Genomic DNA, 57,671 nt, shown 5'->3' with positions numbered 1-57,671 from the left:
GCCGAAGTGGAAGATGCTCGCTGCGAGAACGGCGTCGGCCTTGCCTTCGAGGATGCCGGCCGCCAGGTGCTCGAGATTGCCGACGCCACCGGAGGCGATCACCGGAATTCCGACGGTTTCGCTGATGGCGCGAGTGACGCCGAGGTCGTAGCCGCTCTTCACGCCGTCCTGGTCCATGCTGGTGAGCAGAATCTCACCGGCACCCAGGTCTTCCATCTTCTTCGCCCAGGCCACGGCATCGAGGCCGGTGGGTTTGCGCCCACCGTGGGTGAAAATTTCCCAGCGCGGTGTTTCCCCGGGGCCGGACACCTTCTTGGCGTCGATGGCGACCACGATGCACTGGGAGCCGAAACGCGCCGCGGCTTCGCCGACGAACTCCGGCGTGAACACTGCGGCGGTGTTGATCGACACCTTGTCGGCACCAGCATTGAGCAGGTTGCGGATGTCCTGCACGGTGCGCACGCCACCGCCCACGGTCAGCGGGATGAACACCTGGCTGGCCATGCGTTCCACGGTGTGCAGGGTGGTGTCGCGACCGTCGACGCTGGCAGTGATGTCGAGGAAGGTGATCTCGTCGGCGCCCTGCTCATCGTAGCGACGCGCGATTTCCACCGGGTCACCGGCGTCGCGGATGTTCTCGAACTTGACGCCCTTGACCACGCGGCCGTTGTCCACGTCGAGGCAGGGGATGATGCGTTTTGCGAGAGCCATAACAGTGTCCCGTAGGGTGCGCCGCGCGCACCGTTTGCCGTCGATTAACCCTTGTAGCTGTCGCAGAAGGCCTGGGCCTCGGCGACGTCCAGGGTGCCTTCGTAGATGGCGCGGCCGGTGATGGCGCCGATGATGCCGGGGGCCTTGGCGGCCAGCAGCTTCTCGATGTCACCCAGGTTGTGGATACCGCCGGAAGCGATCACCGGAATGCGGCTGGCGGCGGCCAGGGCGGCGGTGGCTTCGACGTTGCAGCCCTGCATCATCCCGTCCTTGGCGATGTCGGTGTAGACGATGGCGGACACGCCGTCGGCCTCGAAGCGGCGGGCCAGGTCAACGGCCTGCACGCTGCTCACTTCGGCCCAGCCGTCGGTGGCGACGAATCCGTCCTTGGCATCCAGGCCAACGATGACCTTGCCCGGGAAGGCCTTGCAGGCCTCGGTGACGAATTCAGGCTCCTTCACCGCCTTGGTGCCGATGATCACGTAGCTGACGCCGGCCTTCACGTAGTGCTCGATGGTTTCCAGGGAGCGGATGCCGCCACCAATCTGGATCGGCAGGTTCGGGTAGCGCTTGGCGATGGCGGTGACCACCTCGCCGTTCACCGGTTTGCCTTCGAAGGCGCCGTTGAGGTCCACCAGGTGCAGACGGCGGCAACCACCTTCCACCCATTTGGCGGCCATGCTCACCGGGTCGTCGGAGAACACGGTGGAGTCTTCCATGCGGCCCTGGCGCAGACGCACGCAGGCGCCGTCCTTCAGATCGATAGCGGGGATAATCAGCATCGGTTCAACCTGTAAGAAGTCAGTGGATTCGGCTCGGCGCTCAGTCTTTCTCGAGCGCCCACAAGTCGCTCTCGATGCTTTCGAACCTGTCTTTCAGGTGCGCCTGCACATCGAAGATCGCCTTGTTGTAGAAATGCGGCGCGAATTCCCGGGCGAAGAAGTCGAGCACTTCCTCGGCCTCGAAGGAACCCAGCTCCAGCTCGAAACGATCAGCCATGAAACGCTTGATCGCCAGCACCGCGTCCTGGGTCTGGGCGGCGTCGAGCTGTAAACTCGGAGCCTTCTTCGCGCGGCTCATGGGCTTACCAGCGCCCGTCCCAGGCGGCGAAGTTCTGCAGCAGCTGCAGGCCGTGGGTGTGGCTCTTTTCCGGGTGGAACTGCACAGCGAAGCGCGAACCGTCGGCCAGCGCAGCGGCGAAGTCCTTGCCGTAATGGCCGCGACCGACTACCTGCTGCGGATTGCCAGCCTCGATGTAATAGCTGTGCACGAAGTAGAAGCGCGCCCGGTCGGGGATGTTGTGCCAAAGCGGATGGGCGACGCCCTGCTCCACCTCGTTCCAGCCCATGTGCGGCACCTTCAGGTGCTCGCCATCTTCCACGAGGTTCTTGCCGAAGAAGCGCACCTGGCCGGGGAACAGGCCGATGCAATCGACGCCGTCATTCTCCTCGCTGCGCTCCAGCAGGGCTTGCATGCCGACGCAGATACCGAGGAAGGGGCGGTCCTGGCTGACTTCGCGCACCAGACTGTCGAAGCCCAGGCGGCGGATCTCGGCCATGCAATCGCGGATCGCGCCGACGCCGGGGAACACCACCCGGTCGGCTTCGCGGATCACATTGGCGTCACTGCTGACCAGGACGCGGCCGGCGCCAACGTGTTCAAGGGCCTTGGCAACCGAGTGCAGGTTGCCCATGCCGTAATCGATGACTGCAACCGTCTGCATCAGAGCACGCCCTTGGTGGAGGGCATCTGGCCAGCCATGCGCGGATCACGCTCAACGGCCATGCGCAGGGCGCGGCCAAAGGCCTTGAACACGGTTTCAATCTGGTGGTGGGTGTTGTGGCCACGCAGGTTGTCGATGTGCAGGCTCACCAGGGCGTGGTTGACGAAGCCCTGGAAGAATTCCTGGAACAGGTCGACGTCGAAGCCACCGACCACGGCGCGAGTGAACGGCACGTGCATCTGCAGACCGGGGCGGCCGGAGAAATCGATGACCACGCGGGACAGGGCTTCATCCAGCGGCACGTAGGAATGGCCGTAACGGACGATGCCCTTCTTGTCGCCGATGGCCTGCGTGAAGGCCTGGCCGAGGGTGATACCGACGTCTTCCACGGTGTGGTGATCGTCGATATGCAGATCGCCCTTGCACTCGATGTCCAGGTCGATCAGGCCGTGGCGGGCGATCTGGTCGAGCATGTGCTCGAGGAAAGGCACGCCGATATCGAAGCGTGCCTTGCCAGTACCATCCAGGTTGATCGAGACCTTGATCTGGGTTTCCAGGGTATTGCGTTCGACGGATGCCGTGCGTTCGGCCATCACCAGCTCCACAAAAGGCTCACGAAAAAGAGCGCCATTATAGGCCGCAGGCCCTTGGCGCCGCTACCGACGGCGGTCGGCGGGGATTACACTGCCCGGCCCTACCCGCAATCTCCTCCAGGAGCCGCCATGCCCGTGATCGTCGAGACCCTGAACAGCCCCTCCGAGCAGGATCGCGGCGATTTGGCGAAGATCTACGCCGATGCCCCGGATTGGCTGCTGCTGCCCTACGCAGATGCGGCGGAACTGGTGGAGCGCGGCCTGGCCGACGGGCTGCTGGTGGCGGGACGCTTCAACGATCGCCTGCTGGGCGCGGCCCTGGTGGTACGCGGCGAGCAGCACTGGCAGCTGTCCCACCTCTGCGTTCGCAAGGTGACCCGTCATCGTGGCGTCGGCCGCCGCCTGGTGGAAGAAGTGGCCCGCCTGGCGCGGGATGCGGGCAAGCCGCTGCACCTGGCCGCGCCGAAGGACCACCTGGAAAGCCAGGCCTTTGCCGCGCGCCTGCACCTGCCGCTGGAAAGCCTCTGATCCATCGATGATTCCGTGCGCTGAACCGACAGCGGAAATCACCATCCAAAGTCCCTGACAAGGGGACGAACCCCGTGCCGCTGCCCTCCATCCGTAATGGCCCGGCGCTATACTCGGCACCTTCAATTCACGCGATCCACCACAAGGACTGGCCAATGAAAGCCTTCGGCAAAATCCTGGGCCTCATCTTCCTCGGGCTGTTGCTGATCATCGTGGCGGCGGGCTTTGCCCTGACCCACCTGTTCGACCCGAACGATTACAAGGACGAGATTCAGCAACTGGCCCGTGACAAGGCCAACCTCGAACTGACCCTCAACGGCGATATCGGCTGGAGCCTGTTCCCCTGGCTCGGCCTCGAACTGCACCAGGCAACCCTGGCCAGCGCCGCCACCCCGGCAAAACCCTTCGCCAACCTCGACATGATCGGGCTTTCGGTCCGCGTCCTGCCGCTGCTGCGCCGTGAAGTGCAGATGAGCGACATCCGTGTCGAAGGCCTCAACCTCGACCTGCAGCGCGACGACAAGGGCCACGGCAACTGGGAAGACATCGGTCGCCCGGCCAAGGTCCCGGAAACCGCCCAGACCGGCACGCCGACGACGCCAGCCCCGACCGAAGAGGCCAAGCAGGCGCCCGCCGCCGACGAACCGGCACGCCCGATCAAGCTGGATATCGACAGCCTTACCGTGCGCAATGCCCGTATCGATTACACCGATGCCAAGAGCGGCAAGCAGTTTTCCGCCGAGGGCATCGAGCTGACCACCGGCGCCATCCGCGAAGGCGCCAGCATTCCGCTCAAGCTCAGCGCCTTCTTCGGCACCAACCAGCCGGTACTGCGCGCCAAGACCGACCTCACCGCCAACCTGCGCTTCGAGCGCGCCCTCAAGCGCTACCAGCTGGAAGACCTCAAGCTGAACGGCGAAGCCTCGGGTGAGCCCCTGAAGGGCAAGACCCTGACCTTCAACGCCCAGGGCCAGTTGCTGGCCGACCTGGCCGCCAACGTCGCCGAATGGAACAGCCTGAAGCTCTCCGGCAACCAGCTGCGCGCGCTCGGTGAACTGAAAGTGCACAACCTCGACAAGGACGCACGCCTGGAAGGCGGCCTGTCCATCGCCCCGCTCAACCTGCGCGAATTCCTCACCAGCGTCGGCGTCGAGCTGCCGCCCATGAGCGACGCCACCGCCCTGCAGAAGTTCGAGCTGGTCACCAAGCTCAATGGCAGCGCCAACAGCCTCGCCTTCGAAGGCCTGAACCTCAAGCTCGACGACGGCACCTTCAGCGGCCGCCTGGCCGTGGCCGACTTCGCCAAGAAGGCCGTGCGGGTGCAACTCAAGGGCGACAAACTCGACCTCGATCGCTACCTGCCGCCCAAGTCCAAGGCCAAGCAGGAAGCCCAGACCGCCCGCCAGGCCGAAGTGAAGCCTGCCGTGGCCGCTGCGGCCCAGGGCACCACGCCGTTGCCCAACGCGCCGACCCAGGCGGCCTGGAGCGAAACCCCGGTGCTGCCGGTGGACCAGCTGCGCAAGGTCGACCTGGAAGCCACCCTGGACTTCGGCCAGTTCACCGTCGACAAGCTGCCCATGGATGACGTCAGCCTCAAAGCCAATGGCAAGGCTGGCCTGCTGACCCTGGAAGACCTGCGCGGCGGATTGTTCGGCGGCAGCTTCCAGGCCAATGCACAGATCGACGCTCGCCCGGCGGTACCGCTGCTCAAGGCGCACAAGCGCATCAACAACGTGCCGGTGGAAAAACTCCTCCAGGCCCAGGAGCAGAAGCCTCCGGTGCGCGGCCTGCTGGACATGACCGCCGACGTCACCAGCAGCGGCAACAGCCAGAAGGCCTGGGTCGACGGCCTCAACGGCACCGCCAGCTTCGCCCTCAACGATGGTGCGCTGCTCGACGCCAACCTCGAACAGCAGCTCTGCCAGGGCATCGCCACCCTCAACCGCAAGTCGCTCTCCAGCACCCGCGGCGGCAGCGAAACACCGTTCCAGGAGCTCAAGGGCTCGCTCACCTTCAATAACGGCGTAGCCACCAACCCCGACATGCGCGCCAGCATTCCCGGCCTCAGCGTCAAGGGCGATGGCGCCGTCGACCTTCGTGTGCTCGGCATGGACTACCGCATTGGCGTGGTCATCGAAGGCGACAAGAGCGCGATGCCGGACCCGGCCTGCCAGGTCAACGAGCGCTACGTCGGTCTCGAGTGGCCACTGCGTTGCCGCGGCCCGCTGGAACTGGGGGCCAAGGCCTGCCGCCTGGACAAGGACGGCATGGGCAAGGTCGCCGCCAAGCTGGCCGGCGACAAGCTCAACGAAAAGATCGAGGAGAAGCTCGGCGACAAGGTCAGCCCGGAACTCAAGGACGCACTCAAGGGGCTGTTCAAACGATGACCCCTGAGCAGTTCTCCGGCGCCGTACTCGGCTGGTACGACAGCCACGGCCGCAAGGATCTGCCCTGGCAACAGGGCATCACCCCCTATCGCGTCTGGGTGTCCGAAATCATGCTGCAGCAGACACAGGTCAGCACCGTCCTGGGCTACTTCGACCGCTTCATGGACGCCCTGCCCACCGTGCAGGCCCTGGCCGCGGCACCGGAAGACGAGGTGCTGCACCTCTGGACCGGCCTCGGTTACTACACCCGCGCCCGCAACCTGCAGAAGACCGCGAAGAAAGTCGTCGCCGAGTTCGGCGGCGAATTCCCCCGCGATGTGGATAAGTTGGCGGAGCTGCCGGGCATCGGACGCTCCACCGCCGGCGCGATCGCCAGCCTGTCCATGGGACTGCGCGCGCCCATCCTCGATGGCAACGTCAAGCGCGTACTGGCCCGCTACGTCGCCCAGGAGGGTTACCCGGGCGAGCCGAAGGTAGCGAAGCAGCTCTGGGAAGTAGCCGAGCGCTTCACCCCTCAGGTCCGGGTGAACAACTACACCCAGGCGATGATGGATCTCGGCGCCACTCTCTGCACCCGCAGCAAGCCCAGTTGCCTGCTGTGCCCGTTGCAGAGCGGCTGCCGCGCACACGCGCTGGGCCGGGAAACAGCCTATCCCGTCTCGAAGCCGCGCAAGGCGCTGCCGCAGAAGCGCACCCTGATGCCGCTGCTGGCCAGCCGCGACGGCGCCATCCTGCTCTACCGCCGCCCTTCGAGCGGCCTTTGGGGCGGTCTCTGGAGCCTGCCGGAACTGGACGACCTGGATGCCCTCGCCTCGCTGGCCAGCCAGCATTCGCTAAACCTGGGTGAGCGTCGAGAGCTACCCGGGCTGACCCACACCTTCAGCCACTTCCAACTGGCCATCGTGCCCTGGCTGGTGGCCGTCGAAGGCAGCGCCCCCGTCGTGGCCGAGGGCGACTGGCTCTGGTATAACCTCGCCACCCCGCCGCGCCTGGGCCTCGCCGCCCCGGTGAAAAAGCTGCTCAAGCGCGCGGCCGACGTATTGAATGCAGGAGAACCGCGATGACCCGCACCGTGATGTGCCGCAAGTACAAAGAGGAACTGCCGGGCCTGGAGCGTCCGCCGTATCCGGGCGCCAAGGGCGAGGACATCTTCAACAACGTCTCGAAGAAGGCCTGGGATGAGTGGCAGGCCCACCAGACCATGCTGATCAACGAACGTCGCCTGAACATGATGAATGGCGAGGACCGCAAGTTCCTCCAGGCCGAAATGGACAAGTTCCTTTCGGGCGAGGAGTACGCCCAGGCCGAGGGTTATGTCCCCCCTAGCGCGTAAGCGCCCGAAAAAACTAAATATTTTTTCGAAAGGGTGTTGACGAGGTGCCGGCAAATCCGTTTAATAGCGCCCCGTTGCCCAGGTAGCTCAGTTGGTAGAGCAGGGGATTGAAAATCCCCGTGTCGGCGGTTCGATTCCGTCCCTGGGCACCACTAATACCATCCAAAGAGCCCCAGCCATGCGCTGGGGCTTTTTGTTTTCCGCCCCATCATTTCCCCACCGGGCACGATACCGACTGCACTGCTAACCTCACTGCGAAGCGCCTCAAGGCGACCCCGAAGAGGGTCCAGCCGGAGGAAACCCCGGGGGGATGGCATGAAGGGAATCGTCTTCAATCTGCTCGAAGAAGTGGTTACCCGGCACCAGGGAGAAGATTCCTGGGACGCCCTGCTGGAAAGCTCCGGCCTCGACGGCGTTTACACCGCACTCGGCAGCTATCCCGATGAGTTCATCTTCCGCCTGGTGGCGGCGGCTTCCGAATTGCTCGGCATGCCACCCTTCGAGGTGCTGCGCTGGTTCGGCCGCGAGGCGATGCCTTCTCTGGCCATCCGCTACCCAGCCTACTTCGACACCCACGACTCGACACGCTCCTTCATCCTCAGCGTCAACCAGATCATCCATCCCGAAGTCCGCATGATCTATCCGGGGGCGGATGTCCCGACCTTCGGCTTCCGCGACGAACCCGACGGTGCACTGATGATGACCTACCGCTCGCCACGCCGCCTCTGCGCCCTCGCCCACGGGTTCATCGAGGGCGCCGCGGTGCACTTTGGCGAAACCCTGGGAGTCGATCACCTGTCCTGCATGCACAAGGGCGATGCGGAATGCCGTTGCCGCATCACTTTCCACGGCAAACGCCAGGGCTGATCGAAGATGGACGGCGGACCGCACAACCCGGAAGCCGACAAGCTGCGCCGCCGCCTGCAACGCGAACACCAGGCTCGCCTGGAGGCTGAGCAGATCGCCGAACGTGGCCTGCGCGAGCTCTATGAAAAGCAGCTGCAACTGCAATTGCTGGAATCCATCGCTGACGCTGCCAACGGTGCGGCAACGGTGGCCGACGGCCTGAGCTTCACAGTGTCCAGCGTCTGCCAATACACCGGCTGGCTGATCGGCCATGCCTACCTGACAGCTCATATCGATGGTGAGGTACAGCTGCGCTCGGCCAGCATCTGGCATTACGCCGACGAGCCGCGCTTCCGCGACTTTCGCCAGGTGACCGAGGCCATGGAGTTCCCGCCCGGTTTGGGCCTGCCTGGCCGCGTGCTTTCCAGCGGCGCCCCGGCCTGGATTCCCGACATCAGCCAGACTCCAAGCTTCTGCCGCATCGACGCTGCCGGGCAGGCAGGACTCAGGGCTGCTGCCGCCTTTCCGGTGCTGGTGGGCAGCGAAGTGGTAGGGGCGCTGGAGTTCTTTGCCGACAACGTGTTGGAGCCCGACGACAAACTGCTGAACCTGATGGCGCAGATCGGCGTGCAGATGGGCCGGGTGGTGGAACGCAAGCGCGCGGAAGAGCAATTGGTCGACGCCTTCCACGACCCGCTCACCGGCCTACCCAACCGCGCCCTCTTCGCCGACCGCCTGTCCCGCGCCGTCGCCCGCTGCAACCGGCATCGCGAGGCGGCCTTCGCGGTGCTGTTCATCGACCTCGACCGCTTCAAGCTGGTCAACGACAGCCTCGGCCACCTGGCCGGCGATCTCTTGATCGTCCAGGTCGCCACGCGCCTTGGCATGTGTCTGCGCCAGACCGACACCCTGGCGCGCATGGGTGGCGATGAGTTCACCATCCTGCTGGATTGCACCGGCAACTCCGAGGCGCCAGCGTGCGTCGCCGAGCGACTGCTGAATGCCCTGGAACCGCCCTTCCTGGTCAATGGCGAGCAGCTCTACATCAGCGCCAGCATCGGCATCGCCTCGAGCGATCTGGGATATGAGTCTGCCGAAGAAATCCTGCGCCACGCGGACCTCGCGATGTACCGCGCCAAGACCCTCGGCAAGCACCGCTTCGAGCTGTTCGACCACAGCATGCATGAGCTGGCCGTAGGTCGCCTGAACCTGGAAACCCGGCTGCGCAATGCGCTGAAGAATGGCGAGTTCGTACTCCACTACCAACCGATCGTGCATCTGGCCAGCGGGCGGCTCGCTGGCGTCGAGGCCCTGGTGCGCTGGCAGAAACCGAGCGGTGAGCTGGTCTACCCGGGCGACTTCATCCAGGTCGCCGAGGACACGGGCCTGATCCTGCCACTCGGCCTGTGGGTGCTGCGCGAAGCCTGCCGCAGCATGGCGTGTTGGCACGAGGAATACCCCTGCCCTACCCCGCTGACGGTGAGCATCAATCTTTCCGCCCGGCAGTTCGCCCAGCACGACCTGGTTTCACAAGTAGCCGCCATCATCGTCGAAACCGGTATACCTCCGGCTTGCGTACGCCTGGAGATCACCGAGAGCGTCTCCATGGCCGACTCCGAACGAACCATCGCAGTGCTCCAGCAGCTGCATGACCTGGGCGTACGCATCAGCATCGATGATTTCGGCACCGGCTACTCCTCCCTCAGCTACCTGCATCGCTTCCGCCTGGACGTGCTGAAAGTCGACCGCTCCTTCGTGACCCAACTCGACCAATGCCCGGAAGGCCTGCAGATCGTCCAGACCATCCTCAGCCTGGCGCGCAACCTGGGTATCGAGGCAGTCGCGGAGGGAGTCGAGACGGAGCAGCACCTGCAGATCCTCAAGTCCCTGGACTGCGATTTCGGCCAGGGCTACTACTTCGCCCGGCCGCTGCCCGCTTCTGCATTTATTGCGCTGCTGGAGCAAAGCCCGAGACAGGCCGACCAAGACACGCCGGACTCGCCCTCCACAGTCATAACCAAGTAAGAGATAGTAGCTCCGTCGAACCAAAACTCCGCGCACCTGCGCAACTGCACCACTAACCTTTGCACGACGACGACACACGCACTGCGACAGACCGAGGCAAAGCTCGCGACGCAGCACAAAGATAGGCCTCGCCTACCGCTGCCCACCTACCCACGGGTTCTTGTCGAATGCTCCTTTGCGCGGTTGTAGCTTTCTGCGCAGAAGGAATCTGAGGCCCTGTACAAGCGCGCGAGCATCGGTCATTGTCCAGTGGTTTACAACCGCCGCGGCCCTCAGTCCCAGCTCGTAGAGCCGACATGCAGGGCGCTAACGGTTTGAGCCTAGTTAGAGCAAGGCAAGTGGCGCGCTAGAATAGTACCAGGACTTTTCGAAGTTCAACTCAAACGACTAGACTCTAAAGTACCGCACCGAAATAAATACAGAAGATCAAACCAAACCACTCGACAACTTTGTGCACCGCCGAGTGTAAACCACAAAAACGCCATCACATGCCCGAAACCACGACAAACAATACGCAAGCAACCGATCACCCCAATGTCGCTCGCATTACCGAAACACTATCGATTATAGCTTCCACCCTGCTGACGCTCGCCACTCTCATCTGGATTTTAACATTCAGTAATCATGGGATAGATTTTTCCGACGAAGGATTCTATCTGGCGTGGATATCGGACCCATGGATATATCAGATATCCACGACCCAGTTCGGCTTTGTCTACCATCCGCTTTATTTACTAGCAAATGGCGACATAGTTTTGCTCAGACAGGGAAACTTTCTCATAACCTTCTTGCTGGCATGGTTGCTGTGCGTACTTTTCTTCAGGTCAACTCTACGAGATACCAACTCCGGCACAAGTTGGAGCAGCTTGCCGATGCTGGGCATAGCTGGGGGGCTCGCATTGACATCTCTTGCCATGCCCCATTCATGGCTGCCGACTCCCAACTACAATAGCTTGACGCTCCAATCCTTACTTCTATCGACGTGCGGCCTTTTGCTGGCAGAGAGAGCCTTTACGCGCGCGAGCATAATTGGCTGGGCCCTCACAGGGGCTGGCGGCTGGTTGGCGCTGATGGCAAAGCCAACTTCCGCAATCTTACTTGGCTTCACGTCCCTCTTGTACCTCCTTATAGCTGGAAAGCTAAACTTAAGGCTACTCTTAATTGCACTTCTTACAACCGTATCTCTCCTATCCATTTCCGCATGGATAATCGACGGATCTATTAGCGGTTTTTACTTGCGCATAATTTACGGCCTCGAAGCCACGAAGCTGCTAGGTGCAGGACATTCGCCTGAAACTCTTCTGATACGACTATGGAGTGACACATTTTACTTAACACCAATACAGAAATCCGCAACCTGGCTGCTAGCAGTTTCTGTATTCACGCTGTCATACCTGACTCTTACTAGGAAAAGCCTCCCAAACCTGATCACCCTTTGCTTATGCGCAACTCTTTCAGCTTTCTGCATAGCCACTATATTAACAAGTAACAGAATCAATTACACCCGCACAGGATTCGAATGGGCCATTTTCCTTTCAATCCTTCCTGGCACATTGCTCCTAGCACTTATCGAACTACGCAAAAGAGCGAAGTTACTGATCAACAGAAACTGCATCGCCCTGATAGTTTTCTCTCTCTTGATACCGCACGCCTTGGCTTTTGGAACCAACAACAACTACTGGCTTCAAGGCTCATTTGCCGCAATTTTCTGGCTTCTCTCCGGCCTCGCACCGCTCTGCATAGCGGCAGCAAACTCAGCACCCTGGCGTGTTTTCCTACCCATCACAGTGGCAGCACAGGCCATCACGGTCACGTTAGTAAGCGTCAGCATGGACACCCCCTATAGGCAAAGCGAAAAATTGCGCGAGCAGCACCAGCCCGTGGTAGTTGGCAAGGGCGAATCCAAACTTTACCTGTCAGCTAGCAGTGCAGATTACTTGCGCGCTTTGAATAAGGCTGCAGTTGACTCGAGATTCGAATCCGGTACTCCAGTAATCGATCTGACAGGTGCCTCTCCCGGAGCTCTCTTTGCGATCAATGCAAAAATCATTGGCCAGGCCTGGATGATTGGTGGCTTGCCGGGCAGTGAGGCATTGGCCGTTTCAGCTCTTGATCGTGTTTCCTGCAACGACCTAGCAAAATCGTGGATACTGGTTCAGCCAGGAGGGCCGCGGAGACTGTCGCCCCACATCCTGCAGAGATATGGCATCGATCCGAGTACGGAATTCGAGAGTTCTCGGCAGTTTCCAGCACCAATTGCAGGGGCATCATCGTCGTACTCGCAGCAACTGCTCAAACCCACCCGCTCGGTAGAAAGCGCAACTGCGGCATGCGAAAAGTCAAGAGCCAATAGAACATGAAAAAAGTCGCTATTCTCCAATCCAATTACATACCTTGGAAAGGCTACTTCGACATAATTGCCGCAGTCGACGAGTTCATACTTTACGACGACATGCAATACACTCGAAGAGACTGGCGCAACCGCAATCAGATCAAAACGCCACAGGGGTCGCAATGGATCACCGTACCAGTCAAGGTGAAGGGCAAATATCACCAGACTATTCGAGATACGGAGATTGACGGGAACGAATGGCAGAAAATCCACTGGAGAACCATTACCCAAAACTATTCTCGTGCCGCCAATTTTTCCCAGATTTCTGCCATATTGGAACCCATCTATCTACAGCAAGAACACACACATCTATCAAGGCTCAATCGGCAGCTGATCGAAGCAGTATGTTCTTATCTAGAGATCACTACAAAGATAAGCCACTCCTGGGACTACACTCAGATTGATGGCAAATCCGAACGACTTGCCGACCTTTGCGCTCAGGCCGGAGGAACGGAGTACATCTCCGGCCCGGCTGCCAAGGATTATATTGAGGAGGATGTGTTTTCTGAGCGGGGCATCAGCCTCGGCTGGTTCGATTATTCGGCGTATCCAGAGTACCAACAGCTTTGGGGTGAGTTTACTCACGGCGTCTCGATCATTGATTTACTTTTCAACTGCGGCAAAAGTGCTGCGCATTACATGAAATATGTAGGTAGAAAATGAAGCTTTCTATCGTAGCGACTCTTTACCAGTCCGCCCCGTACATAGCCGAATTCCATCGCCGCGCCACTGAGGCGGCGATGCAACTTGTTGGCACCGACTACGAGATAGTACTGGTCAATGACGGCTCACCCGATAAGAGTCTTGATTTGGCTATCCAACTGTGTGGAGCTGACCCGCACTTGGTCGTAGTGGACCTCTCACGCAACTTCGGCCATCACAAGGCCATGATGACAGGACTTGCCCATGCCAAAGGCGAAAAAATATTTCTCATCGATAGTGATCTCGAAGAAGAACCAGAATGGCTGATTAGTTTTTCCCAACAAATGAAAAATGAACGCTGTGACGTCATATATGGCGTTCAAAAGCAACGTAAGGGCGGAATCTTCGAGCGACTGAGTGGGCAGTGGTTCTACCGTCTTTTCCGCGCCCTGACGGGAATGGCTCTTCCTGAAAACATTGTAACGGCTCGACTCATGAGCCGTCGCTATGTGGAAGCCTTATTGATGCATGATGAGCGCGAAGTTTTCATGGCAGGCCTCTGGTACATCACGGGTTTCGAGCAACTCCCGAAAACTGTAAATAAGCACTGCACAAGCGCGACGACTTATACCTTTCGACGCAAGATGTCAATTTTGGTTAATTCCGTCACATCCTTTAGCAATGCCCCCCTGACCAGCATATTCTACAGCGGCGCAGCTATTTCCACAGCGGCAGGAGCTTATACCGTCTACCTCATCGTCCAATGGTTTTTTTTCGCAAAACCCATGGGCGGCTGGACGTCGGTAATGGCATCCATCTGGTTACTGGGGGGACTGATCATTTCCTTTATCGGAGTCATTGGCATCTATCTCTCGAAGATATTTTCGGAGACCAAGCGGCGTCCTTATACCATCGTGCGGCGGGTTTATGGCAAACAGGACAACTGAGCTCCGTACAGAGGCTGCCTCCGACTATCCTTCAAAGCTAGCCGAGCATGGCACGGCGCCACGCGGCATAGACTGGGATGGAAAGGAAAGTCAGGCGTTGATTTTCAATGTCCGCCTCGGCTGGAACGAGGTTGAGTGGCGTGAATACGCTGAAAGCATGTAGCTCGCCTACTTGAATCTGGCCTATACGAATTCACAATTTCGGACAGGAAAGCCCAATGAAAAAAAAACTGGTGATCTTCGGCTCCCGCGACGCTGCTCAACTGGCACATTTCTATTTCACCTCGGACTCGGACTACGAAGTCGTGGCATTCACAGTAGACGCCGAGCATATCGAAGATAAAAGCTTCTGCAATTTACCGATAGTGCCTTTTGAAAATGTTACGGAACACTACCCTCCGGACACCCATGAGATATTTGTTGCGCTGGGCTACTCAAAACTCAACCAGATACGCAAGGAAAAATATTTAGCCGCAAAAGCCCTCGGCTACCGGGTTGCCAGCTATATCAGTTCACACGCCACCGTGCTGAACGAGGATCGAATCGGCGAAAATTGCTTCGTGCTCGAAGACAATACCATTCAACCCTTCGTCACCATTGGCAACAATGTTACATTGTGGAGTGGCAATCATATTGGCCATCACTCCACTATTCATGATCACTGCTTCATCGCTTCGCATGTCGTGATATCCGGAGGTGTTGTAGTAAATGAATCCTGCTTTATTGGCGTCAATGCCACATTGCGCGACCACATCACAGTCGGAGAGCTTTCCGTAATTGGTGCGGGGGCCTTGCTCCTGGCTGACGTAGCGCCAGAGGGCGTTTACATAGGCTCCGCCACTGAGCGCGCCAAAGTCCCAAGCACAAGGCTGAGAAAGCTATAGCGAGGTAATCCCATGCACTGGAAAAAGCTGGGACAGATCTACTGTCCGAAAGCCATACACCCGAAACTGATGAGCCATGCCGCAAACCCTCTTCCGCTACTTGTGGAGGGCGACCTTTATCGTGTCTTCTTCAGCGGACGAGATGCGGACAATCGCTCATCGGTCGGGTATGTGGACATGAACCTGGCAACGTTAGAAATCACATACGTTCACGACAAGCCAGCTTTCGAATACGGACTGGACAGCAGCTTCTTCTCGCATGGTGTCAGTATCGGCAACTGCTATTCGGCTGGAGGCAAGCGCTACATCCTGTTCATGGGCTGGCAATGTCCCCCGGACGGTCATTGGCGCGGAGATGTTGGCCGCCTTGTCCTTGACAACGACTGGTCGCTTCACCTCGACAGTGCTTCGCCTTTCATGGCTTCCGATGAGTCCGATCCGATCAGTCTCTCCTATCCATGGGTAATACAGGAACGAGACGACCTTTACCGTATGTGGTACGGCTCGACCATCACTTGGGACACGGGCAACGGCGAGATGCTGCATGTAATCAATAGCGCCAGGTCAACCGACGGGGAACGCTGGCGACGCGAGGGACTCGCGGTTCCCTATGAGATTGGAGTAGCCCAGGCGTTCTCACGCCCCACCGTGGTTGGCAATTCGGTAGAGGGGTATCACATGTGGTTCTCCTACCGAAGTGGGGCAGGCGAAAAGTACCGAATTGGTTACGCGACGAGTGCGGACGGCGACTCTTGGTGCCTGCAACTGGATCGTGTTGGTATTAACGTATCAGAAGGTGGCTGGGATTCCGAGATGATTGAATACCCGTACGTGTTCGATCATAAAGGCCAGCGCTTTATGCTTTACAACGGTAATGGTCATGGACGAACCGGCTTTGGTCTGGCGGTGCTCGACCGAGAATGAATCGCTCATTTATTCGATATGCAGTGGTGGGCTTGCTCAGCAACCTCAGCGGTTATTCGGTATACCTACTGATAACCTGGCTTGGCACCAGCCCCAAGATAGCCATGTCGCTCCTTTACATCATCGGCGCATCGCTCGGTTTTCTGGGAAATCGAAGGTGGGCCTTCGGGCATACGGGCAGCGTTCCGGCGAGCCTGCTGCGCTATGGGCTTGCGCACGTGTTGGGCTACGGCCTCAACTTCATGATGCTGGATATCTTTTCCAGCCAGTTAGGTTACCCACACCAAGCGGTTCAGGCAGTTTCCGTGCTGATTGTTGCCGTATTTCTGTTCCTGATGTTTCGTCTTTTCGTGTTCCCGCAAGGTCATGCGACAGGTAACCCGTAATGATTCGTTGCCCAAACTGTGACGCCGATTATTTGAGCAGCGAGAACTCCTGTCCTCACTGCAGCTTTTCGCCGCAGCGAGTAGACGGTTTTCTTGCCTGGGCACCCGACCTTACCCGGGAAGGTGGCGGATTCAGGGAGGAATACTTTGAACCCCTGAGTCAGCATGAAGATCAAAACTTCTGGTTCCGCGCTAGGAACTCTTTGCTAATCTGGGCAATTCGGAAATATTTCCAAGACTTTGACTCGCTACTGGAAATTGGTTGCGGTACCGGCTATGTGCTGTCCGGCATCTCCGCTGCCTTCCCGTCCCGGCGACTTGTGGGTGGCGAGATTTTCACCAAGGGGCTGGGCTTCGCCGCTACCCGCACTCCCAGCGCAACATTTGTACAAATGGACGCTCGTTGCGCGCCATACACGAACGAATTTGATATCGCCGCAGCTTTCGATGTGATTGAACACATCGAGGATGACAAGTCCGTACTAGAGAATCTTTATAGGGCGATTAAGCCAGGGGGTGGCTTGCTGCTTACCGTTCCGCAGCACCAATGGCTCTGGAGTTCAGCAGATGAGTATGCATGTCACTTCCGTCGATATTCTGCGGGAGATTTGCATGACAAGCTACGCGCCGCAGGGTTCGAAATCGTCAGAAGTACGTCTTTCGTCTCTTTGTTGCTTCCCGCAATGCTGATATCACGGCGACGGTCTATGGGCAAAAAAGCTTTCGATCCGCTGGATGAATTCCGCATCGGCCCGCTACTCAATCTTGCATTTGAGAAAATTCTAACGATGGAGCGCTGGCTAATCCGCATAGGGCTCAATCTGCCTCTGGGCGGATCACGTTTTGTTATCGCTAGAAAGATCGGAAACAAACATGACTCCATTTAACAAGCCCTACATGACTGGCAACGAGATCTTCTACATTCAAGAAGCTCACGCCAACTTCAAACTTTCTGGTGATGGCCCCTTTACCGAACGCTGCCATCAGTGGCTAGAGCAGCACACGGGTTGTAACCGAGCTCTCTTGACGCATTCATGCACCGCGAGCTTGGAGATGGCTGCTCTATTGCTGGATATCCGGCCGGGCGATGAAGTCATCATGCCCTCTTACACTTTTGTATCAACGGCTAATGCGTTCGTACTTCGAGGTGCTACTCCAGTCTTCGTCGACATACGGGAAGATACTCTCAACCTCGATGAGAAATTGATTGAGGCGGCCATCACTCCGCGCACCAAGGCGATAGTTCCAGTGCATTACGCGGGTGTAGCCTGCGAGATGGACAGCATTGTGGCCATTGCGGAGCGCTATGGACTCAAGGTGATTGAGGACGCCGCCCAAGGCGTGATGTCCACCTACAAAGGGCGGGCGCTTGGCAGCATCGGAGACTTGGGCGCCTACAGTTTTCACGAGACCAAGAACGTGATATCCGGCGAAGGCGGGGCACTTCTGGTCAACGATGCGGAATTAGTACTAAACGCTGAGATCATCCGTGAGAAGGGAACCAACCGCAGCCAGTTCTTTCGCGGAGAGATAGATAAGTACACTTGGCAAAATATCGGCTCTTCTTTCCTACCCGGAGAGTTGATCGCTGCCTTTCTGTGGGCACAGCTTCAGGAGGCGGAGCAGATTACCCGTCAGCGCCTCATTATCTGGCACCGCTATCACGAGATGCTGCGATCGCTAGAGGATGAGCAGTATTTACGTCGTCCTATAGTGCCCGCCGACTGCCAGCATAATGCACATATGTACTACATACTGCTTTCACCCAATATTGACCGGCAAGTAGTTCTCGATCAGTTGAAGCAGCACGAAATTTCTGCTGTTTTTCACTATGTCCCCCTCCACTCTTCCCCGGCTGGCTTGCGCTACGGCAGGGTACATGGACATCTCGCGAACACCGAGCAGCTTTCCGAACGCTTGATTCGCCTGCCGCTATGGGTCGGGTTGACGGAGAATCAGCAAGACGGAGTGGTCAGCGCTCTGCGGCAGTCGCTCGGGGTGGCCAGCTGAAGCGTTCCCAGATCGCAGAGTCTGAAACGGGGGTCGCAGTCAAGGGATGATCGGCGTGAGCGTGACCCCAGGCAGATTTCGGTAGCCGTCTGCGGTACGGCTCTTCAGCCGGGGCGCAAGCCTCAACAAGTCGATAGCTGTATGCGCTCAATTGCGCACTCGCGACAAGCAACTGCAGCGATGCGACAACCGTGCCCGAAGAGCCATTTCAGGGCTCTCCGCCGGCTTTCGCCTGGCAGGGCGCTATGCTAGGTTGGCCCTCGCCAGGAAGGCCGCCCCACCGCCACAGTGCCCCCGAACAATAAGAGGACCCCCTATGGCCCAAGCCACGCCAGCGCTTGAAATCCGTAATCTGCACAAACGCTACGGCGATCTAGAAGTGCTCAAGGGCATCTCCCTCACCGCCAATGACGGTGACGTGATCTCCATCCTGGGGTCGTCCGGCTCCGGCAAGTCCACTTTCCTGCGCTGCATCAACCTGCTGGAGAACCCGCACGAGGGCCAGATCCTGGTCGCCGGCGAGGAGCTCAAGCTCAAGCAGAGCCGCACAGGTGAACTGGTTGCCGCCGACAACAAGCAGATCAATCGCATGCGCAGCGAGATCGGCTTCGTATTCCAGAACTTCAACCTCTGGCCGCACATGACGGTGCTCGACAACATCATCGAAGCGCCGCGCCGCGTGCTCGGCCAGAGCAAGGCCGAAGCCACCGAAATCGCCGAGGCCCTGCTGGCCAAGGTCGGCATCGCCGACAAGCGCCACGTCTATCCGACCCAGCTTTCCGGCGGCCAGCAACAGCGTGCAGCCATCGCCCGTACCCTGGCCATGCAGCCGAAGGTGATCCTGTTCGACGAGCCCACCTCGGCGCTGGACCCGGAGATGGTACAAGAAGTGCTTAACGTGATCCGCGCGCTGGCCGAGGAAGGCCGCACCATGCTGCTGGTCACCCATGAAATGAACTTCGCCCGGAACGTCTCCAGCGAAGTGGTTTTCCTTCACCAGGGCCTGGTAGAAGAACAGGGACCGCCAGCGCAGGTATTTGACAACCCGCAGTCGGCGCGCTGTAAACAATTCATGTCCAGCAATCGCTAAAACACGGAGCAAGAGCGCAATGAAGAACTACAAGAAGATTCTGCTGGCCGCGGCCGCCACACTCGCTTTCGGCACCAACGCCATTGCCGCCGACAAACTGAAGATCGGCACCGAAGGCGCCTACCCCCCCTTCAACCTGATCGATGCCAGCGGCCAGGCCGGCGGCTTCGACGTGGAAATCGGCCAGGCCCTCTGCGCCAAGATGAAGGTCGAGTGTGAAGTGGTGACCTCCGACTGGGACGGCATCATCCCCGCCCTGAACGCCAGGAAGTTCGACTTCCTCGCCGCCTCCATGTCCATCACTGAAGAGCGCAAGCAGGCCGTCGATTTCACCGACCCCTACTACACCAACAAGCTGCAGTACATCGCTCCGAAAAGCAGCGACTTCAAGATCGACAAGGACAGCCTGAAAGGCAAGGTCATCGGCGCCCAGCGCGCGACCATCGCCGGCACCTGGCTGGAAGACAACATGAAAGACGTTGTCGACATCAAGCTCTACGACACCCAGGAAAACGCCTACCTCGACCTGGCCTCCGGCCGCCTCGACGGCGTACTGGCCGACAAGTTCGTGAACTGGGAATGGCTGAAGAGCGACGCTGGCAAGGACTTCGAGTTCAAGGGCGACCCGGTATTCGACAACGACAAGATCGCCATTGCCGTGCGCAAAGGTGACCCGCTGCGCGAGAAGCTGAACGCCGCGCTGAAGGAAATCGTTGCCGACGGCACCTACAAGAAGATCAACGACAAGTACTTCCCCTTCAGCATCTACTGACCTGCCCGTCCGGTGCCGCCCCTGCGCGGCACCGGCGCTTGAATTCCCATGACCCTAGACCTTCACGGATTCGGCCCGGCCCTGGCCGCGGGCACCCTCATGACCATCAAGCTGGCGCTGTCCGCGCTGGTATTGGGTCTGGTGCTCGGTCTGCTCGGCGCCCTGGCCAGGACTTCTTCCATCAAGCCGCTGCAGTGGCTGGGTGGCACCTATTCCACCATCGTGCGTGGCGTTCCCGAGCTCCTCTGGGTTCTGCTGATCTACTTCGGCACGGTCAACCTGATGCGCAGCCTGGGCGAGTCGCTTGGCTACCCGGAGCTGGAACTGAACGCCTTCGCCGCCGGCACCATCGCCCTCGGCCTGTGCTTCGGCTCCTATGCCACCGAGGTATTCCGCGGCGCCATCCTGGCCATCCCCAAGGGGCACCGCGAAGCGGGCATGGCCCTTGGCCTGTCCAGCGGGCGCATCCTCTGGCGGGTGATCCTGCCGCAGATGTGGCGCATCGCCCTGCCGGGCCTCGGCAACCTGTTCATGATCCTGATGAAGGACACGGCACTGGTTTCCGTGATCGGCCTCGAGGAAATCATGCGCCGCTCGCAAATCGCCGTGACCGCCAGCAAGGAGCCCTTCACCTTCTACATGGTGGCCGCCTTCATCTACCTGGGCCTGACCATCCTCGCGATGATCGGCATGCATTGGCTTGAGAAGCGCGCAGGCCGTGGCTTCAAGCGGAGCGCAGCATGAACTGGGAAGTCATCCTCAAATACCTGCCGCAACTGGCCCAGGGCGCCATCCTCACCATGGAGCTGGTGGCCATCGCGGTGGTCGCCGGCCTGATCCTGGCGCTCCCCATGGGCATCGCCCGCGCATCGCGCCACTGGTACGTACGCGCCCTGCCCTACGGCTACATCTTCTTCTTCCGTGGTACGCCGCTGCTGGTGCAACTGTTCCTGGTCTACTACGGCCTGGCGCAGTTCGACGCGGTGCGCAAAGGTCCGCTCTGGCCCTATCTGCGCGACCCGTTCTGGTGCGCCGTGATCACCATGACCATGCACACCGCGGCCTATATCGCCGAGATCCTGCGCGGGGCCATCCAGGCCGTTCCGCCGGGCGAGATCGAAGCGGCGCGGGCCCTGGGCATGACGCGCTTCCAGGCACTGGTCTACATCATCCTGCCGCGTGCGGCGCGCATCGGCCTGCCGGCCTACAGCAACGAAGTGATCCTGATGATCAAGGCCAGCGCACTGGCCAGCACCGTCACCCTGCTGGAACTCACCGGCATGGCACGCACGATCATCGCCCGCACCTACCTGCCGGTGGAGATCTTCTTCGCCGCCGGCCTGTTCTATCTGCTCATCGCCTACGTACTGGTTCGGGCCTTCCGCCTGCTGGAACACAAGCTGCGGGTAGACGCCTTGCAGGGTCGCTGAGCCCTCGACCGCTCCTCGTCCCCGGATGAGGAGCGGAGGTGGCGGCGCTATAATCGCCGCCCCTGATTCCCACCGCCTCGCCACATGACCAGCCCCGCGCCCCTCCAAGGCCCGCTCCTGCGGGAACGCTTCGCCGCCCTGGACGATTTCCTGCGCGCGCACCAGGACATCTGGCGCCCGATACCCTTTACCGAACTGGAACTCCCCTGGGAACGCGAGCACCCCGAACTGGCGGCATGGCTGCGCGACCGGAGCCTGGCGGAGGCGGACGCCATACACAATCAGCCGGAACGACTGCAGGCCCCGGCGCCTTATCCACAGCTTGCCGCAGAGTCCGCCAGACTCAGCCAGATTGGAGAACTGCCTGCCACGCGTTCCGAGACAATGCCCAACGCATTCACCGTGGATGTTCCCGGACGCAAGTGGCAACAGATCGACGCCTTCGCCAGCCGCCTCGTTTTTCGCCAGGCGCCCGGTCACTGGCTGGACTGGTGCTCCGGAAAGGGGCATCTGGGGCGCCGTCTGGCCCACGACGGCACGCCACTGACCTGCATTGAACTCGACCCGCAACTTGTCGCCAGCGGCCAGCAACTCAGCCAGCGCCTGGGGCTCGCGGCCCAGCATCACGAGCAGGATGCCCTGGCGGATGACGCCGGCCTCCACCTCACAACCGAACAAACAGCGGTAGCCCTGCACGCCTGTGGCGATCTCCACGTGCGCCTGATGCAACTGGCCAGTGCCGCCGGCTGCCGCCAACTGGCGGTGGCGCCCTGCTGCTACAACCGCATCCAGACACCGGACTACCAACCGCTCTCCGCAACAGCCAGAAGCTCCGCGCTGCGCCTCAGCCGGGTCGATCTGCGACTACCACTCAGCGAGACCGTCACTGCCGGCGCCCGCGTTCGCCGCCAGCGCGACCAGTCCATGGCGCGACGATTGGCTTTCGACCTCCTGCAAAGAGAGCTGACCGGCAAGGATCAGTACCTGCCCACCCCCTCCCTCGCCACCAGTTGGCTGGACAAGCCATTCCCGGAGTACTGCCGCGATCTCTGCGCCCTGAAGGGGCTTCTCGCCCCAGCGGATCACGACTGGCAGGCACTGGAAGCAGCGGGCTGGCAACGCCTCGCCGAGGTGCGCAACCTGGAACTCCCCCGCAGCCTGTTCCGCCGCCCCATGGAACTCTGGCTACTACTCGACCGCGCGCTGTTCCTCGAAGAACACGGCTACCAGGTGACACTCGGCAGCTTCTGCGCGCCCCAGCTCACACCACGCAACATCCTGCTCCTGGCCGAGCGCTGAACTTACCCACAAAACCTGTGGATAACTTTGTTGATGAAATCTGGGCAAACACCCGGAAAGCCTTGCTGTGCGCACCACGCGGAGTCTGCTCAATTTTTGCGCGAACCATGAAAAGCCAAGGAATACAGGAGGTTGCGGAATGCTGAGACTCAGCGCACAAATTCTCAGAACGAAGGGGCCAGGACGGAGCACCTTTGTGCATAAGCCCCACCACGCTGATATCAGAACCTGCACCGACAAGCATCGAAGAGGTTTACTCGCCACATCCAATCGCTATAATGGCGGCCCTTCCTAGCCGGTATAGCTCAGCTGGTAGAGCAACTGACTTGTAATCAGTAGGTCCCGGGTTCGATTCCTGGTGCCGGCACCATGAACTTAAAAGCCCCGCAGCAATGCGGGGCTTTTGTCTTTCAGGGGTCGGCTGAAATGCTCACATCTCCAGCCACGCGCGACAGGACGACGCCCGCGATGAGCACCTGCTCTGAAGTAGATTGGCGCCATTCCATCGGACTTTTTTATGGCGTCCGATCGCCAGGATCCCCCGCTATCCTGGCCATGACAGTCGTCAAACGCTTGCATCGGGCAGTCACTGCAAACAATCTGTGCGCCAACCAAATCGTCAGGATTGAGCTATGCACCTTTTTGTCACTGGCGGAGCCGGCTTCATTGGCTCAGCTCTCATTCGCCACCTGCTGACCGAAACCCAGCACGAGGTGCTGAATCTCGACAAGCTCACCTACGCCGGCAATCTCGAGTCGCTGGCCTCCGTCTCGGACAATCCGCGTTACCAATTTCTCCAGGCGGATATTGCCGATAGCCAAGCCGTCGGCGAAGCGCTGGCCCGATTCCAGCCCGACGCAGTGATGCACCTGGCCGCCGAATCCCACGTCGATCGTTCCATCGACGGTCCGGCAGACTTCATCCAGACCAACATCGTCGGCACCTACAGCCTGCTGGAAAGCGTACGAGCCTACTGGCTGGGTCTCGATGCGGAACGCAAGGCCGCGTTCCGCTTCCACCATATTTCCACTGACGAGGTATATGGCGACCTGCATGGCGTGGACGACCTCTTCACAGAGACCACGCCCTACGCTCCCAGCTCGCCCTACTCTGCCAGCAAAGCCGCATCCGACCATCTGGTCCGCGCCTGGCACCGCACCTACGGGCTGCCGGTGGTGCTGACCAACTGCTCGAACAACTACGGCCCCTATCACTTCCCCGAGAAGCTGATCCCGCTGATGATCCTCAACGCCTTGGAAGGGAAGCCGCTACCGGTGTACGGCAATGGCCAGCAGATTCGAGACTGGCTGTTCGTCGAGGACCATGCACGCGCGCTGGTCGAAGTGGTTACTCGCGGCGAAATCGGCGAGACCTACAACATCGGTGGGCACAACGAGCAGAAGAACCTCGACGTGGTCCGCTCGATCTGCGCCCTGCTGGAAGAGCTGGCGCCGCAGAAACCCGCTGGCGTCAGCCACTTTGAGGACCTGATCACCTTCGTCAAGGACCGCCCGGGCCACGACCTGCGCTATGCAATCGATGCCGGCAAGATCGAGCGTGATCTCGGCTGGACACCACGGGAAACCTTCGAAACCGGCCTGCGCAAGACCGTGCAGTGGTACCTGGACAACCTGGATTGGTGCCGCCGCGTACAAGACGGCAGCTATCAACGTGAAAGACTTGGAGCAACAACATGAAAGGGATCATCCTCGCCGGCGGTTCCGGCACCCGCCTGCACCCCATCACCCTGGGCGTGTCCAAGCAGCTGCTGCCGATCTACGACAAACCGATGATCTATTACCCGATCTCGGTGCTGATGCTCGCCGGCATTCGCGAGATCCTGATCATTTCCACCCCCCAGGATCTGCCCCAGTATCGCAATCTGCTGGGTGACGGCACCCAGTTCGGCGTTCAATTCAGCTATGCAGTGCAGCCCTCCCCGGATGGCCTGGCCCAGGCTTTCCTGATTGGTGAGGACTTCATCGGCACCGACTCCGTTTGCCTGATCCTGGGCGACAACATATTCCATGGACAGCATTTCACCGAGAAGCTCAAACGCGCTGCCCAGTCGCCAAGTGGCGCCACCGTTTTCGGCTATTGGGTGAAGGACCCCGAACGCTTCGGCGTGGTGGAGTTCGACGACCAGGGTCGAGCGGTTTCCATCGAGGAAAAGCCGGCCAAACCCAAGTCCAGCTACGCAGTAACTGGGCTTTACTTCTATGACAACGACGTGATCAGCATCGCCAAGGCGGTGAAGCCATCTGCACGTGGCGAGCTGGAGATCACCGATATCAATAACGCCTACCTCCAGCGCGGAGATTTGCGTGTCGAGCGTTTCGGTCGCGGTTTCGCCTGGCTGGATACCGGCACCCACGACAGCCTGCTGGATGCATCCCAGTACGTGCAGACCATCGAGCATCGCCAGGGTTTGAAGGTTGCCTGTCTGGAAGAAATCGCCTTCCAGAACGGCTGGATCACCAAAGACAAGCTGCTTGAGCGAGCGAAGGCCTTCGGAAAGACTGGTTACGGACAGTACCTGCTCAAACTGGCTGGGGAGCATGAGTGAAAATCGTTGAGACTCAATTGACCGATGTTCTGGTACTGGAGCCCAAGGTCTTCGGCGACGAGCGCGGTTTCTTCTTCGAAAGCTTCAATGCCCGCACCTTTGCCGACGCAACTGGCGTGCACCGCGATTTCGTGCAGGACAACCACTCGCGCTCACAGCGCGGTGTCCTGCGTGGCCTGCACTACCAGGTACGGCAACCCCAAGGAAAACTGGTACGCGTCACCCAAGGTGAAGTCTTCGATGTCGTGGTGGACTTGCGCCGCAGCTCGACCACGTTCGGCAAGTGGGCCGGCATCATTCTCTCGGCCGAAAACAAACGCCAACTCTGGGTACCGGAAGGCTTCGCCCACGGCTTCCTGGTGCTGAGCGAATACGCCGAGTTCCTCTACAAGACCACCGACTACTACGCCCCCGAGCACGAGCGTTGCATTCGTTGGGATGATCCTGATCTCGCCATCGACTGGCCGCTGGCCGAGGCGCCGCAGCTTTCTGCCAAAGACAAGGCCGGCGTCAACTTTAAAGACGCAGACCTGTTCGCATGAAAATCCTCATCACCGGCAATAGCGGCCAAGTAGCGCGGGAGCTTCAGCTCGCCCTTGCTGGCAAGGCGGACGTGATCGCCCTGGGTCGTGATCAGCTCGATCTGGCCGACCCTGCGCAAATTCGCCAGCAAGTGCGCGCCCTGTCTCCCGACCTGCTGATCAACGCCGCCGCCTACACAGCGGTGGACCAGGCCGAGAACGACCAGGACACTGCCTTCGCCATCAACGCGACGGCTCCTGGCGTGCTCGCCGAGGAAGCGGCGGCTCTCGGCATTCCGCTGATCCACTACTCCACCGACTACGTCTATGACGGCGCCAAGGCCGGCGCCTACAGCGAGGACGATCCGACCAATCCTCTGGGCATCTACGGCAGCAGCAAGCTCGCTGGCGAACAGGCGATCCAGGCCGTCGGCGGGCAGTACCTGATCCTTCGGACCAGCTGGGTCTATTCCCTGCACGGTCGCAATTTCCTGCTCACCATGCAGCGCCTGCTGCAGGAACGCGAGGAGCTGCGCGTGGTGGATGACCAGATCGGCGCGCCGACCTGGGCCGGCAGCATCGCGCAGGCCACGCTCGAACTCATCGAGCAGTGGCAGGCGGGCAATCGCCGCTGGGGGGTCTATCACCTGACCAATCAGGGCGAAACGTCCTGGTTCGGCTTTGCCAGCGCCATCGGCGAGCAGCTGAAAGCTGCCGGCAAGCCGTGCGGGCGCCTGGTGCCCATCCCGTCCAGCGAATACCCGACGCCAGCCAAGCGCCCGCTGAACTCCCGCCTGGACGGCCGCAAGCTGGCGCAGGACTGGCAGGTCAGCCTGACTGACTGGCGCAGCGCCCTGGCGGAGTGCCTGCGGCAACCGCGCTAAGCCCCTGCGGAGGAGCGGGTATCGCGCCCCTCCTCCTGCCCCGCTGCCATTCCTGCCACCGATTTCGGGGGCGATGCCATAATGCGCCTCATCGACTGGCGCACAGTGATCGCATGACAGCCATCCCCACTCCCCACCGCCCACGCTGGCGCAGCCTGGTGCTGCTGGCGCTGTTGCTGGCGCCGCTACTCTGGCCGCTGCACCACTTCAGCGAGCGCTACTACAGCGAGTCCCTGGCCGAGCAGAACCGCCAGACCCTCGACCTCTACGTCGCCAACCTGCTGGGCACCCTGCACCGTTACGAGGTGCTACCCCCCATCCTCGCCAACCTGCCGCCACTGCGTGAGCTGCTCGCCTCTCCCGACAGCACGGCCCTGCAGGCCGAGGCCAATCGCGTACTGGCGGAAGTCCGCAAGAACACCGGGGCCGACGTGATCTATCTGATGAGCCCCGCCGGTCTCACCCTGACATCGTCGAACTGGGACCAGCCCGACAGCTTCGTCGGCCGCAACTTCACCTTCCGTCCGTACTTCCGCGAGGCTCTGTCCGGCAAGCAGGGGCGCTTCTTCGGCCTGGGCACCACCTCGCGCAAGCGCGGTTACTTCTTCGCAAGTCCGGTGAGGGACGAGGGGCAGATCGCCGGCATCCTGGTGGTGAAGGTGGACCTCGACGACGCCGAGACGCTCTGGGGCAAGACCCCGGAGCAGCTCATGGTGACCGACGCCAATGGCGTGGTGATCATCTCCTCGCGCAGCGATTGGCGCTTCCACGCCACCCGGCAGCTGGACAATGCCGAGCGTGCCGCCATCGCCGCCAACCAGCCCTATCCGACGCAATCGCCGTCGCCGCTCACCCTCGACCAGAACGACTGGATGATCCAGAGCCGCGAACTCCGTGAAACGGGCCTGACCGCCAGCATCCTCGCGCCCCGCCAGTTGGTGGACCGCCAGGTGACCACCACCGTCGCCATCGGCGGCGCCACCCTGCTGACCCTCCTGCTGCTGCTCGGCCTGATGATGCAGCGCCGTCGCCACTATCTCGACCGCATCGCCCTCGACGCCCGCGCCCGCCGCGAGCTGGAGATGCGTGTACTGGAACGCACCCAGGACCTTGAGGCCCTGAACAGCCGGCTCAAGGATGAAGTGCTGGAGCGCGAACAGGCCCAGCAGGAATTGGTGCGCGCCCAGGACGAACTGGTCCAGGCCAGCAAGCTCTCCGCCCTGGGCACCATGTCCGCAAGCATCAGCCACGAGCTGAACCAGCCCCTGGCGGCGATCCGCAGCTATGCCGACAACGCCGGCGTGCTGCTGGACCACGAGCGCTACGACGACGCCCGCGGCAACCTGCGCCAGATCAGCGAGCTGACCGGCCGCATGGCCTCGATCATCGCCCACCTGCGCGCCTTCGCCCGCCGCGACCGCCACGCACCGGAAAGCGTCGCTCTGCAGCCTGCCCTGGAGGACGCCCTGGCCCTGGTGGCCCAGCGCCGGCGGGCCATGGACGTCGAACTGATCCGCGACCTGCCGGACGCGCCGCTCTGGGTCCAGGCCGGTGAAACCCGCCTGCGTCAGGTGCTCGGCAACCTGCTCGCCAACGCCCTCGATGCCCTGAAGGAGAAGCCCCAGCCACGCCGCATCTGGCTGAGCGCCGAAACCACCGCAGACGGCGTCGACCTGCACCTGCGCGACAACGGCCCCGGCTTCTCCGAAGATGCCTTGCGCCATGCCCGCGAGCCCTTCTTCACCACCAAGACCAGCGCCCAGGGCCTTGGCCTGGGCCTGGCCATCTGCGATAGCCTGATGCGCGCCCTCGGTGGCGAGCTGCTGCTCGCCAACCACCCCGAAGGCGGCGCGCTGCTCACCCTGCGCCTGCGCAACGCTGCACCCGGCGTCATCCCACAGCCTCCCGAGGACCTCTCTGCATGACCAACGCCCTTGATGCCCGTACCCAGGTGTTGCTGATCGACGACGATCCGCACCTGCGCCAGGCCCTCAGCCAGACCCTCGACCTGGCCGGCCTCAAGGTGCTGGCCCTGGGGGACGCCCAGGGCGTGGCCGAGAAGATTGAAAAAGACTGGCCGGGCGTAGTGGTCACCGACATTCGCATGCCCGGAATCGACGGCCTGGAGCTGCTGCGCCAGCTGCGCGAGCGCGACCCTGACCTGCCGGTGCTGCTGATCACCGGCCACGGCGACGTGCCACTGGCCGTGCAGGCCATGCGAGCCGGCGCCTACGACTTCCTGGAAAAGCCCTTTCCCAGCGACCAGTTGCTGGACAGCGTGCGTCGCGCCCTCGATCTGCGCCGCCTGGTGCTGGAGAACCGCAGCCTGCGCCTCGCCCTGTCCGACCGCCAACAACTCAGTGGGCGCCTGGTAGGCCAGTCGCCTGCCATGCAGCGCCTGCGCGGGCAGATCGGCGCCCTGGCCGCCACCAATGCCGACGTACTCATCCTCGGTGAAACCGGGGCCGGCAAGGAGGTGGTAGCGCGCGCTCTGCACGACCTGTCGGCACGCCGTGACGGTCCCTTCGTCGCCATCAATGCCGGCGCCCTGGCCGAATCGGTGGTGGAGAGCGAGCTGTTCGGCCACGAGCAGGGTGCCTTCACCGGCGCGCAGAAGCGCCGCATCGGCAAGTTCGAGTTCGCCAATGGCGGCACCGTGTTCCTCGACGAAATCGAGAGCATGAGCCTGGACGTACAGGTCAAATTGCTGCGCTTGTTGCAGGAGCGCGTGGTGGAACGGCTCGGCGCCAACCAGCTGATCCCCCTGGATATCCGCGTGATCGCCGCCACCAAGGAAGACCTGCGCCACGCCGCCGACCAGGGCCGTTTCCGCGCCGACCTCTATTACCGTCTGAACGTCGCCAGCCTGCGCATTCCGCCGCTGCGCGAGCGCGGTGAAGACGCGTTGACGCTGTTCCAGCATTTCGCCGACGCGGCCAGCAGCCGGCACGGCATGGCACCGCGCAGCCTCGACAGCAGCCAGCGCGCCCTGCTGCTGACCCATGGCTGGCCAGGCAATGTCCGCGAACTGCAGAACGCTGCCGAACGCTTCGCCCTGGGCCTGGACCTGGCCCTGGACAACACACCGATGGACCTGCCGAAGGTTGAAGGCGGCCTCAGCGAGCACGTGGAAGCCTTCGAGCGCGCGCTGATTGCCGCCGAATTGACCCGTCCCCACAACTCGCTGCGCAGCGTGGCCGAAGCACTCGGTCTGCCGCGCAAGACGCTCTCGGACAAGTTGCGCAAGCACAACCTCAGCTTCAGTGGCGGAAATCCCGCAGATGAGCAGGACTGATCGGCAAGAATCCGCTCAGCAAGGCAAAGGAAAATACGGGAACGCCCGGGCCAGAGCGGTTTCACCGCAGTGGCACAAGGCTTGCCCTATTAGCGTCAATCCCTGCTTCGTGCAGGGTCAGGAGGCAAGGCTCGTGAGCGCCACACCTCTCCCCAGGCGGGCCACAAGCCGGCCAAGGGGTCTTCCCATGATCGCCATCGGGCCCAGCCCCGGAGGCACCACCCAGCTACCCGCCGGGTGACCGAAGCCCGGCCAAGCGCCGGGCTTTTTCTTGCCTGCTTCCCCGCTTGTTGGCGGGTCCGGAGTGTGGGTCGTCAGCGCCTGTTCCACCTAGGGGCGTTCCTGGAGGAAGCGCTCCAGATCGACCGGATGGCCGGGTGCAATGCCCAGCCTCTGCCGCAGGTCGGCATAGGCCTTCTCGAAATCGACGTGCAGCTCGGGCGTGCGCGCCAACCCCTGCATGACACCGTATTTGCGCAGGCGCAGGCCGGCACTGTGGAGAAAGTTGTAGGCCACGTCGCGGTGAAGAGAAAAGCGTTCGTGCACCGGTTTTCCATCGATTTGCCCGTGCAGTTCGAAGTTCACGTACTGGCCCTGTTCGCGCTTTTCAATTTCATAGTCGAGTACCAGTTCATACCCGGGACTTCGCCCGGACGCCGGTCGATTGATAGCAATTTGCCCTGGCTTGAACATGATATTTCCTACCTTTTCTTAAGACTTTTCCTACTTAAAAACTCCTCATTTATCGCTAAAGGAAGCGACATCCATCTGTAATTTCCTACAAGGAATATGGTGATAAGCCCTAGGAAGTGAAGCGACGAAGCTGCAACTTGAAGGCCCGGAAAAACCGACTAGTTTGTATTAGGCGCAGCCCGGATGGCATGCCGAACCCTTCTATCTTGCTCGCTTCGGGCGGCGATCTGCAGTAATCCCTCCCTCTTCGACGATAAGGAAATTGTCCGAATGACTCATTAGCTAGCTATTGATCTGGATCAGAACGCAGTCACAAGACCAAGCGCTCAATAAGCACAGTTCCTACTCCGGATGGAGGTGCACAATGTCAGAATCTTCCGACAAACTTCGACTTGGTGCGTTAGTTGCACTTGTAGTCGGCTCGATGGTGGGCGGGGGCATTTTCTCGCTGCCACAGAACATGGCGGCCAGTGCCGATGTCGGCGCCATTCTTATCGGCTGGGGTATCACCGCGGTGGGCATGCTCACCCTGGCGTTCGTCTTCCAGACCCTGGCCAATCGCAAGCCGAACCTCGACGGCGGGGTGTACGCCTACGCCAAGGCCGGGTTCGGCGACTACATGGGTTTCTCCTCGGCCTGGGGCTACTGGATCAGTGCCTGGCTGGGTAACGTCGGCTACTTCGTACTGCTGTTCAGCACCCTCGGCTACTTCTTCCCGATCTTCGGCGAAGGCAACACGCTCGCGGCCATCATCGGTGCCTCCATCGTCCTCTGGGCCGTGCACTTCCTGGTGCTACGCGGAATCAAGGAAGCGACCTTCATCAACATGGTGACCACTGTTGCCAAGGTCGTGCCGCTGGTCCTGTTCATCCTCATCTGCCTGTTCGCCTTCAAGCTGGACATCTTCACCGCCGACATCTGGGGTTCGAAGAACGTCGAGCTGGGCAGTGTGATGAACCAGGTGCGCAACATGATGCTGGTCACCGTCTGGGTGTTCATCGGCATCGAGGGCGCGAGCATCTTCTCCGCCCGCGCCGAGAAGCGCAGCGACGTCGGCAAGGCCACCGTACTTGGCTTCGTCATCGTGCTGCTGATCCTGGTGCTGGTGAACGTACTGTCCCTCGGCATCATGACCCAGCCGGAACTGGCCAAGCTGCAGAACCCGTCCATGGCGGCGGTGCTTGAGCACGTGGTCGGCCACTGGGGCGCGGTGCTGATCAGCGTCGGCCTGGTCATTTCCCTGGTCGGTGCCCTGCTCTCCTGGGTTCTGCTCTGCGCCGAGATCCTTTTCGCCGCAGCCAAGGACCACACCATGCCGGCCTTCATCCGCAAGGAGAACGCCAACCAGGTGCCGGCCAACGCGCTGTGGCTGACCAACGCCATGGTGCAGCTGTTCCTGATCATCACGCTGTTCAGCGCCAGCACCTACCTGTCGCTGATCTACCTGGCGACTTCCATGATCCTGGTGCCCTACCTCTGGTCCGCCGCCTACGCAGTGCTGCTGCCCCTGCGCGGCGAAACCTACGAGCAGGATGCCAAGGACCGCAGCAAAGACCTGGTCATCGCCCTGATCGCCCTGGTCTACGCCGTCTGGCTGCTGTACGCCGGTGGCGTGAAGTATCTGCTGCTCTCCGCCCTGCTCTACGCCCCGGGCGTGATTCTCTTCGCCAAGGCCAAACGGGAAGTTGGCCAACCGGTATTCACCAATGTCGAGAAGCTGATCTTCGCCGCCGTGGTAATCGGCGCGCTCGTAGCGGCCTATGGCCTCTACGACGGCTTCCTGACCCTGTAACCCGTAAGGAGACCTGCCATGTCCAAAGTAAAACTCGGCGTTCATTCGGAAGCCGGCAAACTTCATAAGGTAATGGTCTGCTCGCCGGGGCTCGCACATATGCGCCTGACCCCCAACAACTGCGACGAGCTGCTGTTCGATGACGTGATCTGGGTTAACCAGGCCAAGCGCGACCACTTCGACTTCGTCACCAAGATGCGTGAGCGCGGTATCGATGTGCTGGAAATGCACAACCTGCTCACCGACATCGTGCAGAACAAGGAAGCCCTGAAGTGGATCCTTGATCGCAAGCTCACCAACGACCAGGTCGGCGTTGGCCTGGTCAATGAAGTGCGCTCCTGGATCGAAGGCCTGGAGCCGCGCAAGATCGCCGAATTCCTCATCGGTGGCGTCGCCGGCGCCGACCTGCCCGAGAGCGAAGGCGTCAGCGCCATCAAGATGTATCGCGATTACCTGGGCCATTCCAGCTTCATCCTGCCGCCGCTGCCCAACACCCAGTTCACCCGCGACACCACCTGCTGGATCTATGGCGGCGTGACCCTCAACCCGATGTATTGGCCGGCCCGTCGTCAGGAAACCCTGCTGACCACTGCCATCTACAAATTCCACCCGATCTTCACCGAGGCCGAATTCGAAGTCTGGTATGGCGACCCCGACAAGGATCACGGGATGTCCACCCTGGAGGGCGGCGACGTGATGCCCATCGGCAACGGCGTGGTACTGATCGGCATGGGCGAGCGGACCTCCCGCCAGGCCATCGGCCAATTGGCCCAATCGCTGTTCAGCAAGGGCGCGGCACAGAAAGTCGTCGTCGCCGGCCTGCCCAAGTCCCGTGCCGCCATGCACCTGGACACCGTGTTCACCTTCTGCGACCGCGACCTGGTCACCGTCTTCCCGGAAGTGGTCAAGGAAATCGTGCCCTTCGTACTCCGTCCGGATGAGAGCCGCCCATACGGCATCGATATCCGTCGCGAAGAGAAGGACTTCATCTCGGTCGTGGCCGAGTCCCTCAACCTGAAGAAACTCCGTGTAGTGCAGACCGGCGGCGACGCCTTCGAGGCCGAGCGCGAGCAGTGGGACGACGGCAACAACGTGGTCTGCCTGGAGCCCGGCGTGGTCGTTGGCTACGACCGCAACACTTACACCAACACCCTGCTGCGCAAAGCCGGTGTCGAAGTGGTCACCATCAGCGCCAGCGAACTGGGCCGCGGCCGTGGCGGCGGCCACTGCATGACCTGCCCGATCCTGCGCGACCCGATCGATTACTGAGTTGATATCCCCTGGCGGCTCCACACCCGGAGCCGCCTGCCCCGCCAGCCAAAAGCTGTTCTGACGGAGCCTGGTTTCAAGTTACCCACAAGGAGAAAGAATCATGGCCTTCAACATGCACAACCGTAACCTGCTCAGCCTGATGCACCACAGCACTCGTGAGCTGCGTTACCTGCTCGACCTGTCCCGCGACCTGAAACGCGCTAAGTACACCGGTACCGAGCAACAGCACCTCAAGGGCAACAACATCGCGCTGATCTTCGAGAAGACCTCGACCCGTACCCGCTGCGCGTTCGAAGTCGCCGCCTATGACCAGGGCGCCAATGTCACCTACATCGACCCGAACTCCTCGCAGATCGGCCACAAGGAGTCCATGAAGGACACCGCTCGCGTGCTCGGCCGCATGTACGACGCCATCGAGTACCGTGGCTTCAAGCAGGAAATCGTCGAAGAACTCGCCAAGTACGCCGGCGTGCCGGTATTCAACGGCCTGACCGACGAATACCACCCGACCCAGATGCTCGCCGACGTGCTGACCATGCGTGAGCACAGCGACAAGCCCCTGCACGAGATCAGCTACGCCTACCTGGGCGACGCCCGCAACAACATGGGCAACTCCCTGCTGCTGATCGGCGCCAAGCTCGGCATGGACGTGCGCATTGCCGCACCCAAAGAGCTCTGGCCAACTGACGACCACGTCGCCGCCTGCAAGAAATTCGCTGAAGAAAGCGGCGCCCGCATCACCATCACCGAAGATCCTAAGGAAGCGGTCAAGGGCGTGGACTTCATCCACACCGACGTCTGGGTTTCCATGGGCGAGCCGGTGGAAGCCTGGGGCGAGCGCATCAAGGAACTGCTGCCTTACCAGGTCAACATGGACATGATGAAAGCCGCGGGCAATCCGCGCGTGAAGTTCATGCACTGCCTGCCGGCCTTCCACAACAGCGAAACCAAGGTCGGCAAGCAGATCGCCGAGCAATACCCGAACCTGAAGAACGGTATTGAAGTCACCGAAGACGTCTTCGAGTCGCCGTACAACATCGCCTTCGAGCAGGCGGAAAACCGCATGCACACCATCAAGGCGATCCTCGTTTCGACCCTCGCCGACATGTAAGTCCCGATACGCCCCGGACCGCGACGCGTTCGCCGGTCCGGGACGCATTCCATCCCCAGGAGGAAATCACTATGCGTATCGTCGTCGCATTGGGCGGTAACGCCTTGCTGCGTCGTGGCGAGCCCATGACTGCCGACAACCAGCGCGCCAACGTGAAGATCGCTGCCGAGCAGATCGCCAAGGTCGCGCCGGGCAACGAATTGGTAATTGCGCACGGTAACGGCCCGCAGGTCGGCCTGCTGGCCCTGCAGGGAGCTTCATACGACAAGGTCGCGCCCTACCCGCTTGACGTTCTCGGCGCCGAGACCGAGGGCATGATCGGCTACATGATCGAACAGGAAATGGGCAACCTGCTGCCGTTCGAAGTACCGTTCGCCACCATCCTCACTCAGGTCGAAGTCGACGCCAAAGACCCAGCTTTCCAGAACCCGACCAAACCCATCGGCCCGGTCTACTCCAAGGAAGAGGCGGAAGCCCTGGCCAAGGAAAAAGGCTGGAGCATCGCCCCCGACGGCGACAAGTTCCGCCGTGTGGTCGCCAGCCCGCGCCCGAAGCGCATCTTCGAGATCCGCCCGGTCAAATGGCTGCTGGAGAAAGGCACCATCGTCATCTGCGCTGGCGGCGGCGGTATCCCGACCATGTACGACGAGTCGGGCAAGAAGCTCTCCGGCGTCGAAGCCGTGATCGACAAGGACCTCTGCTCCGCGCTGCTGGCCCAGGAGCTCAGTGCCGACGTGCTGATCATCGCCACTGACGTGGACGCGGCCTACATCGACTGGGGCAAACCGACCCAGAAGGCCATCGCCCAGGCCCATCCGGACGAACTGGAACGCCTCGGCTTCGCCGCCGGTTCCATGGGCCCGAAAGTACAGGCCGCCATGGAGTTCGCTCGCAACACCGGCAAGGACGCGGTGATCGGCTCCCTGGAGAACATCGTGGCCATCACCGAAGGCAAGTCCGGTACCCGCGTCAGCACCAGGAAAGCCGGCATCGAGTACCGTTGATCCGCAATCGTCACTGCCTTGTGGGAGCGAATTCATTCGCGAATGAATTCGCTCCCACAAGCGATTTACCCCTTTCGTCCCCTACTCTCAATCTCCCGCCGAATGACCAAAGGAGTGACTTGATAGTCACACCCCGCGTCAGGTAGACATCCCATTCATTCGAGCTGCCACCTGGCTCATGCCACCTGGCCCGTGACGCTTGACCCCGCAAATTGCCGCCCCCTACACGCGGCGCCCCGTGGGCAAGCCACCTCGCCGGCATGAGATGGTCTTTTTGAGGAGTTTCCGAGAGATGTCCCGACTTCCAGTGATTGTGGGTTTTGGTGGCTACAACGCGGCTGGGCGAAGCTCGTTCCACCACGGGTTCCGCCGCATCGTGATCGAAACCCTGGACGCCCAGTCGCGCCAGGAGACCCTGGCTGGCCTCGCCGTGATGACGAAGCTGGTATCGGTGACCGACGGCCAGTACCTCGATGCCGACGGCAAGGTCCTGACCCTGGCCGAGATCGAGAAGCGCTACGCCGCTGAAATTCTCGAATCCACCCTGGTTCGCCGCATCGGCAAGCAGCACTTGGATGTAGACGCCGCTCACTGGCACAAGAATCTCAGCGTGGAGGCCACCGATGGCGAGGCCCTCAGTTTCATCACCTCGCGCAAACAGCTTCCCGAGCCGCTGCCGGCCAATTGGGAAGTGGAGCCCCTGGACAACGGTGAAGTGCGCGTGACCCTGAAGGGCACCTGCGACTTCAAGGTGGATAGCTACCGCGAGCTGCCGGTGAAGTCCGCCGGCCAATTGCCCACCGGTTTCGAGCCGGGTGAGCTGTACAACTCCCGCTTCCACCCGCGCGGCCTGCAGATGTCGGTGGTTGCGGCAACCGACGCCATCCGTTCCATCGGCCTGCCGTGGAAGGACATCGTCGACCGCGTGCAGCCCGACGAAATTGCCGTGTTCTCCGGCAGCATCATGAGCCAGCTGGACGAGTACGGCTTCGGCGGCATGATGCAGTCGCGCCTCAAGGGCACCCGCGTCACGGCCAAGCAGTGCCCGCTTGGCCTGAACACCATGCCTGCCGACTTCATCAACGCCTACGTGCTGGGCAGCGTCGGCACCACAGGCAGCGTCACCGGTGCGTGCGCCACCTTCCTCTACAACCTGCAGAAAGGCATCGAGCTCATCACATCCGGCCACGCCCGCGTGGCCCTGGTCGGTAACGCCGAGGCGCCGATCACCCAGGAATGCATCGACGGCTACGGTGCCATGGGCGCCCTGGCTACCGAAGAAGGCCTGCGCCAGATTGGCGGTCGCGAAGATGTGGACTTCCAGCGCGCCAGTCGCCCGTTCGGCGAAAACTGCGGCTTCACCCTGGCTGAATCCAGCCAGTACGTGGTGCTGATGGACGATGCCCTGGCCCTGGAACTGGGCGCCGATATCCATGGTGCTGTGACCGATGTGTTCATCAACGCCGACGGCTTCAAGAAATCCATCTCCGCTCCCGGCCCGGGCAACTACCTGACCCTGGCCAAGGCCGTGGCCGCCGCCGCCCAACTGATCGGCGCGGATGGCGTGCGCGAGCGCAGCTTCGTCCACGCCCACGGCTCCAGCACCCCGGCCAACCGCGTCACCGAGTCCGAGCTGCTGGACCGCGTTGCCGGTGCGTTCGGCATCGAGCAATGGCCCATCGCAGCGGTCAAGGCCTACGTCGGTCACTCCCTGGCAACCGCCAGCGGCGACCAGGTGATCGCCGCCCTGGGCACCTTCAAGTACGGCATCCTGCCGGGCATCAAGACCATTGACCGCGTGGCCGACGACGTCCATCGCCAGCACCTGTCCATCGAAACCCGCGACCGGGTCCTGGGCGATCGCCAAATGGATGTCTGCTTCATCAACTCCAAGGGCTTTGGCGGCAACAACGCCACTGGCGTCGTCATTTCCCCGCGCCTGGCCGAGAAGATGCTGAAAAAGCGCCATGGCGAAGCGGCCTTCTCCGCCTACAACGCCAAGCGCGAGCAGACCCGCGCCAACGCCGAGGAATACGATCGCCGCGCGCGCCTGGGCGAGCTGGACATCATCTACAACTTCGGCAACGACCTGATCGACGAACAGCAGATCGAGCTGAGCCCCGAAGGTATCCAGGTGCCCGGCTTCGCCCAGACCCTGCGCTACAAGAAGGACGAGCGGTTCGCCGATATGCTCGACTGAGGCGTTTGCCCTTGTGGGAGCGATTTCAATCGCGAAGGACCGCGCAGCGGTCCCCTAATCGCGAATAAATTCGCTCCCACAGGAAATGCCCGCCACAAAAAAGGGCCCCTCGGGGCCCTTTTTCGTTTCCGGCGTTCTCAGTCCAGCGCGCGCGCCAGCTGGATCAGCTCCGCGCGCCATTCGGCGGCTACCGGCAGCGCCAGGAAGGATGGATTGAGGAAGTTCTCGCGAGCCTCATAGGTAAGGGGCTCGCCGGCAAGGTCCAGCACCTCGCCACCCGCACCTTCGAGTACGCCCTGAGCGGCAGCGGTGTCCCATTGGGAAGTGGGCGCGAGACGCGGATAGCAATCCGCAGACCCTTCGGCCAGCAGGCAGAACTTCAGCGAGCTGCCGATGCTGGCCAGTTGCAGATCCCCGAAGCGTTCACACAGCCCGGCCAGCAGACGCTCCTGCGCCGCGCTCGAATGGCGCTTGCTGGCCACCACAGTGAACGCTTCGTCTGGCGCGATGCGTACCGCGATTTCGTCGGCCTCGAAGTCCTCGTCCTGACTCCAGGCGCCAAGGCCCGCGCCGCCGTAATAGCAGCGTCCGGTCACCGGCATGCCGACCACGCCAAACACCACCCGGCCGCCTTCTATCAGCGCCACGTTGACGGTGAACTCCTCGCTGCCGGCGATAAATTCCTTGGTGCCATCCAACGGATCCACCAGCCACCAGCGCTGCCACTTGGCACGCTCGGCGAGGGGGATGTTCGCGGCTTCTTCGGAAAGGACCGGAATGCTCGCATCAAGTGCTGCCAGTCCCGCATCCAGCACTTTGTGAGCGGCGAGATCAGCTGCCGTCACGGGCGAAGCGTCATCCTTCTCGGTCACGATCAGGTCGCCGCGCCAGAACGGCAGGATGGCCTCGCCGGCCTGGCGTACCAGTTCGATCACGGCGGGAAGCAGAGGATGGCTCACGGTTGGTACTCCCCACGTTGAGTCAGTAGGTCTCGGGTCAGGTAGAGCGCGGCCAGGGCCCGCCCTTCGCTGAATTGCTGGTGCTGGGCGAGGCTGGACAGTTCGCGCAGGCTGATGCGGTCGACCCGCAGCGGTTCCGGTTCATCGCCGGGAAGGCTTTCTTCGTAGAGATCGCGGGCCAGGACCACCTGGATCTTCTGGCTCATGTACCCCGGCGACAGGGACAGCTCGGTGAGGTGCTCCAGCTGACGCGCGCCAAACCCGGCTTCTTCCTTGAGCTCGCGGTTGGCGGCGGCGAGCACGTCCTCGCCCGGTTCGATCAGGCCCTTGGGCAGGGACAGCTGGTAGTCGTCCGTACCGGCGCAGTACTCCTCCACCAGCAGCACGTGTTCGGCATCGGCCATGGCCACCACCATCACGGCGCCGTAGCCCGAGCCCTTGCCCACCAGGCGTTCGTAAGTACGCTCGACGCCATTGGCGAAGCGCAACTGCAGCTCTTCGACACGGAACAGACGGCTGCTGGCGACGATTTCGCGAGCGAGCACCGTGGGCTTCTGACGCATAACGGACTCCTTGGCATGACCGGCGGGTTATCATACCCCGCCTTTGCGCTTTGTCCGTGCTGGAGATTGCACGCCAGCGACGGCCAGCAACGCAATGACGACAGCCCACCGCAACCACCGATGCCGACCATGCAGCAATTGCCCTGGAACGAGATCGACACCGTCCTGCTCGACATGGATGGCACCCTGCTCGACCTTCACTTCGACAACCACTTCTGGCTGGAGTACCTGCCGCAGCGCTATGCCGAGCACCACGGCATCAGCCGCGAACTGGCCGAGGCCGAGCTGCTGCCGCTGTTCCGCGACAACGCCGGACAGCTGAACTGGTACTGCACGGACTTCTGGAGCCGCGAGCTGCGCCTGTCGATCCGCGACCTCAAGCGCGAGGTGGCGCACCTGATCGCCCTGCGCCCGGATGCCGACCTGTTCCTCGCTGCCCTGCGCCGCTCAGGCAAGCGCGTGGCGCTGATCACCAACGCCCACCGCGACTCGCTGTCACTGAAGATGGAACGAGTGCACCTGGCTCCCTGGTTCGACCGCCTGATCAGCTCCCACGATTACGGCTATCCCAAGGAAGACCAGCAGTTCTGGCACGCCCTGCAGCAGGACTTCGGCTTCGACGCCGCGCGCAGCCTGTTCATCGATGACAGCCTGCCGATCCTGCGCAGCGCACGGCGCTATGGCATTGCGCAACTACTGGCCGTGCGCGAGCCGGATAGCCGCAAGGGCCCGAAGGACACCGAGGAATTCGCCGCGGTGGAGAGCTATCGCACCCTGATCCAGGGGCTCTGACCTTTCCCACAGAGGAGCCGGCATGGACATCAAGCAACTCAAGTTCCTCATCGCACTGGAGGAAACCCGCCACTTCGGGCAGGCCGCCGCGCGCTGCCATGTCACCCAGCCGACACTTTCCATGCGCCTGCGCAGCCTGGAGGAAGAGCTGGGACTGGAATTGGTGGTCCGTGGGCAGCGCTTCGAGGGGTTCACCGACGCCGGCCTGCGCGTTCTGGCCTGGGCGCGCAGCCTCCTGGCGGCCCACGACGGTCTCTACGCCGAGGCTGCGGCCTGTCGCGGCCAACTGGTCGGCACCTTGCGCCTGGGCGTGGTGCCGCTCGCCGGCTTCGACCCCATGCGCCTGGTGGAAGCCTTTTCCGGCCCACACCCGAGCCTGCGCTTCCAGTTGTTCTCGATGAGTTCCGAGCAGATCCTCGAAGGCCTGGCGCGCAACCAGCTGGACCTTGGCCTGTCCTACCTCGACCGCCTGGATCGCGAGCATTTCGAAAGCCTGGAACTGGCGCAGACGCGGATGGGCCTGCTGCACGACCGCCGCCACTTCAGCTTCGATGTGCCGGCGCTACCCTGGGAAAGCCTGATAGACCTGCCCCTCGGGCTGCTCTCCGGCGGCATGCACTTCCGCCAATCCATCGACCACGGCTTCCGCAGCCGAGGCCTGTCGCCCCAGCCACGGCTGGAGACCGATGCCGTGCACCAGTTGCTGCAGGCCGTCAGTGCCGGTCTGTGCTGCGCCATCATGCCGCTGGACAGCGGTCTGGACGACTTCACCGAGCACCTGGCGCTAACGCCCATAGAGGACGCCCGCACCCTGGCGCCGCTGGGCCTGATTCTTCGCCGCGGAGCCCCCCGCTCGGCGCTCGCCGATGCCTGCTTCTCCGAAGCCCGGGCCTTGCTGGAACCCGGCCGCAGCTCTTGATAAACGCGCTCGATCAAGGAATCGGGAATAGCGATTAGACGCCCGTGCCAGACGGGCCTAGGATGGCTGAGTCAAACCGTCGCAGGGGCAGAACCATGCCGAGCCCAGACGCCAAGCGCCATCTCACCGCTGTAGATAAACCGACCGAACCGACCGGCTATCAGTACGCCGAGCTGGATGGCGAGGCGCGCGTGGAAGATGCCGCCCTGGCTGAAGAGTGCGCCCTGGCGATTTCCTACAACGGCATCAGCTATGCCGTCATGATGGTTTCCCCCAGCGCCCTGGAAGACTTCGTTGCCGGCTTCAGCCTGAGCAGCGCCGTGGTGCAATCCATCGACGACATCTATGACATCCAGATCGAAGGCGAAGGCATCGCCCTGCACGCCGAGGTGGATATCGGCAATCGCGCCTTCTGGTCGCTCAAGGAGCAGCGCCGCAACCTGGCCGGCACCACCGGCTGCGGCCTCTGCGGCGTGGAAGCACTGGAACAGGCGCTGCCCGAACTGCGCTCCCTGGTCCCTGCGCCCCTGCCGCCAGCCGAGCACTTCGTCGACCTGCGCCAGCGCATCAACGAGGCCCAGGAACTGGCCCGGCGTAGCGGCGCGCTTCACGCCGCGCTGTTCGTCGATGCCGATGGCGCGCTGCGCCTGTGCCGCGAAGACATCGGCCGTCACAACGCCCTGGACAAACTGATCGGCGCCCTGCTGCGACAAGGCCTGGACCCACGCGCGGGTTTCGCCGTGGTCACCAGCCGCTGCAGCCTGGAACTCATCCACAAGGCGGTGCGTGCGGGCCTGTCCACCCTGGTCAGCCTGTCCGCCCCCACCACCCTGACCGTGGAATGGGCACGCCGGCACCACCTCAACCTTATCCATTTGCCCCATCACAGCGCCCCCCGGGTCTATAGCCCGGCGCCGCAAGCGAAAGCCGACATCGAATGAGCCTGCAACCCGTAAACCCCCGCTACAAACCCTACAAGGGCGCAGCGGCCGGTTGGGGTGCGCTGAAAAGCGTTACCCGCTTCTGGCTGGACAGCAAACAGCCGTTCAAGAACCTCCGCGCCCTGCTCAAGACCAACCAGAACGGCGGCTTCGACTGCCCCGGCTGCGCCTGGGGCGATTCCCCCGAGGACGGCCGCGTCAAGTTCTGCGAGAACGGCGCCAAGGCGGTCAACTGGGAAGCCACCAAGCGCCGGGTGGATGCCGCCTTCTTCGCCCGCTACAGCGTCAGCCAGCTGCGCGAGCAGAGCGACTACTGGCTCGAATACCAGGGCCGCCTGACCCAGCCCATGCGCTACGACCGCCAGACCGACCACTACGTACCGGTCAGTTGGGACCACGCCTTCGCCCTGGTGGCCCGCCACCTGCGCAACCTGGAAAGCCCGCACCAGGCCGAGTTCTACACCTCCGGCCGCGCCAGCAATGAGGCGGCGTACCTGTACCAGCTGTTCGTCCGCGCCTTCGGCACCAACAATTTCCCCGACTGCTCGAACATGTGCCACGAGGCCAGCGGCGTCGCCCTCATCCAGAGCGTCGGCGTGGGCAAGGGCAGCGTGACCTTCCACGATTTCGAGCATGCCGACGCCATCTTCGTATTCGGCCAGAACCCCGGCACCAATCACCCGCGCATGCTCGAACCGCTGCGCGAAGCGGTGAAGCGCGGCGCTCAGGTGGTCTGCTACAACCCGCTCAAGGAACGCGGCCTGGAGCGATTCCAGCACCCGCAGCATGCCCTGGAGATGCTCAGCAACGGCTCGCGCCCGCTGAACACTGCCTTCTTCCGCCCGGCCTTGGGTGGCGACATGGCCGCCGTTCGCGGCATCGCCAAGTTCCTGCTGCAGTGGGAGCGTGAAGCCCAGGCAAAGGGCGAGGCACCTGTGTTCGACCACGCCTTCATCGCCGAGCATACCGACGGTGTGGATGCCTACCTGGCTGAAGTGGACGCCACGCCCTGGACGCAGATCGAGCAGCAGTCGGGCCTGACCCTGGAGGAAATCGAGACCTCCGCGCGCATCTACCGCGATGCCGGGAACGTGATCATCTGCTGGGCCATGGGTATCACCCAGCACCGCCATTCGGTGCCGACCATCCAGGAAATCGTCAACCTGCAACTGTTGCGCGGCAACGTCGGCCGCCCTGGTGCCGGCCTCTGTCCGGTGCGCGGTCACAGCAACGTGCAGGGCGACCGCACCATGGGCATCAACGACCGCCCGCCGGCGCCACTGCTGGATGCGCTGGAAAGGCGTTTTGGCTTCAAGGTGCCGCGGGAGAATGGCCACAACACGGTGGAAGCGATCAACGCGATGCAGGGTGGCAAGGCGAAGGTCTTCATCGGCCTTGGCGGTAACTTCGCCCAGGCTACGCCGGACAGCCATCGCACCCACGCCGCATTGCGCAATTGCGAGCTGACGGTGCAGATCAGCACCAAGCTCAACCGCAGCCACCTCACTGTTGGCCAGGAAGCGTTGATCCTGCCGTGCCTGGGCCGTACTGACATCGATCGCCAGCTCGAAGGCCCGCAGGCGGTGACGGTGGAAGACTCCTTCAGCATGATCCACGCGTCCTATGGCCAACTGGAGCCTTCGTCCCGCGAGATGCGCTCGGAGCCGGCCATCGTCGCCGGTATCGCCAAGGCCACCCTGGGCAACCAGCCGGTGGACTGGGACGCGCTGATCGCCAACTACGACCGTATCCGTGACCTAATTGCCGAGACCATTCCCGGATTCGAGGACTTCAACCGTCGCGTGCAGCATCCCGGGGGGTTCTACCTGGGCAACGCGGCGAACGCCCGGCAATGGAGCACGCAGAGCGGCCGCGCCAACTTCGCGGCCAATCCGCTGCCGGAGGACCTGCTCCACGAGAAGGTCCGCAGCACCGGCGAGACGCCGCACCTGATCCTCCAGACCCTGCGCTCACACGACCAGTACAACACCACCATCTACGGCCTGGACGATCGCTATCGCGGCGTGCGGGGTCAGCGCGAGGTGGTCTTCGCCAATGAGGCCGACATCCGCCGGCTGGGCTTCGAACCGGGGCAGAAGGTGGACTTGGTGACGCTCTGGGACGACGGTGTGGAGCGACGGGTCTCCGGCTTCAGCTTGCTGGCCTTTGACATCCCCACCGGCCAGGCTGCCGCCTACTACCCGGAAACCAACCCGCTGGTGCCCCTGGAAAGCTACGGCGACGGCAGCTACACCCCCACGTCCAAGTTCGTGGCCATCCGCCTCGAAGCCTCTCGCGATAACGGCCGCATCCTCTGAAGTGGCCACCCCTGGGCTGGCGCTGACCGGCCCAGGGCGCGACAACGCAAGCACACAATGCTGCGTCTGAAATCATTCTTTAATTGAACTAAGAGAAGTTTGTTCCGCGAACTTCTATTCGCCAGAAACAATTTGAAATACGGATTCGATGCCTATATAAAGTCACGACGGAACTTTATAGTTTCTTGGCAATTTGCCAGCATCAAAAAGGGCTGAAAGCCAGGGAAAAAGCAGGAGGGAACAGGTCTCTGACAGCCCGATCCTGAAAAAGTTCTGCCGAAAAATCAGACAATTAAAAAAATAAGAAAAGTTGCTGCTTTTCGTCGCCAGATACTTGCTTAAGAAAATTCCTACAGTAAATATCGCCTCACCAAAACCACTGAGGCGATCCTCACCATGAAGTACACCTCGATCCTTCTTCTGTCCCTTGGCCTGGCCAGCGGCAGCGCCTTTGCAGGCGGCAATACCGATGCCGGTATTGGCGGCGCGCTGGGCGGGGTTGTGGGGTCCGTTGTCGGCAACGCAGTCGGCGGCAGCACCGGTGCAGCTATTGGCGCCGGCGTGGGTGGTGCAGCAGGCGGCGCAGTAGCGGCCCCGAAACGTAACCGTACCGAAGCCGCCATCGGCGGTGGCCTGGGCGCGGCTGGTGGTCAAGTTGTCGGCCGGCAAATGGGCGGCACCACTGGCGGCCTGATCGGTGCAGCCCTTGGTGGCGGCGCCGGCGGTGCCCTCGGCAACGAGTTCGGTGACCGTAACCGCTACGACGATGACGACTACGATGACGACCATCGCCACTATCGTCGCGCTTACCGCGACCACCCTGGTCGTGGACACGCCTGGGGCCATCGCAAGCACAAGCACCGCCACCACGGTGATTGGGACGACTGATCCTCACAATCAACAAAAAAGCCCGCGTCCAGCGGGCTTTTTCTGGACCTGAGGCCTGGTCGAGCGACAGCCGGCCTCTTCCCGCCCCCATAATCTGACCTGCGTCATGGGCCCCCTTGCACAAGCCGAGGGACCATGGACTCCCCCATTTGCAATGGAGACAAAGCACGATGCGTAAAGCAGTAACCGCCCTCGCCCTCAGCCTTCTGGCCACTCAGGCCGTAGTGGCCGGCGAAACCACCAACAATGCCATCGGTGGCGGCCTCGGTGGCGTCCTCGGCAACGTTGTTGGCAACGCTGTTGGCGGCAGCACTGGCGCGGCCATTGGCGCCGGCCTGGGTGGCGCAGCGGGTGGCGCCATGACCGCCAAGAGCGGCCGCAAGACCGAAGCCGCTATCGGCGGTGGTCTGGGCGCTGCGGGCGGCTCGGTAGCCGGTCGCGCACTGGGCGGCTCCACTGGCTCCGCCATTGGTGCTGGCCTGGGTGGTGCAGCGGGTGGTGCCATCGCCACCGAGCTGACCAAGGACGATCACGACGGTCACCACCACAAGCACCGCAAGCATCGCCACTGATCGCTGCACCCATGAAAAAGCCCGGCATTTGCCGGGCTTTTTCGTTACAGGCCGAAGTCAGGCAATCAGATCGGTGCTGGCGAACGATGCTACGCCAAGCAAGGAAATTTCGAACTCTGCAACTGCGTCCGCGTCAGTGCTTCCAAAAAGAACCCCATTGGCAAAACGCACTTGGCCTGTTGCATTGGCGCTGAATGCGCTTGCACCAATAAAACTGAACGCCTCATTGGCAACGGTGGCCGCATTCGCGTCCAGGGTGGACAGATCGAGCTTGTCGCCCTCTACCGTCTTGAAGTCCTTCACCACATCGCGCAGCGCACCCACCCCCATCTCGCCAAGGGCATTGAAGTCGAATAGGTCCGCCCCTGCGCCACCGGCCAACTGATCCACACCCAAACCACCGTTGAGGACGTTGGCCGCAGCATTGCCGGTGAGGATGTCGTTGAAGTTGCTGCCCGTCAGGTTCTCGACATTCAGCAATGTGTCGCTGCCCGAGCCCCCCGTCGCCTGGGCAGTCGTCACCGCCAAATTGGCAGTGACCGCCGCCGCTGCATAGAGGTAGGACGCAGTATCGACACCGGCACCACCATCCAGGACGTTGTTGCCCGCACCGGCGAACAGCGTGTTGGCGAGCGCGTTGCCGGTACCGTTGGCGGCACCTGCCGCCAGCAGCCGCAAATTCTCCACGTTGGCCCCCAGGGTGTAGGCCCCCAGAGAGCTGTAAACCGTGTCGGTGCCGCCGGTTGCCACCACCGCGTTGGTCTCGCTGACGACATCCCCCGCGGCGTTGACGAAGTAGATATCGGAACCATCGCCACCGATCAGCACATCGTTGCCGAGACCACCGTCGAGGGTGTTCGCCCCGGCATTACCGGTCAGGGTGTCGTTGAGGTTGCTGCCCGTCAGGTTCTCGAAGTTCAGCAGCGTGTCGCTGCCCGAGCCCCCCGTTGCCTGGGCAGTCGTCACCGCCAGGCTGGCGGTTACCGCCGCCGTTGCATAGACGTAGGACGCGGTGTCTGCGCCGGCCCCGCCATCCAGAATATTGTTGCCCGCACCGGCGAACAGCGTGTTGGCGAGCGCGTTGCCGGTGCCGTTCGCCGCACCCGCCGCCAGCAGGCGCAAATTCTCCACGTTGGCACCCAGGGTGTAGGCCCCCAGGGCGCTGTAAACCGTGTCGGTGCCGCCAGTCGCCGCCACTGCGTTGGTCTCGCTGACGACATCCCCTGCTGCGTTGACGAAGTAGATATCGGAGCCATCGCCACCGGTCAGCACATCGTTGCCGAGACCACCGTCGAGGGTGTTCGCCCCGGCATTACCGGTCAGGGTGTCGTTGAGGTTGCTGCCCGTCAGGTTCTCGACATTCAACAGTGTGTCGCTGCCCGAGCCCCCCGTCGCCTGGGCAGTCGTCACCGCCAAACTGGCGGTGACCGCCGCTGTCGCATAGAGGTAGGACGCGGTGTCGGCGCCAGCACCACCATCCAGGACGTTGTTGCCTGCCCCCGCAAACAGCGTGTTGGCGAGCGCGTTGCCGGTGCCGTTCGCCGCACCCGCCGCCAGCAGGCGCAAGTTCTCCACGTTGGCCCCCAGGGTGTAGGCCCCCAGTGAGCTGTAAACCGTGTCGGTGCCACCGGTCGCGGCCACCGCGTTGGTCTCGCTGACGAAATCGCCCGCATTGTCGACGAAGTAGATATCGGAGCCATCGCCGCCGATCAGCACATCAACGCCGAGACCACCGTTGAGGGTGTTGGCTCCGGCGTTACCGGTCAGGGTGTCGTTGAAGTTGCTGCCCGTCAGATTCTCGACATTCAGCAGCGTGTCGCTGCCCGAGCCCCCCGTTGCCTGGGCAGTCGTCACCGCCAGGCTGGCAGTGACCGCCGCCGTCGCATAGAGGTAGGACGCGGTGTCGGCGCCGGCCCCGCCATCCAGAATATTGTTGCCCGCACCGGCGAACAGCGTGTTGGCGAGAACGTTGCCGGTACCGTTGGCGGCACCTGCCGCCAGCAGGCGCAAGTTCTCCACATTGGCCCCCAGGGTGTAGGCCCCCAGAGAGCTGTAAACCGTGTCGGTGCCACCAGTCGCCGCCACCGCGTTGGTTTCGCTGACGATATCGAACACGCTGTCGACGTAATAGATATCGGAGCCATCGCCCCCGAGCATGCGGTCAAACCCAATCCCGCCATTGAGCACATCATCGCCCGCTCCGCCAACGAGGTGATCGTTCATGGCCGCGCCGGTCAGTTGGTCGTTCCCCGCGAACCCTTCGATGATCGCGGCGCCCGGTCCTGTCCAAGTCAGGACATTGGCTGCCGCATCTCCGGTCAGGCCTGTCAGCCGGTTACCGTTGGCATCAAAACGCTGGGAATGGACATCGCCGACCAAACCGGCGGCGTCGTAGGAATCCCAGCTGATCACATAGCTGCCATCAACCAGCAGAGTGACGTGCGGAAACTCCTGAATGTTGGCGGTGTTGGTATTTATCCTGACTTCCAGACCGACCTTGGCTCCGCTGGCATTGAAGCGCTGGGCGAAAATCCCTGTCTCGTCACCGCCACCACTTCCGCACCAGACCAACAGATATCCACCGTCCAACAGCGCGGTGATTTCAGGCTCGCCCTGGGAGCCGACGGTAGTGGTGTTAACCCGCACCTGCGTACCCACTTTGGTACCCGCGGAGTTGAAGAGCTGGACATAAGTGTCCGTCGTGCCATCCGTACTGTCCTGGATGGTCTCCCATGTGACGACATAGCCACCATTGGCCAGCGGTGCTATGGCGGGTTCGTCCTGGCTGTCGAGCACATCGGTGTTGATACGAGTTTCCACGCCCACCTTGGCACCGCTGGCGTTGAAGCGCTGCGCAAAGATCCCATATGAGTCACCGCTGCCAGTCCCTTCCCACACCACCAGGTACCCACCATCGGCAAGACCCGAGATTGTGGGGTAGTCCTGTGGACCGGCAGTGGTCGTATTGACCACGACCTCTGCTCCGACCTTCACGCCATTGGCGTCGTAGCGCTGCAGGCAACTTGTGCCGATGCTGCCGTCCTGACCATCCGATGCCCAGACAACCACGAAGCCGCCGTCGGTCAATGCAGTGATTTCGGGATTGTATTGCCAGTTCAACGTTGTGCTGTTGACCCTGGTTTCGACTCCCAACTTGACGCCTGCGGCGTCATAACGCTGCATGAAAATCTCGGCGTCGCTGCCGGCGACCTCAGTGATCCAGCTCACCACATAGCCGCCGTTGAGCAGCGCAACCACGGAAGGATTATTTTGCACGCCGGTCACGACAGTGTTGACGCGGGTTTCCGCACCTACCGGGACGCCCCTGGCGTCATAGCGCTGGGTGAAAATACCGTCGGCGTCGCCCGTTCCAGCCCCCTTCCACACCACCACATAACCGCCGTCCGTCAGCGCCACGACATCAGACTCGTTCTGATTGCCAGTGGTGGTGGTGTTTACGACGTTCTCTCCATAAACAAAGGTAGGCATGACAATCTCCATCTGCGAATTGACGGAAGGGACCGGGGGCCCACAGCCTCTGGAGACTAGATCGCGGACATTAGATTGCCATCACCGCACTCAGGCTACGCTGACGAACGGGCAGGGACGCTGACTCGCGTGCAGTCGGCGCCCCTGAAGGTCTTCCTTTACCAGCCGGGCGCTGGTGTGTCTCAGCCGATCTGTTCGGCGCGCGCCTCATCCACGTCGCCGCTGGCCATGCAGGCGGCCGCGGTGAAGAGAACGTCGGTGGACGAGTTGAGCGCGGTTTCGGCAGCGTCCTGAAGGATACCGATGATGAAACCGACGGCGACCACCTGCATCGCCACCTCGCTGGGGATGCCGAACAGGCTGCAAGCCAGCGGGATCAGCAGCAGCGAACCACCGGCCACACCGGAAGCGCCACAGGCACAGATGGACGCCACCACGCTGAGCAGGATGGCGGTGGGAATGTCCACGGCGATGCCCAGGGTCTTCACCGCCGCCAGGGTCAGTACGGTGATGGTGATGGCCGCGCCGGCCATGTTGATGGTGGCACCCAGGGGAATGGATACCGAGTAGGTGTCCTCGTGCAGGCCGAGCTTTTCCGACAGCTGCAGGTTCACCGGGATGTTGGCGGCAGAGCTGCGGGTGAAGAAGGCGGTGATACCGCTTTCGCGCAGGCAGGTCAGCACCAGCGGATAGGGATTGCGGCGAATCTTCCAGAACACGATCAGCGGGTTCACCACGAAGGCCACGAACAGCATGCAGCCCAGCAGCACCGCCAGCAGATGCGCGTAGTCGGCCAGCACGCCGATGCCGTTCTCCGCGAGGGTCGAGGCCACCAGGCCGAAGATCCCCACCGGGGCGAAGCTGATCACAACGCGGACGATCAGCGATACGCCATGGGACAGGTCGCTGAACACGTTGCGGGTGGTTTCGCTGCCCTGGCGAATGGCGATGCCCAGACCCACGGCCCAGACCAGGATGCCGATGAAGTTGGCTTCCATCAGCGCAGTCACCGGGTTGGCCACGGCGCTGCCCAGCAGGCTCAGCAATACCTCGGAGATGTTGCCGGGCGGTGCCAGGTCAGCGGCACCGGTGGTCAGCGTGATGGTGGAGGGGAAGAGACTGGAAGCGAGCACCGCCACCACGGCGGCGGAGAAAGTGCCGATCAGATAGAGCACGAGGATCGGGCGGATATGCGTACGCTCGCCCGGCGTGTGATTGGCGATGGCGGCGATCACCAGGACGAACACCAGCACCGGCGCCACGGCCTTCAGGGCCATGACGAAGAGCTTGCCGAGGAGGCCTGCGGCGCTGGCGGACGAGGGGGCGATCAGGGCGAGGGCGATGCCGGCGATCAGGCCGATGATGATCCGGGTCACCAGGCTGGTGCCTTTCAAGCGTTGCAGGATGGAGCCGTTTGCATGGGTCATGGCAGGTACCGCTGAACGTCGGGCCGCACGAGGAGCCGGCCCGGGAGTGGCAATTGGACTCCGATGACGTCCCGTCCTCCATGCTGCAGATCAAGCAAAAAGAAAGAACCCTGCCGCGTGGTGTTCACCTCGCAGCCGGTCGGGACGTTTCGGGTTTGGCGCGCATTGTGCGGATTCACACAAACGATGGGTAGAGCGGACGGACGGTCGGGGCGCTGTATGTCGCGATTTCGGCCATTTCAGGTCGAATGGCTGAAAGTTGTCCACAGGTACGGCGGACCACGAAGAGACTCTGTAGGAGCGAATTCATTCGCGAAGGGGCGCAACGCGCCCCGAATGCCTCATTGCCGCGAGGATGGTGGGCTTATCGCGAATGAATTCGCTCCCACAAAATGGGCTAAGCGTCAGCCTTCCACCACCAACTCTGCCAACGCCGCACGCAGCGTCTCGGGAATCGGCACTGGCCGGTTGCTCTCGCGATCAACGAAGACATGCACGAAGCGTCCGGCGGCGCAGGCTTCATCCTCGCCCTGCTTGAAGATCGCCAGTTCGTATTGCACCGAACTGTTGCCCAGCTTGCCCACTCGCAGCCCGACCTCGATGCGGTCGGGGAAGGCGATGGAGGCGAAGTAGTCGCAGGACGAACTGACCACGAAACCCACCACGCCGCCGTCGTGGATATCCAGCCCACCCTTTTCGATCAGGTAGGTGTTCACCGCGCTGTCGAAGTAGCCGTAATAGACCACGTTGTTCACATGGCCGTAGATGTCGTTGTCGTGCCAGCGCGTGGTGATGGGTTGGAAGTGGCGATAGTCGCCGCGCAGGTGCTGGGGTTGGCTCATGGGGTTCCCTGGGTTCGGTTGGATCGGTTCATGCAGGAGCGAGCTTGCTCGCGAACGGCTGCATTCGCCAGCAAGCTCGCTCCTACCGGAGGTTCAGTAGGCGGCCTGGTAGATAGCCAGGGCCTGCTCTTCGCTGACCTCGCGCGGATTATTCACCAGCAGGCGCTGCTGCAACATGGCATCGCTGGCCAGGCGCGGCAGCATGGCCTCGGGAACGCCGGCATCGCGCAATCGAGTGGGCAATCCGCTGCGTTCACTGAAAGCGGCGAGCTCGAGGATCAACTGCTCGGTGAGCTGCATTTCGCTGCCCTGTTTGAGTTTGCTGCCGAGCACCAGCGGCGCCAGCTCCGCGTAAAGCGGTGCAGCCACTTCGGCGTTGAAGCGGAGCACGTGGGGCAGCACCAGGGCGTTGGACAGGCCATGGGGAATGTGGAAGTGCCCGCCCAGCGGATAGGCCAGCGCATGCACGGCCGCCACCGGAGCATTGGCGAACGCCTGGCCAGCAAGGCAGGCACCCAGCAGCATCGCCTGGCGCGCTTCGCGGTTGCGGCCGTCCCGGACCACGGCATCGAGGTTGCCGGCCAGGAGACGCAGGGCCTCACGTCCCAACAGGTCGGACAGCGGATTCTTCTTCAGCTTGCTGGTGTAGGACTCGATGGCATGGACCATGGCGTCGATGCCAGTGGCCGCCGTGACCGCCGCCGGCAGGCCGAGGGTCAGGTCTGCGTCGAGCAGCGCGAGATCCGGCAGCAACAGCGGCGACACCACGCCCATCTTGGTGGTCTCGCCGGTGGTGACGATGGCGATGGGCGTCACCTCGGATCCGGTACCGGCAGTGGTCGGCACCTGCAACAGTGGCAGGCGGCGGCCGCGTGCGTTGCCTACGCCATAGATATCCGCCAGCCCCTGCTGGCAGTCGGGATGTGCCAGCAGCGCCACCAACTTGGCCACGTCCATCGAGCTGCCGCCGCCAAAGCCCACCACCAGCTGGGCGCCTAGGACTTTCCCCAGCTCCACGGCTTCCAGCACCACCGCCTCGGGCGGATCGGCCTGGACCTGGTCGTAGACCGCAACGCTGAGGCCCGCGAGAGCGAAGCCGAGGAGGATGTCGTCGAGCAGGCCAAGCCGGGTGATGCCCGGATCGGTCACCAGCAGGACGCGTTGGGCATCGCGCTCGCGACAAAGGTCGGCCAGGCGTGTGGCAGAGCCGGATTCGCAGAGGATCTGCGCGGTAGTGGCAAAGCTGAAGGGCTGCATCGGGGCGTCCTCCGTTGTTGTGGGGGCGCACCGCATTCACGCGGTGCGCCGGCTCGCCTGGTCAGAAGGCGAAATGCGCCTCGGGCAGCGCCATCAGGCAATCCGCGCCACCCAGCAGGGCTTCGCGGTGGCTGCTGGCACGGGGCAGCACGCGACGCAGGTAGAAGCGCGCGCTGTGCAGCTTGGCCTGGTAGAAGTCAGCCTCCGAGGAGCCCGCTTCCAGGGCGTCCTGGGCACGCGCCGCCGCCTGCAACCAGAAACCCGCCAATAGGACATAGGCCGAGTACTGCAGGAAGTCCACCGAGGCGGCACCGATTTCCTCGGGGTTCTCCCGCACCCGGTCCAGCAGGGTCGCGGTCAGGCCACGCCACTCCTGCAGACGCGCCAGCACAGCACCGGCCAGCTCGGCCAGTTCGGTGCGTGCAGCCTGGGCATCGGCCAGCGCGGCAAACTCGTCCTGCAGGGCGGCCAGTTCGGCACCGCCGTCGCCCATCAGCTTGCGGCGGATCAGGTCCAGCGCCTGGATGCCGTTGGTGCCTTCGTATATCTGGGTGATGCGGCTGTCGCGCATCAGCTGCTCCATGCCCCACTCGCGGATGAAGCCGTGACCGCCGTAAACCTGCACGCCGAGACTGGCCACTTCCTGGCCCATGTCGGTGAGGAAGGCCTTGACGATGGGGATCAGCAGCGCAGCGCGACGGCTGGAAGCCTTGCGTTGGGCCGCGTCCGGATGGCCGTGCTCCAGGTCCAGCTGGCGCGCGCAGTAGGCGGCCAGCATGCGGCTGCCCTCCACCAGGGTTTTCTGGGTCAGCAGCATCCGCCGCACATCGGGATGGTGGATGATCGGGTCCGCCGGCTTGTCCGGTGCCGCCGCCCCGCTGAGGGCGCGGGATTGCAGGCGCTCGCGGGCATAGGCCAGGGCGCCCTGGAACGCCTGCTCGCCGATGCCGAGCCCTTGCAGGCCGACCTGGAAGCGCGCGTCGTTCATCATGGTGAACATGCACGCCAGGCCCTGGTTGGCTTCACCGATCAGCCAGCCGGTGGCGCCGTCGAAGTTCATCACACAGGTGGCCGCGCCCTTGATGCCCATCTTGTGTTCGATGGCACCGCAGGAAACGGCATTCTTCGCTCCCGGCGTGCCATCGGGGTTGGCGATGAACTTGGGCACCAGCAGCAGGCTGATGCCCTTCACCCCGGCCGGGGCATCCGGCAGTCGCGCCAGCACCAGGTGGACGATGTTCTCGGACAGATCCTGCTCGCCGCCACTGATGAAGATCTTGCTGCCGCTGACCTTGAAGCTGCCGTCGGCCTGGGGCTCGGCACGGGTGCGCAGCAGGGCGAGGTCGGTACCGGCCTGGGGTTCGGTGAGGCACATGGTGCCGGCCCACTGGCCGCTCACCAGTTTCTCCAGATAGGCCTGCCTGAGGGCATCGCTGCCGTGCTTGTAGAGAGCCACGACTGCACCCTCGGTCAGGCCCGAGTAGACGCGGAACGACAGGCTGGCGCCCATCAGCATCTCGTGGAAGTTGCACGCGACCATCTGCGGGAAGCCCTGGCCGCCGAACTCCTGCGGGCCGGTCATGCTCGCCCAGCCGTTGTCGCAGTAGTGCCGATAAGCCTCGCGGAAGCCCTTGGGCGTGGTCACCTCGCCCTGCGCCAGGGTCACGCCTTCTTCGTCGCTGTTGCGGTTGAGCGGCGAGACCACTTCGGCCGCGTAGCGCGCGCCCTCTTCCAGCACGCCGTCGATCAGTTCGCGGTCCAGGCCGTTGGCCAGCAGCTCGCAGTGGGCGGAAACGTCGAAGAGTTCGTGGAGCACGAAGCGCATGTCGCGCAGGGGTGCCTTGTAAGCCATGTCAGGCCTCCTGTTGAAAATCGGCGAGGTGGTGGCCGGACTCGGCCAGGCGACGGATCAGTGCGGCCGGCTGCCAGTGGCCGCCGAAGCGCTCGGCCAGCGCTTCCAGGCGCGCGCGGATAGCCGGCAGCCCCTGGCTGTCGGCCCAGGCCATCGGCCCGCCCTTGTCAGCCGGAAAGCCGTAGCCATTGAGGTAAACGGTGTCGATATCGGTACTGGAGGCTGCGATGCCTTCTTCGAGGATCTTCGCCCCTTCGTTGACCAGGGCCAGCAGACAACGCTCGAGGATTTCCTCGGGGCCAACATTGCGACGCTCGAAGCCGAGCTGCTCTGACACCTGCAGCACCAGGGCGTCCACTTCCGGGTCGTGCTCGGCCTGACGGCTGCCTTCGGCGTAGCGGTAGTAGCCCATGCGCGACTTCTGGCCGAAGCGGCCAAGGCCGCAGAGGCGATTGTCCACCTGCACCGCCGGGTCATCCTGGCCCTTGCCCGCCAGTTCACGGGCGCGCCATTCCAGGTCGATGCCGACCACGTCGTACATGCGGAACGGGCCCATGGCGAAGCCGAAGCCCTGCAGCGCACTGTCCACCTCATGAGGGAACGCGCCTTCCAGCAGCATCATGCGCGCCTCGCGCACGTAGGTATGGAGCATGCGATTGCCGATGAAACCCTTGCAGTTGCCGGCTACCACGCAAACCTTGCCCATGCGCCGGCCCAGTTCCAGGGTGGCGTCCAGCACCACGGGTGCCGTGTGTGCGCCACGGACGATCTCCAGCAGCTTCATGATGTGCGCCGGGCTGAAGAAGTGCAGACCGAGGACCTGCTCCGGGCGCCCGGTCACGGCGGCGATGGCGTCGATATCCAGCGCGGAGGTATTGCTGGCGAGGATGGCCGTCGGCTTCAGACAGGCATCCAGCTCGCGGAAGATGGATTGCTTGAGTTCGAGGTTCTCGAAGACAGCCTCGATCACCAGATCGACATCGGCCAGCTCGTCGTAGCCGCCCACCGGCTGGATGCGGGCGACGCGCTCGGCGGCCTGGACCTCGCTGATGCGGCCCTGGCGCACGCTGTGGGCGTAGGTATCGGCCACCACGCCTAGGGCCTGTTCGAGCATCTGCGGGTTGTTGTCCAGCCAGCGGACGTCAAGGCCAGCGCTGGCCAGGCTCATGACGATGCCGCGGCCCATGGTGCCCGCGCCGATCACGGCGGCACGCTGGATGTTGAATGCGCTCTGGGTCATGGATGGCCCTCTTGTTGTTCTGACGGGGAGACAAATCGCCAATCACCTTAAGGAAGCCGGTACTATTTTTGAAATTTAGTCTTGTGATGAATGGCATTCCTCCGGTGAATATCTCCAATTTCGATCTCAATCTCCTGCGGGTACTGGACGCCCTGCTGCGCGAGCGCAACGTCTCCCGTGCGGCGGAGCGCCTGGCCCTCAGCCAGCCGGCGGTGAGCAATGCGCTGAACCGTCTGCGCGAACTGCTCGGCGACCCGCTGCTGGTGCGCGTCGGCCGGGCAATGCAGCCGACACCCCGGGCGCTGGCCCTGGAAACGCCGATCCGCGCCGCGCTCAAGCAGATCGAGCAGAGCCTGGTGATCGGTGAAGGTTTCGACCCGGCACGCAGCCGCCAGCGCTTCACCATCGCCGTGACGGACTACGTGGAACTGATCTGCATGCCACGCCTGCTGCAGCAGTTGGCCGAGGAAGCGCCGGGGGTCAAGATCGCCATCCGCCACCTCTCTCCGAGCCTGCCCGCCGCCGCGCTGGACCACGGAGAACTGGACCTGGTGTTGGGTCGCTTCGAAAGCATTCCCTCGCGCTTCGCCAGCCGCCGCTGGATGAGCGAAACGCTGCGCCTGGTGGCCCGTCGCGACCATCCTCAGTTGCAGGAGGCGCCCGACCTCGCCGGCTTTCTCAGGCTACGCCACCTCTGGGTACACGGTGGCCAGACCAAAGGCATGGTCGATCAGTGGCTGGGGGAACAGGGGCTGGCGCGGGACATCGTCTACACCACGCCCAACTATCTGCAGGCGGCCCATATCGTCGCCAGCACCGACCTCAGCGTGGTGCTGCCGGCGCGATTGGCCCACCACTTCGCCGGCCTGCTGCCCTTGCAGGTACATCCCCTGCCCTTCGCCGTCGGGCCCTTCCATCTCGACCTGGTGAGCGTGGCCCAGCGCGAAGAGGATGAAGCCCTGCAATGGCTGATCGAACATTTGATGGGCATCGGCCGGATATGAGGTGGATGAGCAGGGTGGGCTTCAGCCCACCGGGATGATGGGTATCGCTCCGCTCCACCCATCCTACGGAGGAGCCTGTGGGAGCGATTTCATTTGAACTTGGGAAACCACGTCCTGAGGACCTGGTCATGAGTCATCGGCTCTGCCTGTGACGATTCGACTGCTTGGGCTAGCAGGATGAAGGCGATCGGGTAGGGTACACCGTGCGCACCGGCGGTTTGGCCTGGTGCCGAAGCGGGTCCTGAAGTCGGTGCGCACAGCGCACCCTACGGTCCAGACCGGGCGAAAGAGGTCGGCGTTGTGCTCGGTAGTGGATTCGCCCCCTTCCAGGGGGCTACCGCAAGTCCA

Annotated in this window: 51 protein-coding genes and 2 tRNA genes (1 of these 53 running past the window's edge); 39 read left to right on the top strand and 14 right to left on the bottom strand. The window is 62.3% G+C overall.

Translation table 11 applies throughout. The features are described from left to right. The 5 genes in view from hisF to hisB are tightly spaced (at most 44 nt apart) and all read right to left on the bottom strand, a layout consistent with a single transcriptional unit that may run on beyond the window. Positions 1-711, bottom strand: the 5' portion of a protein-coding gene (gene hisF, locus E8E91_RS16950) for an imidazole glycerol phosphate synthase subunit HisF (protein ID WP_044873050.1). The gene continues 60 nt to the left of window position 1, outside the view; 711 of the gene's 771 nt are visible here — the first part of the coding sequence; it begins with the start codon at positions 709-711; its stop codon lies beyond the left edge, outside the window. Positions 712-755: 44 nt separating this feature from the next. After that, the gene (gene hisA, locus E8E91_RS16945; protein WP_016495212.1) at positions 756-1,493 is read right to left on the bottom strand and encodes a 1-(5-phosphoribosyl)-5-[(5-phosphoribosylamino)methylideneamino]imidazole-4-carboxamide isomerase; all 738 of its coding nucleotides are present in this window, start codon (positions 1,491-1,493) and stop codon (positions 756-758) included. A 40-nt stretch (positions 1,494-1,533) separates the two neighbouring features. Beyond that, positions 1,534-1,791 carry a DUF2164 domain-containing protein gene (locus E8E91_RS16940; protein WP_190829498.1) on the bottom strand — a complete coding sequence of 86 codons (258 nt, stop codon included), beginning with the start codon at positions 1,789-1,791 and terminating at the stop codon, positions 1,534-1,536. A gap of 4 nt (positions 1,792-1,795) precedes the next feature. Beyond that, positions 1,796-2,434: an imidazole glycerol phosphate synthase subunit HisH gene (gene hisH, locus E8E91_RS16935; protein WP_280377161.1), complete on the bottom strand. Its 639-nt coding sequence runs from the start codon at positions 2,432-2,434 to the stop codon at positions 1,796-1,798. Further along, positions 2,434-3,027 carry an imidazoleglycerol-phosphate dehydratase HisB gene (gene hisB / locus E8E91_RS16930; protein WP_028629882.1) on the bottom strand — a complete coding sequence of 198 codons (594 nt, stop codon included), beginning with the start codon at positions 3,025-3,027 and terminating at the stop codon, positions 2,434-2,436. Before hisB ends, hisH begins: the two co-directional genes overlap by 1 nt. A gap of 129 nt (positions 3,028-3,156) precedes the next feature. On the opposite strand from hisB, the gene panM reads away from it, so the two are divergent. From panM to E8E91_RS16795, 27 genes are all read left to right on the top strand, one after another. Then, the gene (panM, locus tag E8E91_RS16925; protein WP_280377159.1) at positions 3,157-3,555 is read left to right on the top strand and encodes an aspartate 1-decarboxylase autocleavage activator PanM; all 399 of its coding nucleotides are present in this window, start codon (positions 3,157-3,159) and stop codon (positions 3,553-3,555) included. A 155-nt stretch (positions 3,556-3,710) separates the two neighbouring features. Further along, a complete protein-coding gene (locus E8E91_RS16920) occupies positions 3,711-5,942 on the top strand; it encodes an AsmA family protein (protein WP_280377156.1) in 2,232 nt (743 codons plus the stop codon). After that, on the top strand, positions 5,939-7,006 hold the full coding sequence (mutY, locus tag E8E91_RS16915) for an A/G-specific adenine glycosylase (protein ID WP_280377154.1): 1,068 nt from the start codon (positions 5,939-5,941) through the stop codon (positions 7,004-7,006). Before E8E91_RS16920 ends, mutY begins: the two co-directional genes overlap by 4 nt. After that, a complete protein-coding gene (locus E8E91_RS16910; RefSeq protein ID WP_190829488.1) occupies positions 7,003-7,275 on the top strand; it encodes an oxidative damage protection protein in 273 nt (90 codons plus the stop codon). The genes mutY and E8E91_RS16910 overlap by 4 nt, the downstream gene beginning before the upstream one ends. A 76-nt stretch (positions 7,276-7,351) precedes the next feature. Further along, positions 7,352-7,427, top strand: a tRNA-Phe gene (locus tag E8E91_RS16905). Positions 7,428-7,590: 163 nt separating this feature from the next. Then, on the top strand, positions 7,591-8,142 hold the full coding sequence (locus E8E91_RS16900) for a heme NO-binding domain-containing protein (protein WP_280377152.1): 552 nt from the start codon (positions 7,591-7,593) through the stop codon (positions 8,140-8,142). Between the two features lie 6 nt (positions 8,143-8,148). Further along, complete coding sequence (locus E8E91_RS16895) at positions 8,149-10,146, top strand: EAL domain-containing protein (RefSeq protein WP_280377149.1); 1,998 nt, start codon at positions 8,149-8,151, stop codon at positions 10,144-10,146. 488 nt (positions 10,147-10,634) lie between these two features. Then, a complete protein-coding gene (locus E8E91_RS16890; protein WP_280377147.1) occupies positions 10,635-12,506 on the top strand; it encodes a hypothetical protein in 1,872 nt (623 codons plus the stop codon). Further along, complete coding sequence (locus tag E8E91_RS16885; protein WP_280377145.1) at positions 12,503-13,201, top strand: WbqC family protein; 699 nt, start codon at positions 12,503-12,505, stop codon at positions 13,199-13,201. Before E8E91_RS16890 ends, E8E91_RS16885 begins: the two co-directional genes overlap by 4 nt. Then, positions 13,198-14,127, top strand: coding sequence for a glycosyltransferase family 2 protein (locus E8E91_RS16880; RefSeq protein WP_280377143.1), 930 nt, complete (start codon positions 13,198-13,200; stop codon positions 14,125-14,127). Before E8E91_RS16885 ends, E8E91_RS16880 begins: the two co-directional genes overlap by 4 nt. Before the next feature lie 218 nt (positions 14,128-14,345). After that, positions 14,346-15,011 (top strand): acetyltransferase, encoded by a 666-nt coding sequence (locus tag E8E91_RS16875; RefSeq protein ID WP_280377142.1) that lies wholly within the window; start codon positions 14,346-14,348, stop codon positions 15,009-15,011. Positions 15,012-15,023: 12 nt separating this feature from the next. After that, positions 15,024-15,935: a hypothetical protein gene (locus E8E91_RS16870; protein WP_280377139.1), complete on the top strand. Its 912-nt coding sequence runs from the start codon at positions 15,024-15,026 to the stop codon at positions 15,933-15,935. After that, complete coding sequence (locus E8E91_RS16865; protein ID WP_280377137.1) at positions 15,932-16,321, top strand: GtrA family protein; 390 nt, start codon at positions 15,932-15,934, stop codon at positions 16,319-16,321. The genes E8E91_RS16870 and E8E91_RS16865 overlap by 4 nt, the downstream gene beginning before the upstream one ends. Next, complete coding sequence (locus tag E8E91_RS16860; protein WP_280377136.1) at positions 16,321-17,208, top strand: methyltransferase domain-containing protein; 888 nt, start codon at positions 16,321-16,323, stop codon at positions 17,206-17,208. The genes E8E91_RS16865 and E8E91_RS16860 overlap by 1 nt, the downstream gene beginning before the upstream one ends. Further along, positions 17,195-18,331, top strand: coding sequence for a dTDP-4-amino-4,6-dideoxygalactose transaminase (gene rffA / locus E8E91_RS16855; protein WP_280377134.1), 1,137 nt, complete (start codon positions 17,195-17,197; stop codon positions 18,329-18,331). The genes E8E91_RS16860 and rffA overlap by 14 nt, the downstream gene beginning before the upstream one ends. 316 nt (positions 18,332-18,647) lie before the next feature. After that, positions 18,648-19,421 (top strand): ABC transporter ATP-binding protein, encoded by a 774-nt coding sequence (locus E8E91_RS16850; protein ID WP_151138031.1) that lies wholly within the window; start codon positions 18,648-18,650, stop codon positions 19,419-19,421. Positions 19,422-19,440: 19 nt separating this feature from the next. Beyond that, positions 19,441-20,193: an ABC transporter substrate-binding protein gene (locus E8E91_RS16845; protein WP_280377132.1), complete on the top strand. Its 753-nt coding sequence runs from the start codon at positions 19,441-19,443 to the stop codon at positions 20,191-20,193. Positions 20,194-20,241: 48 nt separating this feature from the next. Then, positions 20,242-20,937: an ABC transporter permease gene (locus E8E91_RS16840; protein WP_190829480.1), complete on the top strand. Its 696-nt coding sequence runs from the start codon at positions 20,242-20,244 to the stop codon at positions 20,935-20,937. After that, on the top strand, positions 20,934-21,623 hold the full coding sequence (locus E8E91_RS16835; RefSeq protein WP_280377130.1) for an ABC transporter permease: 690 nt from the start codon (positions 20,934-20,936) through the stop codon (positions 21,621-21,623). The genes E8E91_RS16840 and E8E91_RS16835 overlap by 4 nt, the downstream gene beginning before the upstream one ends. An 84-nt stretch (positions 21,624-21,707) precedes the next feature. Next, positions 21,708-22,922: a methyltransferase gene (locus E8E91_RS16830; protein ID WP_280377127.1), complete on the top strand. Its 1,215-nt coding sequence runs from the start codon at positions 21,708-21,710 to the stop codon at positions 22,920-22,922. A gap of 294 nt (positions 22,923-23,216) precedes the next feature. Continuing rightward, a tRNA-Thr gene (locus E8E91_RS16825) sits at positions 23,217-23,292 on the top strand. 262 nt (positions 23,293-23,554) lie between these two features. After that, positions 23,555-24,619 carry a dTDP-glucose 4,6-dehydratase gene (rfbB, locus tag E8E91_RS16820; RefSeq protein ID WP_280377125.1) on the top strand — a complete coding sequence of 355 codons (1,065 nt, stop codon included), beginning with the start codon at positions 23,555-23,557 and terminating at the stop codon, positions 24,617-24,619. Further along, positions 24,616-25,488: a glucose-1-phosphate thymidylyltransferase RfbA gene (gene rfbA, locus E8E91_RS16815; protein ID WP_280377122.1), complete on the top strand. Its 873-nt coding sequence runs from the start codon at positions 24,616-24,618 to the stop codon at positions 25,486-25,488. Before rfbB ends, rfbA begins: the two co-directional genes overlap by 4 nt. Continuing rightward, positions 25,485-26,030, top strand: coding sequence for a dTDP-4-dehydrorhamnose 3,5-epimerase (gene rfbC, locus E8E91_RS16810; protein ID WP_280377119.1), 546 nt, complete (start codon positions 25,485-25,487; stop codon positions 26,028-26,030). Before rfbA ends, rfbC begins: the two co-directional genes overlap by 4 nt. Continuing rightward, entirely contained in the window at positions 26,027-26,893 is an 867-nt protein-coding gene (gene rfbD / locus E8E91_RS16805; RefSeq protein ID WP_280377116.1) for a dTDP-4-dehydrorhamnose reductase, read from the top strand. Before rfbC ends, rfbD begins: the two co-directional genes overlap by 4 nt. A 113-nt stretch (positions 26,894-27,006) precedes the next feature. Beyond that, the gene (locus tag E8E91_RS16800) at positions 27,007-28,818 is read left to right on the top strand and encodes a sensor histidine kinase (protein ID WP_280377113.1); all 1,812 of its coding nucleotides are present in this window, start codon (positions 27,007-27,009) and stop codon (positions 28,816-28,818) included. Next, a complete protein-coding gene (locus E8E91_RS16795; protein WP_280377111.1) occupies positions 28,815-30,188 on the top strand; it encodes a sigma-54 dependent transcriptional regulator in 1,374 nt (457 codons plus the stop codon). The genes E8E91_RS16800 and E8E91_RS16795 overlap by 4 nt, the downstream gene beginning before the upstream one ends. A 330-nt stretch (positions 30,189-30,518) precedes the next feature. Here the strand turns inward: E8E91_RS16795 and E8E91_RS16790 are convergent, their stop codons facing one another. Continuing rightward, positions 30,519-30,881 (bottom strand): DUF5064 family protein, encoded by a 363-nt coding sequence (locus tag E8E91_RS16790; RefSeq protein WP_280377110.1) that lies wholly within the window; start codon positions 30,879-30,881, stop codon positions 30,519-30,521. A gap of 364 nt (positions 30,882-31,245) precedes the next feature. On the opposite strand from E8E91_RS16790, the gene arcD reads away from it, so the two are divergent. The 5 genes from arcD (at position 31,246) to E8E91_RS16765 (ending at position 38,260) form a co-directional block, all read left to right on the top strand. After that, on the top strand, positions 31,246-32,673 hold the full coding sequence (gene arcD / locus E8E91_RS16785) for an arginine-ornithine antiporter (RefSeq protein ID WP_280377108.1): 1,428 nt from the start codon (positions 31,246-31,248) through the stop codon (positions 32,671-32,673). Between the two features lie 18 nt (positions 32,674-32,691). Next, complete coding sequence (arcA, locus tag E8E91_RS16780; RefSeq protein WP_280377107.1) at positions 32,692-33,942, top strand: arginine deiminase; 1,251 nt, start codon at positions 32,692-32,694, stop codon at positions 33,940-33,942. Between the two features lie 103 nt (positions 33,943-34,045). Continuing rightward, complete coding sequence (locus E8E91_RS16775) at positions 34,046-35,056, top strand: ornithine carbamoyltransferase (protein ID WP_280377105.1); 1,011 nt, start codon at positions 34,046-34,048, stop codon at positions 35,054-35,056. Between the two features lie 71 nt (positions 35,057-35,127). After that, the gene (arcC, locus tag E8E91_RS16770; protein ID WP_280377103.1) at positions 35,128-36,060 is read left to right on the top strand and encodes a carbamate kinase; all 933 of its coding nucleotides are present in this window, start codon (positions 35,128-35,130) and stop codon (positions 36,058-36,060) included. Positions 36,061-36,352: 292 nt separating this feature from the next. Further along, positions 36,353-38,260 (top strand): beta-ketoacyl synthase, encoded by a 1,908-nt coding sequence (locus E8E91_RS16765; RefSeq protein WP_280377102.1) that lies wholly within the window; start codon positions 36,353-36,355, stop codon positions 38,258-38,260. Positions 38,261-38,397: 137 nt separating this feature from the next. Here E8E91_RS16765 and cysQ read toward each other — a convergent pair whose 3' ends face one another. Beyond that, complete coding sequence (cysQ, locus tag E8E91_RS16760; RefSeq protein ID WP_280377100.1) at positions 38,398-39,219, bottom strand: 3'(2'),5'-bisphosphate nucleotidase CysQ; 822 nt, start codon at positions 39,217-39,219, stop codon at positions 38,398-38,400. Continuing rightward, the gene (nudE, locus tag E8E91_RS16755) at positions 39,216-39,782 is read right to left on the bottom strand and encodes an ADP compounds hydrolase NudE (RefSeq protein ID WP_280377098.1); all 567 of its coding nucleotides are present in this window, start codon (positions 39,780-39,782) and stop codon (positions 39,216-39,218) included. The genes cysQ and nudE overlap by 4 nt, the downstream gene beginning before the upstream one ends. Before the next feature lie 120 nt (positions 39,783-39,902). Here nudE and yrfG point away from each other — a divergent pair, with 120 nt between their 5' ends. The 6 genes from yrfG (at position 39,903) to E8E91_RS16725 (ending at position 46,212) form a co-directional block, all read left to right on the top strand. Next, the gene (yrfG, locus tag E8E91_RS16750; protein WP_271469926.1) at positions 39,903-40,574 is read left to right on the top strand and encodes a GMP/IMP nucleotidase; all 672 of its coding nucleotides are present in this window, start codon (positions 39,903-39,905) and stop codon (positions 40,572-40,574) included. 22 nt (positions 40,575-40,596) lie between these two features. Beyond that, on the top strand, positions 40,597-41,493 hold the full coding sequence (locus E8E91_RS16745; RefSeq protein ID WP_280377096.1) for a LysR family transcriptional regulator: 897 nt from the start codon (positions 40,597-40,599) through the stop codon (positions 41,491-41,493). 95 nt (positions 41,494-41,588) lie between these two features. Continuing rightward, on the top strand, positions 41,589-42,434 hold the full coding sequence (fdhD, locus tag E8E91_RS16740) for a formate dehydrogenase accessory sulfurtransferase FdhD (RefSeq protein WP_280377095.1): 846 nt from the start codon (positions 41,589-41,591) through the stop codon (positions 42,432-42,434). Continuing rightward, positions 42,431-44,752 carry an FdhF/YdeP family oxidoreductase gene (locus E8E91_RS16735; RefSeq protein WP_280377094.1) on the top strand — a complete coding sequence of 774 codons (2,322 nt, stop codon included), beginning with the start codon at positions 42,431-42,433 and terminating at the stop codon, positions 44,750-44,752. Before fdhD ends, E8E91_RS16735 begins: the two co-directional genes overlap by 4 nt. A 396-nt stretch (positions 44,753-45,148) precedes the next feature. Next, positions 45,149-45,640: a hypothetical protein gene (locus tag E8E91_RS16730; protein WP_280370127.1), complete on the top strand. Its 492-nt coding sequence runs from the start codon at positions 45,149-45,151 to the stop codon at positions 45,638-45,640. Between the two features lie 170 nt (positions 45,641-45,810). Beyond that, positions 45,811-46,212: a glycine zipper domain-containing protein gene (locus E8E91_RS16725; protein ID WP_190829448.1), complete on the top strand. Its 402-nt coding sequence runs from the start codon at positions 45,811-45,813 to the stop codon at positions 46,210-46,212. Between the two features lie 57 nt (positions 46,213-46,269). On the opposite strand, the gene E8E91_RS16720 is transcribed toward E8E91_RS16725, so the two are convergent. The 6 genes from E8E91_RS16720 to E8E91_RS16695 all read right to left on the bottom strand — a co-directional run bounded on the left by E8E91_RS16720 (position 46,270) and on the right by E8E91_RS16695 (position 56,319). Then, positions 46,270-49,701, bottom strand: a complete 3,432-nt coding sequence (locus E8E91_RS16720; RefSeq protein WP_280377091.1) for a calcium-binding protein — start codon at positions 49,699-49,701, stop codon at positions 46,270-46,272. Between the two features lie 182 nt (positions 49,702-49,883). Next, positions 49,884-51,128 carry a serine/threonine transporter SstT gene (gene sstT / locus E8E91_RS16715; RefSeq protein ID WP_280377079.1) on the bottom strand — a complete coding sequence of 415 codons (1,245 nt, stop codon included), beginning with the start codon at positions 51,126-51,128 and terminating at the stop codon, positions 49,884-49,886. 404 nt (positions 51,129-51,532) lie between these two features. Further along, complete coding sequence (locus E8E91_RS16710; protein WP_280377076.1) at positions 51,533-51,970, bottom strand: thioesterase family protein; 438 nt, start codon at positions 51,968-51,970, stop codon at positions 51,533-51,535. Positions 51,971-52,063: 93 nt separating this feature from the next. Next, a complete protein-coding gene (locus E8E91_RS16705; RefSeq protein ID WP_280377073.1) occupies positions 52,064-53,227 on the bottom strand; it encodes an iron-containing alcohol dehydrogenase in 1,164 nt (387 codons plus the stop codon). Positions 53,228-53,288: 61 nt separating this feature from the next. Continuing rightward, complete coding sequence (locus E8E91_RS16700; protein ID WP_280377071.1) at positions 53,289-55,079, bottom strand: acyl-CoA dehydrogenase C-terminal domain-containing protein; 1,791 nt, start codon at positions 55,077-55,079, stop codon at positions 53,289-53,291. A gap of 1 nt (position 55,080) precedes the next feature. Further along, entirely contained in the window at positions 55,081-56,319 is a 1,239-nt protein-coding gene (locus E8E91_RS16695) for a 3-hydroxyacyl-CoA dehydrogenase (RefSeq protein WP_280377069.1), read from the bottom strand. Between the two features lie 104 nt (positions 56,320-56,423). Between E8E91_RS16695 and E8E91_RS16690 the strand changes: the two genes are divergently transcribed. Beyond that, positions 56,424-57,323 (top strand): LysR family transcriptional regulator, encoded by a 900-nt coding sequence (locus tag E8E91_RS16690; RefSeq protein ID WP_280377067.1) that lies wholly within the window; start codon positions 56,424-56,426, stop codon positions 57,321-57,323. Positions 57,324-57,671: the final 348 nt, after the last annotated feature.

It is taken from the genome of Pseudomonas sp. BN515 (assembly GCF_029873155.1).
Lineage (GTDB): Bacteria > Pseudomonadota > Gammaproteobacteria > Pseudomonadales > Pseudomonadaceae > Metapseudomonas.
This window is presented reverse-complemented; position numbering and strand designations above follow the sequence as displayed.

Bases quoted from the DNA above. Each gene is read 5' to 3' on its own strand.
- E8E91_RS16910 (WP_190829488.1), top strand. From the start codon at position 7,003: ATGACCCGCACCGTGATGTGCCGCAAGTACAAAGAGGAACTGCCGGGC.
- arcC (WP_280377103.1), top strand. From the start codon at position 35,128: ATGCGTATCGTCGTCGCATTGGGCGGTAACGCCTTGCTGCGTCGTGGC.
- nudE (WP_280377098.1), bottom strand. From the start codon at position 39,782: ATGCGTCAGAAGCCCACGGTGCTCGCTCGCGAAATCGTCGCCAGCAGC.
- E8E91_RS16720 (WP_280377091.1), bottom strand. From the start codon at position 49,701: ATGCCTACCTTTGTTTATGGAGAGAACGTCGTAAACACCACCACCACT.
- E8E91_RS16880 (WP_280377143.1), top strand. From the start codon at position 13,198: ATGAAGCTTTCTATCGTAGCGACTCTTTACCAGTCCGCCCCGTACATA.
- hisB (WP_028629882.1), bottom strand. From the start codon at position 3,027: ATGGCCGAACGCACGGCATCCGTCGAACGCAATACCCTGGAAACCCAG.
- E8E91_RS16775 (WP_280377105.1), top strand. From the start codon at position 34,046: ATGGCCTTCAACATGCACAACCGTAACCTGCTCAGCCTGATGCACCAC.
- E8E91_RS16790 (WP_280377110.1), bottom strand. From the start codon at position 30,881: ATGTTCAAGCCAGGGCAAATTGCTATCAATCGACCGGCGTCCGGGCGA.
- panM (WP_280377159.1), top strand. From the start codon at position 3,157: ATGCCCGTGATCGTCGAGACCCTGAACAGCCCCTCCGAGCAGGATCGC.
- arcA (WP_280377107.1), top strand. From the start codon at position 32,692: ATGTCCAAAGTAAAACTCGGCGTTCATTCGGAAGCCGGCAAACTTCAT.
- E8E91_RS16730 (WP_280370127.1), top strand. From the start codon at position 45,149: ATGAAGTACACCTCGATCCTTCTTCTGTCCCTTGGCCTGGCCAGCGGC.
- E8E91_RS16725 (WP_190829448.1), top strand. From the start codon at position 45,811: ATGCGTAAAGCAGTAACCGCCCTCGCCCTCAGCCTTCTGGCCACTCAG.
- E8E91_RS16885 (WP_280377145.1), top strand. From the start codon at position 12,503: ATGAAAAAAGTCGCTATTCTCCAATCCAATTACATACCTTGGAAAGGC.
- E8E91_RS16890 (WP_280377147.1), top strand. From the start codon at position 10,635: ATGCCCGAAACCACGACAAACAATACGCAAGCAACCGATCACCCCAAT.
- rfbA (WP_280377122.1), top strand. From the start codon at position 24,616: ATGAAAGGGATCATCCTCGCCGGCGGTTCCGGCACCCGCCTGCACCCC.
- E8E91_RS16695 (WP_280377069.1), bottom strand. From the start codon at position 56,319: ATGACCCAGAGCGCATTCAACATCCAGCGTGCCGCCGTGATCGGCGCG.
- E8E91_RS16835 (WP_280377130.1), top strand. From the start codon at position 20,934: ATGAACTGGGAAGTCATCCTCAAATACCTGCCGCAACTGGCCCAGGGC.
- mutY (WP_280377154.1), top strand. From the start codon at position 5,939: ATGACCCCTGAGCAGTTCTCCGGCGCCGTACTCGGCTGGTACGACAGC.
- arcD (WP_280377108.1), top strand. From the start codon at position 31,246: ATGTCAGAATCTTCCGACAAACTTCGACTTGGTGCGTTAGTTGCACTT.
- E8E91_RS16850 (WP_151138031.1), top strand. From the start codon at position 18,648: ATGGCCCAAGCCACGCCAGCGCTTGAAATCCGTAATCTGCACAAACGC.
- sstT (WP_280377079.1), bottom strand. From the start codon at position 51,128: ATGACCCATGCAAACGGCTCCATCCTGCAACGCTTGAAAGGCACCAGC.
- E8E91_RS16870 (WP_280377139.1), top strand. From the start codon at position 15,024: ATGCACTGGAAAAAGCTGGGACAGATCTACTGTCCGAAAGCCATACAC.
- E8E91_RS16940 (WP_190829498.1), bottom strand. From the start codon at position 1,791: ATGAGCCGCGCGAAGAAGGCTCCGAGTTTACAGCTCGACGCCGCCCAG.
- rfbD (WP_280377116.1), top strand. From the start codon at position 26,027: ATGAAAATCCTCATCACCGGCAATAGCGGCCAAGTAGCGCGGGAGCTT.
- fdhD (WP_280377095.1), top strand. From the start codon at position 41,589: ATGCCGAGCCCAGACGCCAAGCGCCATCTCACCGCTGTAGATAAACCG.
- E8E91_RS16705 (WP_280377073.1), bottom strand. From the start codon at position 53,227: ATGCAGCCCTTCAGCTTTGCCACTACCGCGCAGATCCTCTGCGAATCC.
- E8E91_RS16845 (WP_280377132.1), top strand. From the start codon at position 19,441: ATGAAGAACTACAAGAAGATTCTGCTGGCCGCGGCCGCCACACTCGCT.
- E8E91_RS16735 (WP_280377094.1), top strand. From the start codon at position 42,431: ATGAGCCTGCAACCCGTAAACCCCCGCTACAAACCCTACAAGGGCGCA.
- yrfG (WP_271469926.1), top strand. From the start codon at position 39,903: ATGCCGACCATGCAGCAATTGCCCTGGAACGAGATCGACACCGTCCTG.
- E8E91_RS16710 (WP_280377076.1), bottom strand. From the start codon at position 51,970: ATGAGCCAACCCCAGCACCTGCGCGGCGACTATCGCCACTTCCAACCC.
- hisA (WP_016495212.1), bottom strand. From the start codon at position 1,493: ATGCTGATTATCCCCGCTATCGATCTGAAGGACGGCGCCTGCGTGCGT.
- E8E91_RS16795 (WP_280377111.1), top strand. From the start codon at position 28,815: ATGACCAACGCCCTTGATGCCCGTACCCAGGTGTTGCTGATCGACGAC.
- E8E91_RS16895 (WP_280377149.1), top strand. From the start codon at position 8,149: ATGGACGGCGGACCGCACAACCCGGAAGCCGACAAGCTGCGCCGCCGC.
- E8E91_RS16800 (WP_280377113.1), top strand. From the start codon at position 27,007: ATGACAGCCATCCCCACTCCCCACCGCCCACGCTGGCGCAGCCTGGTG.
- rffA (WP_280377134.1), top strand. From the start codon at position 17,195: ATGACTCCATTTAACAAGCCCTACATGACTGGCAACGAGATCTTCTAC.
- E8E91_RS16745 (WP_280377096.1), top strand. From the start codon at position 40,597: ATGGACATCAAGCAACTCAAGTTCCTCATCGCACTGGAGGAAACCCGC.
- E8E91_RS16840 (WP_190829480.1), top strand. From the start codon at position 20,242: ATGACCCTAGACCTTCACGGATTCGGCCCGGCCCTGGCCGCGGGCACC.
- E8E91_RS16700 (WP_280377071.1), bottom strand. From the start codon at position 55,079: ATGGCTTACAAGGCACCCCTGCGCGACATGCGCTTCGTGCTCCACGAA.
- rfbB (WP_280377125.1), top strand. From the start codon at position 23,555: ATGCACCTTTTTGTCACTGGCGGAGCCGGCTTCATTGGCTCAGCTCTC.
- E8E91_RS16875 (WP_280377142.1), top strand. From the start codon at position 14,346: ATGAAAAAAAAACTGGTGATCTTCGGCTCCCGCGACGCTGCTCAACTG.
- E8E91_RS16900 (WP_280377152.1), top strand. From the start codon at position 7,591: ATGAAGGGAATCGTCTTCAATCTGCTCGAAGAAGTGGTTACCCGGCAC.
- E8E91_RS16865 (WP_280377137.1), top strand. From the start codon at position 15,932: ATGAATCGCTCATTTATTCGATATGCAGTGGTGGGCTTGCTCAGCAAC.
- E8E91_RS16765 (WP_280377102.1), top strand. From the start codon at position 36,353: ATGTCCCGACTTCCAGTGATTGTGGGTTTTGGTGGCTACAACGCGGCT.
- E8E91_RS16860 (WP_280377136.1), top strand. From the start codon at position 16,321: ATGATTCGTTGCCCAAACTGTGACGCCGATTATTTGAGCAGCGAGAAC.
- hisH (WP_280377161.1), bottom strand. From the start codon at position 2,434: ATGCAGACGGTTGCAGTCATCGATTACGGCATGGGCAACCTGCACTCG.
- E8E91_RS16920 (WP_280377156.1), top strand. From the start codon at position 3,711: ATGAAAGCCTTCGGCAAAATCCTGGGCCTCATCTTCCTCGGGCTGTTG.
- E8E91_RS16830 (WP_280377127.1), top strand. From the start codon at position 21,708: ATGACCAGCCCCGCGCCCCTCCAAGGCCCGCTCCTGCGGGAACGCTTC.